The following is a 55110-nucleotide window of genomic DNA, read 5'->3' on the forward strand; positions in this document are numbered from 1 at the left end:
GGCCATCGGGTGGTGGCCGCGCTCGACCGGCTGTTGGGCACCGGTGGAGTGGGCGCGTGCACCCCCGAATTGGTCGCGCTCCGGTGACCTGTCACTCGTCCGGGTGGCAGTCGCGCCATCGGGTTACATGACGGCGGGCGAGCGCAGATGATCGGACGCGAACGAAGCTCACTCCCGAAGGGACGACAATGTTCAGCAGGAGCGCGCGGCGCGTCGGAGCCGGGGCGGTCGCGGTGATCGCGGCGATGGCGCTCACGGCGGTTCCGGCCGGGGCGACGCCGCTTGGCCAGACCTCGCTGGGGCAGGTCGACGTGACCAGGGCCGGCCGCCCGGTCACCGTGCCGCCCATCGCGCAGTGCGACGTCACCGCCGACCAGCAGAACTCCAGCAACGGCACCCATGCCTACGGTGTCGCCACGTTCGGCGCCGGCACCACCACGTGCACCAGGGACGACGGCGCCAGGACGGCCAAGATGCAGGCCGCCGGCGACGGCTTCGACCTGACCGCGCTGGTGCCCTACGGCGGCCCGGAGATCAAGCTGTCCAACTACTCGGCCAGCTGCGCGGCGACGACCACCAGCACGACCGCGAACTTCCAGTTCAGCGGCCTCCAGGGAGTCACGGCGCCGAAGCCGATCCCGGCCAACTACACCACCACGGTCGGCCCGGCCGACAACCCGAGGGCCCGCATCACCTTCAACGAGGTGATCCAGGCCCAGCCCAACGACGGCAGCGTGACCATCAACATGCTGCACATCGTGCTGTACCCCAACGGGGACGGACCGATGAGCGGCGAGATCATCGTCGGCCACGCCGCCTGCTCGCCCGTGTCGTGACGGCTCGCTGTTCGTGGGGCCTTCGGGGGCTCAGCCGACCCTCGGGGACCCCACGAAGGACACGCCCGCACCTTCGAGCTCGGTGAGCGCGAAGTCGGTGCTCTTCGCGCCGACGGCGGCGGTCAGGTCCAGCAGCACGGTGGTGTGGAAGCCGAGGTCGTGCGCCTCCCGCGCGGTCGCCTTCACGCAGTAGTCGGTCGCGATGCCGACGACCTCCACGCGGTCGACTCCCTTGCCCCGCAACCAGTCGGCCAGCGAGATGCCGTCGGGACCGACGCCCTCGAAGCCGGAGTAGGCGGCCGCGTGCGCGCCCTTGGAGAACACGGCCTCGATCGGGGCCACGTCCAGCGCCGGGTGGAACGACGAGCCGGGCGTGCCGGCCACGCAGTGCACCGGCCAGCTCGACGCGTAGTCCGGCTCCGAGCTGAAGTGCGCGCCCGGGTCCTGGTGGTAGTCGCGGGTCGCCACCACGTGGTCGTAGTTGCTGGCCGCGATGTGCCGGGAGATGTCGGCCGCCACCGCCGCGCCGCCGGCCACCGCCAGCGAGCCGCCCTCGCAGAAGTCGTTCTGCACGTCCACCACGATCAGTGCGGTAGCCATCGGTTGCCTCACAGGAAGGTCGTCGGGATCGCCGGTTCGCCGTGCGAGAGCTTCAGGCCCTCCCACGGCACGCTGACCAGGGCCTGCCGCAGCCGTTCGCGGCTCTGCTCGATGGTCGGCAGGTCGGGCACGGGCTGTCCAGCCCGCACCAGGGGGATCTGGAGGTCGCGGTCGTGCTCGCCCAGGGCCGGCTTGTGGCCTTCGGTGTAGACGACCTCTTCGATGGCCGTGCCGGTCTCGCGGTAGCGGCGCAGCGCGCCCTTGCGGCCGCCGCGGGACTCCTTGTGCGAGCTGCGCTTGGCCACCGGCCGGCCCTCGACCTCCACCAGCTTGTAGACCATGCCCGCGGTCGGCGCGCCCGAGCCGGTCACCAGCGAGGTGCCGACGCCGTAGGCGTCCACCGGCTCGGCCCGCAGCGCCGCGATGGCGTACTCGTCGAGGTCGCCGGAGACGACGATCTTGGTGTTGCGGGCGCCGAGCGCGTCCAGCTGCTCACGGGCCTGCCGGGCCAGCGGGCCGACGTCGCCGGAGTCGATGCGGATCGCGCCCAGCTCCGGGCCGGCCACCTCCACCGCGGTCTGGATGCCCTTGGTGATGTCGTACGTGTCGACCAGCAGCGTCGTGCCCGCGCCCAGCTGCTCGACCTGCGCCTGGAACGCCGCCGCCTCGCTGTCGTGCAGCAGCGTGAAGGCGTGGGCCGAGGTGCCGGCGGTCGGGATGCCGTAGCGGCGGCCCGCCTCCAGGTTCGACGTGGCCGTGAAACCGGCCAGGTAGGAGACGCGGGCCGAGGCCACCGCCGCCTCCTCGTGGGTGCGGCGCGAGCCCATCTCGATCATGCGGCGGCCGTTGGCCGCGGTGACCATGCGGGCCGCCGCCGACGCGATCGCGCTGTCGTGGTTGAGGATCGACAGTGCCAGCGTCTCCAGCACCACGCCGGTCGCGAACGGCGCGCGCACGGTCAGGATCGGCGAGCCCGGGAAGTACAGCTCGCCCTCCGGGTAGCCGTCCACGTCGCCGGTGAACTCGTAGTCGGCGAGCCAGGCCAGCGTCCGCTCGTCCACGACATCGGCCGCCGCCAGCTGGTCCAGCTCGGCCCGGTCGAACCGGAACCGGGTGATCGCGTCCAGCAGCCGGGCGGTGCCGCCGACCACGCCGTAGCGGCGGCCGTCGGGCAGCCTGCGGGCGAAGACCTCGAACACGCATGGCCGGTCCGCGGTGTCGTCGCGCAGCGCGCTGGACAGCATCGTCAGCTCGTAGTGGTCGGTGAGCAGCGCGGTGCTCGTACTGGTCATAGCTGATCAGCCTAATGGGGAACGGCATGACACCATTGGCGGTATGACCACGCCCGTCGAGCAGCACAAGCCGGAGGTGGAGTCGGTCGGCAGCGAGGACCACCCGTGGCTGACCGTCGTGTGGAACGACCCGGTCAACCTCATGTCCTACGTGACCTACGTGCTTCAGAAGATCTTCGGCTACAGCCGCGAGAAGGCCACCAAGCTGATGTTGGACGTGCATCACAAGGGTCGGGCGATCGTGTCATCGGGCAGCAAGGAGAAGGTGGAGACCGACGTGGCGAAACTGCACGCCGCCGGCCTGTGGGCGACCATGCAGCAGGACTCGTAGTGCGGGGTTGGCGACGGCGCGGCGAGCAGTTGGTCGCCGAGGTGGACCGGCAGGAGGCGGCGATCCTGCGTGGGCTGGTCGGCCAGGTGCTGGACATGCTGGCCGCGCGGGAGCAGGACGCGCCCGACGACGAGCTGGCCGAGCTGACCGGGATCCGGGTCGGGCCCTCGACCGCGCCGGACGACCCGATCCTGTCCCGGCTGCTGCCCGACTTCCACCGGCTGGACGACGACCAGCCGTCGAAGGAGGACCTGGACTCGGCGGCCGCGCTGCGCAGTCTGCACGAGCCGGAGCTGCTGGAGTTCAAGACCGGCGTGGCGCAGATCGTGATGGACACCTGCCCGCCGGACGGCGGTCCGATCCTGCTGTCGGTGGAGCAGGCCGACGCCTGGCTGTCGGCGATCAACGACGTGCGGCTGGCCCTGGGCACGGCGTTGGACGTCACCGAGGACATGCCGGACGAGCTGCCCGAGGACGATCCCCGGTCCTCGCACCTCGGCGTCTACCACTGGCTGACCTGGGTGCAGGAGAGCCTGGTCACCGCGGTGTCGTCGTGATCACCGACGTGCCCGGCGTGCTGGTCGGCCAGTACCAGCGGCTGGGCGACGGCTGGGCCACCGGCACCACCGTGGTGCTGACCCCGGAGGGCGCGGTGGCCGGCGTCGACCAGCGCGGCGGCGCGCCCGGCACGCGGGAGACCGACGTGCTGGAGCCGTCTCGGCTGGTGCAGGAGATTCACGGCGTGTGTCTGACCGGCGGCAGCGCGTACGGGTTGGCCGCGGCCGACGGCGTGATGCGCTGGCTGGCCGAGCGCAATCACGGTGTCAGCGTGGGGGAGTTGCCGCATGAGGTCGTGCCGGTCGTGCCGTCGGCCGTGTTGTTCGACCTCAAGCTGAGCGACTGGGGCAACCGCCCCGACGCCTCCTTCGGCTACGCCGCGTGCGAGGCGGCGTCGGACGGTCCCGTCGAGCAGGGCTGCGTCGGCGCCGGAACCGGCGCTCGATGTGGGTCTTTGAAGGGTGGGATCGGCACCGCCAGCATGGTCGTCGACGGGCTCACGGTCGGCGCCATCGCCGCCGTGAACGCCATGGGTGAGGCCGTGAACCCCGACGGCCTGCCGTGGGCCCTCGACCACGAGATCGACGGCGAGTTCGGCGTGTCGCCCCCGGGCGCGCCGTCCGTGGAACTCCGGCCCAAGCGTTCCGCGTTGAACACCACGATCGGTGTGGTCGCCGTCGACGCCGTGCTGTCCAAGGCCGAGTGCCAGCGGATCGCCGCCGTCGCCCACGACGGCCTGGCCCGGGCCATCCGGCCCGCGCACGCCATGTACGACGGCGACACCATCTTCGCGCTGGCCACCGGCCGGCAGGAGCTGACGGGAGTGCGGGGCATGGCGCTGGACCGGGTGTGCGAGGCCGGCGCGCAGGTGTTCGCCCGGGCCATCGTGCACGGGATCCTCGCGGCGACCACGGTGGCCGGTGTGCCGGCGTACCGTGACGCATGGCCGGAGGCTTTGGGGGAAAGTGACGGACTGGCATGTCGCTGTGCACAACGACGAGATGAACGTGTTCCCGGTGGTGGTCGACGTGCTCAACCGAGTGGTCGGACTGAAGCTGGACGATGCGATCGCCGGCACGTGGCGGATCCATGAGCAGGGGTCGGCGCTGATCTCGTCGACCAGCCGCGACGCCGCGGAGGCGATGGTCGCGCGGCTGCACAGCTACGGCATCGACGCCTCGGTCGGGAGGTCCTCGTGACCGAGACGGACAATGAGGTCGCGCTCGACGGCGACTGGCTGGTGCTGTCGCTGTCGGCGCAGGCTGTGGCGGTCATCCGCCGGGCGGCCGGCGATCTGGCCGTGGCCATCGAGGACAAGCGGGCCAACGAAGCCTGGTGGAGCTTCCGGACACCGATGCACCTGTTCCCCGAGGCCTACGAGTCGCGTCGCGACCAGAAGGCGTACATCCAGCGGCATGAACTGGACATCAGGGCGGAACTGACCGCGGCCGCGCACCGGGTGATCGCGGCGCTGGACGCCGGACGGCCCATGCGCTACCCGGCGGCGCAGGCCGACGACCTGCTTCGAGTGTTCGGGTCCGCGCGTCTGCTGTACGTGGACCGAGACGCGCCGCCGAGCAGTGCAACTCCGAAGGCCGCCGCCGCGTACCTGCTGAGCGCGATGCAGCACGAAATCGTGGTGACGTTGCGGCCGGAACTGGCGGGGGTGGGACCGCAGTGAGCGAATTCCGAGTGGTCGCCTTCAACGACCTGCGCAGCGAGGACGCGGTGGTGGCCGACATCCTCAACCGGGTCTGCGGGCTGCCGCTGGCGGACGCGGTGGCGCTGACCAGACAGATCGAGGTGGACGGCAAGGCCACCGTCGGCCTGGCCGCGACGCGGGCCGACGCCGAGGTGATCGCCGCCCGGATGCTGGGCTTCGGGCTGCGGCCGGTGATCGAGAGGAACAGGGCATGAGCTGGTCGCACGGCTTCGACGTGGTCGTCGGCGAGAACCAGGTGCTGCTCAACCTGACCGAGCACACGGTGTCGGCGCTGCGTGAGGGCATCGGCACGCTGGCCCGCTACCTGGACGACATGCCGGCTCAGGGCGGCTTCAAGGACCGGCTGATGTTCCGCCGGGACCGCCTCGAGCTGCTGGACCGGCTGCTGCCGCCGGTCTCCGAGTACTCGCCGTCGGCCCAGGAGTTCCTGGCCCGCTGGGGCAACGACCTGCGGGTGGAGCTGCGCGACGCGGCCCGCCGGGTGCTGGCCTCCATCCCGGACGCCGGCCCGGTCAGCTATCCGCTGGTCAACGTGGACGACTGGATCCGGGTGCTCGGCCAGGCCCGGCTGGTGTGGGTGCCCCGCGGCACCTCAGGGGACACCCGGTCGGGTGATGCCCGGCTGCGCAACGCCGGACTGTTCGCCGAGCTCCAGGGTCAGCTGGTCCGGGCGCTGCGTCCGGAGCTGGCCGTCCAGCTGACCGGCTGATTCCCAAGCCTCGGGACAACCCCGGCCACCTACTAGGATGATGGTGTGCTGGTGATCCGCCGTGACCTGGTCGAGGCCATCGTCGAACACGCCCGCCGGGACCATCCCGACGAGGCGTGCGGGGTGGTCGCCGGCCCGTCCCCGGACCGGCCGGAGCGCTTCGTGCCGATGCTCAACGCCGCGCGCTCGCCCACCTTCTACGAGTTCGAGTCGGGCGACCTGCTGCGGCTGTACCGCGAGATGGACGGCAACGACGAGGTGCCGGCGGTGGTCTACCACTCGCACACCGCGACCGAGGCCTACCCCTCGCGCACCGACGTGTCGTACGCGGGCGAGCCGGAGGCGCACTACGTGCTGGTGTCGACCCGGGAGCCGGACACCCATGAGTTCCGGTCCTACCGGATCGTCGACGGCGAGGTCACCGAGGAGCCGGTGACGATCGTCGAGTCGTACGGGGAATAACCGGCCACTGCCGGGCGTCCCAGCCAACAGCAAGGCCGACAGCGGAGGTTAGACAGCACATGGCCATCACCGTCTCGATCCCGACGATCCTGCGCACCCACACCGGCGGTGAGAAGTCCGTCGAGGCCGCCGGCGCCACCCTGAGCGAGGTCATCGACAACCTCGAGGCCAACCACGGCGGCCTCAAGTCCCGCCTGGTCAAGGACGGCGTGTTGCACCGCTTCGTCAACATCTACGTCAACGACGAGGACGTCCGCTTCGCCGGCGGCCTCGAGGCCAAGGTCGCCGACGGCGACAACGTGACCATCCTGCCGGCCGTCGCCGGCGGCAGTCGCTGACGTCGTGGCGCGGTACGACTCGCTGCTCGACGCGCTCGGCGACACCCCGCTGATCGGGCTGCCCCGGCTGTCGCCGTCGGAGACGGTGCGGCTGTGGGCCAAGCTCGAGGACCGCAACCCGACCGGCTCGATCAAGGACCGGCCGGCGCTGGCCATGATCGAGGCGGCCGAGCGGGACGGCACGCTGTCGCCGGGCTGCACGATCCTGGAGCCCACCTCGGGCAACACCGGCATCTCGCTGGCCATGGCGGCCAAGCTCAAGGGCTACGGCCTGGTCTGCGTGATGCCGGAGAACACCTCGACCGAGCGCAAGCAGCTGTTGCAGGCCTACGGCGCCCGGATCGTGTTCTCGCCGGCCGCGGGCGGGTCCAACCAGGCCGTGGCCATGGCCAAGGACCTGGCCAAGCAGAACGCCGACTGGGTGATGCTCTACCAGTACGGCAACCCGGCCAACGCGCGGGCGCACTATGACGGCACCGGTCCGGAGATCCTGCGCGACCTCCCGTCGGTCACGCATTTCGTGGCCGGCCTCGGCACCACCGGCACCCTGGTCGGGGCCGGGCGGTTCCTGCGTGAGCACAAGCCCGACATCCAGATCATCGCCGCCGAGCCCCGGTACGGCGAGCTGGTCTACGGCCTGCGTAACCTCGACGAGGGCTTCGTGCCCGAGCTGTACGACCCCGAGGTGCTCACCGGCCGGTACTCCGTCGGCTCCTACGACGCCCTGCGCCGCACCCGGCAGCTGCTGGAGTCCGAGGGCATCTTCGCCGGCATCTCCACCGGGGCGATCCTGCACGCCGCCCTGGCCGCCGCCGAGAAGGCCGCCGCCGCCGGCAAGACCGCCGACGTGGTCTTCGTGGTCGCCGACGCCGGCTGGAAGTACCTGTCCACCGGCGCCTACTCCGGCACCCTCGACGAGGCCGCCCAACGCATGGACGGCCACCTCTGGGCCTGACCGCCCTTCTTTGGCTCTACCTGAGTGGCTCATTTGGCTTCCGAAGCCAAGTGAGCCACTCAGGTAGAAGGAAAATCAGCCGCCGGCGTAGTCGCGGGACGAGACGATGAGGCCGTCACGGACCCGGAGCACGAAGATCGCCGGCATGGTGATGTCCTTGTCGCCCAAGGTGCCCCGGTACGTGAACTCGCCGACGACCACCTCGGGATCGGTGGTCTCGTGGACCACCACGTCGTCGGCCCGGAAGTCGACGCCCATCTCGGCGGCGCGGGCGAAGTGCGCACGCAGCGCGGCCCGCCCCTCCAACCGGGCCACGGCCGGATCCGTGCTGAACGGATGCTCGACCACGGCGTCCTCGGCGTACAGCAGCGGCAGCCGGTCCCACTGCTTGCCGACAACGCCGTCGACCAGCTGTCGGAACACTTCGGCGGATGCGGTCATGATCATTACCCCCTAAACGGAACGTTCACTCCGCATCCAACGCTAGCGTGAACGGGCGCCAGGTGCCAGGGGTTTGGCCTCGGCCAGGGCGAAGGAGCGGAAGGCGTCGGCGGCGGCCGGCATGAACCGGTCGCACCAGGCCAGCCCGATCATGCGATAGCACGGCGGATCGGACACCGGCAGCTCGACGACGTCAGGCAGGGGAGCGGGGCCGGGCCCCATCAGCCCGACGCCACAGCCCGCGCCGATCAGCCCCCGCAGCGTGGCACCGTCCTCGCCCTCGCAGGCGATCCGCGGCGCGAAACCGGCCTCGGCGCACAGTCGCTCGGTCGTCGGCCGCATGCCGAACCCCCGGGAGAAGATCACGAACGGCTCGTCGCGCACCTCGGCCAGCTCCACCGATGATCGCCCGGCCAACCGGTGATACGTCGGCACGACCAACACGAGCGGTTCGCGCAGCAGCGGCTGCCAGATGATCCCGGGGGAGCCCGGCGTCGAGATCAGCAGCAGGTCGACCAGGCCGTCCAGCAGGTACTGCTCGATCCGCTCGGTCCCGCCCTGCCGCAGCCGGAACTGCACGTTCGGGCGGCGTGGCCGATATCCGCTGAGCAGCGTCGGCACGACCAGCGGGCCCATCGTGTTGAGGAAAGCCAGGTTCACCGTCCCGCGATCGGGGTCGGCCAGCTCGCCGATGGACTGCCGTGCGCCGTCGACCGCCGACACCGCCCGCCGCGCGCCGTCCAGCAGCGCCTGGCCGTTGGCGTTGAGCCGCAGACCCCGCCCGACCCGGTCGAACAGCGGGGCGCCGACCTCCCGTTCCAGCCGGCCCAGGCCTCGCGACAGCGCCGGCTGGGACAGGTGCAGCGTCTCGGCCGCCTCCGTCACGGTCCGGCTCTCGGCGACCCGGATGAACCACCGCAGCTCGTCCATGTCCACGTATCGATGTCTAGCACGCATCGTTTCAATGGGGAACATTCATTGGACGCATCGATACGCTCGGGTCGACCCTCAAGGGGTGACTCCACTGGCACTCGGTCTCGTCGCCGCGACCGGACTGATCGTGGGCATGCTCAACGCCGTCGCCGGCGCCGGAGCGCTGCTCACCTTCCCGCTGATGGTCGGCCTCGGCCTGAGCCCGCTGGCCGCCAACGTGACCAACTGCGTCGGTGTCGTGCCCGGCTCGGTGGCCGCGATCGTCGGCTTCCGCAAGGAACTGCGCGGCCAGGGCGGCGTGCTGCGCAAGCTGGTGCCGCCGGCGGCGATCGGGTCGGTGGTCGGCGCGGTGCTGCTGTTCATGTTGCCCGGCAAGGTCTTCGACTACGCCGCGCCGGCGCTGCTGGCCATGGGTGCGGTGCTCGTGCTCACGCAACCGTTGCTGGCCAAGCGATTGCGGAATCGAGCGCCGCATCGGAACAACAAGGCCTTGCTCGCCGGCATGTTTGCCAACGGCGCGTACGGCGGCTACTTCGGCGCCGGTGTCGGCATCATCTTCGCCGCGATGCTCGGCCTCATGGTCACCGACGACGCGCACAAGATGAACGCCATCAAGAACGTGCTGCAAACCGCGGCCAACGGCGTGGCCGCGGTGATCTTCGCCTTCACTGCCCCGGTGAACTGGCCGGCGGCGATCGTGCTGGCCGCGACCACGGCGATCGGCGGGCCGCTCGGGGCCCGCATCTCCCGCTACCTCCCGGCCACCGCGCTGCGTTCGGTGATCGGCGTCCTCGGCCTCGTCACGGCGTCCACGTTGCTGCTGCGGACCTTCTGACCGGCGCTACCATCGAGGCATGGGGGATAAGCGGATATCGGTACTGGACGTCGCCCCGCTCTGGCGAGGTGACACCGCCAGCGGCGCACTGCGAGCGTCCCTCGACCTCGCCACGCAGGTCGAGGCGCTGGGGTATCACCGGTACTGGACGGCCGAGCACCACAACACGCCCTGCCTGTCCGCCACCGCGCCCCCGGTGATGGTGGCGCAACTGGCCAACGTGACGAGCACGATGCGGATCGGCTCCGGCGGCGTGCTCCTGCCCAACCATGCGCCGCTGGTGGTGGCCGAGCAGTTCGGCGTGCTGTCCGCCTTCCATCCGGGACGGATCGACCTCGGCATCGGGCGGGCCCCCGGCGGCGACGCGCGGATCGCGACGGCGCTGCGCCGAGCGGCCGAGGGCGAAGACGAGTTCGTCGCGCAGATTGCCGAGCTGGCCAGCTATTTCGGCCGCGGCGGGCCCATCTCGGCCGGTGCCGCCGTCGAGCACCGGCCGCCGATCTGGCTGCTGGGCTCGAGTCCGGCCAGCGCGAAGATGGCGGCCCGCCTCGGCCTCCGCTACGCCTACGCGCACCAGATCAAGCCGGCGACCACCGAGGAGTCGCTGCGCGCGTACCGCGACGGGTTCCAACCGTCCGCCGACCTGGCCGAGCCGTACGCCATGGTGTGCGCGCTGGTCACCGTGGCGGAAACGGACGCGGCGGCCGACCGGATGATCCGCCCCTACCTGCTGTCGAGGCTGTCCATGCGCGCCGGCACCGGGTTCGACGCGTTCCCCAGCCAGGCCGAGGCCGACGCCTACTCCTTCTCGGCCGAGGAGCGCGAGCACGTCCAGAACTTCGCGGACGCGCAGCTCGTCGGCGGCCGCGACACCGTGCGGCACAAGGTGTCCGAGCTGATCGCCGCGACCGGCGCGGATGAGCTGATGGCGCTCACCCTCGTGCCGGACCGCGACGACCGGATCAACTCCTACCGCCTGCTCGCCGAACTCGTGCCCTAGCCGGCGAACAGCGTCGACGGCAGCCCGACGCCGAAACCGGGCAGCACCAACAAGGATCCGGCCAGCTCCTCGGGATTCTCCAAGCCCTCACGCGCAGTCGTCACGTAAAGGTCGGTGAAATCGGGGCCACCAAAGGCACACGCCGTCGGCTGCGACACCGGCAGCGGCACCTCGCGGTCCAACTTGCCCTCCGGCGTGTAGCGGCGGATCGCGCTGCCGCCCCACACTGCCACCCACAGGCACCCGTCGGCGTCCACGCACATGCCGTCCGGCGAGCCCTCGACCGTGCACAGTGGACGGCGGTCGGTGGCGGAACCCGTTGCCAGGTCGTAGTCGAAGACGTCGACCCGGCTGGTCGGCGTGTCGATGTAGTACATCAGCGCGTTGTCCGGGCTCCACGCGATCCCGTTGCTGATGGTCACGTCGTCCAGCAGCACCTTGGCCGCGCCGTCCGGCTCCACGCGGGCCAGCCAGCCGCCGCCCTCGGCCGTGTCGTAGCGCATCGTGCCGGCCCACAGCCGACCCGCGCCGTCCACCGCCGCGTCGTTGCCGCGCAGGCCCTCGCGCTCCCAGTACACCAGCCAGCGCTGGCCCCCGTCGGCGTCGAGCAGCGCCACGCCGTCGCGCAGGTTGGCGATGAGGCCGCCGGCCGCGCGGGGCTTGGCCGCCCCCACGTGCTGCGGCGTCGGCAGCACGCTGTCCGTGCCGCGCCCCGGGTCGTACCGGTGCACCGCGCTGCCCAGGATGTCCACCCAGAGCAGCGTGGACGTCGACGTGTCCCACGTGGGGCCCTCACCGAGCGTTGCGTCGCCGCGCACTGCCACTTCGATCACTAGCTGCACCTTAGGGGTTGTTCCTGATGCCCTGGACCGCTACCGGGCCTTACGCTCGGTCACGTGGCTACCCTTCCCGTACCGTCGGCGCCTGGCAAGCCCGTCAACCGGGTCCTGCCGCCCAGACCGCTGCAGGCTGCCGTGGTGATCGTCGCGTTCACCGCGCTGCTGTACGTGGTCGAGCTGGTCAACCTGGCCATCTTCCACGGCTCGCTCAACGACTACGGCATCGTGTCGCACCGGGTGACCGGGCTGCTGGGCGTGATCTGGGCGCCGCTGCTGCACGTCGGCTGGGGTCACCTGATCTCCAACACGCTGCCGGTGCTGCTGTTCGGCTTCCTGGCCATGGCGGTCGGCATCCGGCAGTGGGTGGCCGTCACCGTGGTGATCTGGCTGATCAGCGGCCTTGGCGTGTGGCTGACCGAGGACACCGGGGTGTCCACCGTCGGCGCGTCCGGCATCGCGTTCGGCTGGCTGATGTTCCTGCTGGTGCGGGGCATCTTCAACCGCAGCCTCAAGCAGCTCGTGGTGGCCGCGGTGCTGCTGTTCTACTGGGGCAGCGCGCTGTGGGGCCTGCTGCCCAATGTGAATCCGGAGATCTCGTGGCAGGCGCACGCGTTCGGCGCACTCGGCGGCCTGCTGTCGGCCTGGTTGGTCGCGATGGCCAACCGACCGGCCCGCACCGCCGGTAGTCTCGCAGCGTGAGCCCTGCCGCCGACGCCCCGATCGGGATTTTCGACTCCGGCGTGGGCGGCCTCACCGTCGCCCGCGCGATCATGGACCAGCTGCCCGGCGAACGCGTCCGCTACCTCGGCGACACCGCGAACTGCCCGTACGGACCGCTGCCCATCGCCGAGGCTCGCCGGCACGCACTCGCCGCGTTCGACCAGCTCGTCGCCAGCGGGGTGAAGATGCTGGTCATCGCCTGCAACACGGCGTCGGCCGCCTGTCTGCGGGACGCCCGTGAGCGCTACGACATCCCGGTCGTCGAGGTCGTGCTGCCGGCGGTGCGCCGGGCCGTGGCCACCAGCCGCTCCGGGCGTATCGGCCTGATCGGCACGCAGGGCACCGTGCAGTCCCGGGCCTACGACGACGCCTTCGCCGCCGCCCCTCAGGTCACGCTGACCAGCGCCGCCTGCCCGCGGTTCGTGGACTTCGTCGAGCGGGGCATCACGTCGGGCCGGCAGGTGCTGGGCCTGACCGAGATGTACCTGGAGCCGCTGCACCGGGCCGATGTGGACACGCTCATTCTCGGCTGCACCCACTATCCGCTGCTCACGGGCGTGATCCAGATCGTGATGGGGGACCAGGTGACGCTGGTGTCCAGCGCCGAGGAGACGGCCAAGGACGTGGTCCGGGTGCTGACCGAGCGCGACCTGTTCCGGGAAAGCGCCGAGGACTACCCCGAGCACGAATTCCTGGCCACCGGCCCCGCCGAGCCGTTCCGGCGATTGGCCCGCCGATTCCTGGGTCCGCAGGTAGGGGCGGTCGGCGCCGTCATGTCACCCTCTACGCCGTGAAGCTGACCATCATCGGGTGCTCGGGCAGCGTGCCCGGGCCGGCCGCGCCCGCCCCGTGCTACCTGGTCGAGGCGGACGGCTTCCGGCTGGTGTTGGACCTGGGCAACGGCGCCCTGGCCGCGTTGCAGGCCCGGATCAGCGCGTTCGACATCGACGCGCTGGCCTTCTCACACCTGCATCCCGACCACTGCGCCGACTTCAGCGCGCTGGCGGTGCTGCGGCGCTACCACCCGCAGCCGCCGTACCCACCGGAGCAGCGCCGGCTGCCGGTGTTCGGCCCGTCCGACACGGCCCGCCGGTTCGCCGCCCAGTACGCGCCCAACGACGCCGAGCGGCAGACCACCGACTTCTCCACGGTGTTCGACTTCCATCCGCTGACCGGCGAGACCGTGCAGATCGGCCCGCTGAAGGTGACGTCCGCGCTGGTCACCCACCCGTGCGAGGCCTACGGCTTCCGGATCGAGCACGACGGCCGGTCGCTGGTCTACTCCGGCGACACCGCGGCCTGCCCCGCCCTGGACGGCCTGTCCGCCGGCGTCGACCTGCTGCTGGCCGAGGCCACGTGGACCGACCTGCCCAGCCGCCCCGCGGACATGCACATGTCCGGCCGGCAGGCGGGGCAGACCGCGTGCCGGGCCGGTGCGGGCAGGCTCATGCTGACCCACGTCGCGCCGTGGACGGACCCGGAGGTCGTGCTGGCCGAGGCGCGCGGTGAGTTCGACGGCGAGGTGCTGCTCGCCGAGCAGGGCCGGTTCTACGAGGTCTGAATCACCCGCCTACGCCCTTCCAGACGGCCGAGGCGCCGCTGTCGCCGATCAGGTAGATCTCGTACGTCACCGCGACCGCGCTGGCGATCAGCGCGAGCGCCACGATGACCGTGATCACGCCCCAGAACCTCGACGCGGACGGGGCCTCCTCGACCATACCGGGAGTGGCGGCGACCTCCTCGTCCAGCTCCTCGATGCTGTGCACACCCGGGGCGACCGGCTGCTGACGGAGCGAGGCCGAGGGCGCCCGGACCGCGCGCACGCCGCCGGTGGCCCGCTCGCGGTCGGCGATCCGGCCCACGACCAGCAGCAGGAGCAGCATCACGCCGAAGGCGATCGCGTACGGCAGCAGGGCGTTGCCAAGGTCCCGGTGATGGGCCAGCCCGGGCGGCGACCCCTTGATCGAGTTGTACAGGGCCTCCCCGGCCTGCTGGGTGATCGGCACCGCGCCGATGCCCAGGACGGCCAGCACCAGCACCGGCAGCCAGTAGCGGCGGCGCCACTTCGGGACCACGGCGATGATGATGCTGCCGACCGCCGCCAGGGGCAGCAGCACGACGACGGCATGCACCAGCAGCGGGTGGAGCGGCAGCCCGTTGATGGTGAACGAGTTGTCGGCAAGGGTCATGACAACCTCACGTTGGGAGCGGCCCGGCGGTTCAATCGGGTGCCCGTAGGCTAGCCGCGTGGTTAGAGCAGACGGCCGAGGCGACGAGTCCCTCCGCGAGATCAAGATCACCCGTGGCTACCAGCAGTGGCCGGCCGGCTCCGTGCTGGTCGAGTTCGGCAACACCCGCGTGCTGTGCGCGGCCAGCGTCAACGAGGGCGTGCCGCGCTGGCGGGCCGGGTCCGGGCTCGGCTGGGTCACCGCCGAGTACGCCATGCTGCCGTCGGCCACCCACACCCGGGGTGACCGGGAGTCGGTCAAGGGCAAGATCGGCGGCCGCACCCACGAGATCAGCCGGCTGATCGGGCGGGCCCTGCGGGCCTGCATCGACCTGTCCGCGCTGGGCGAGAACACCATCGTCATCGACTGCGACGTGATCCAGGCCGACGGCGGCACCCGCACCGCGGCCATCACCGGCGCGTACGTGGCGCTGGCCGACGCCATCACGTGGTTGGACGCGGCTGGTCGGCTGGCCGACCCCAAGCCGCTGTCCTGCTCGGTGTCGGCGGTCAGCGTCGGCGTCATCGACGGCCGGGTGCGGTTGGACCTGCCGTACGAGGAGGACTCCCGGGCCGAGGTCGACATGAACGTGGTCGCCACCGACGCCGGCACGCTGGTCGAGGTGCAGGGCACCGGCGAGGGCGCCACCTTCGCCCGTTCCACCCTCGACCAGATGTTGGACCTGGCATTGGCCGGTTGCGCCGAGCTGACCCGCCTTCAGGCCGAGGCGTTGGCGCTGCCCTACCCGGGTCAGCTGCCGGAGCCGTCGCCCAAGGGACGGCGTCGGTCGTGACCAAGCTGCTGTTGGCCACCCGCAACGCCAAGAAGCTGGTGGAGCTGGACCGCATCATGGTCGCCGCGGACGTGCACGGGGTCGAGGTCATCGGCCTCGACGCCGTTGCCCCGTTCCCGGAGGCGCCCGAGACCGCGCCCGACTTCGAGGGCAACGCCTTGGCCAAGGCCCGCGACGCCGTCGCCGCCACCGGCCTGCCCGCCGTCGCCGACGACTCCGGCCTCACCGTCGACGCCCTCAACGGCATGCCCGGCGTGCTGTCGGCCCGTTGGTCCGGCCGCCACGGCGACGACTTGGCCAACCTCCAGCTCGTGCTCGCCCAGCTCGGCGACGTCCCCGACGACCGCCGCGGCGCCGCCTTCGTCAGCGCCGCTGCCCTCGTCCTGCCCGACGGCACCGAGGTCGTCGTCCGGGGTGAGTGGCGCGGGGCGTTGATCCGGGAATCCCGTGGCGCCAACGGTTTCGGCTACGACCCGATCTTCGTGCCGGAGGGCGGGACCCGCACCTCGGCCGAGATGGCCCCCGCCGAGAAGGACGCCCAGTCCCACCGCGGCCGCGCCCTACGCCTCCTGCTCCCCCACATCACCGCCGCCCTGACCTGATCCTCCCCCAATGCAGGGAAGGACGCCTTACCTGCGTCCAATGCAGGTAAGGCGTCCTTCCCTGCATCAGGGGGTCACCTCATTGGCGGAGCGACGCCCCAGCCCCAGTGGGGGACGGGCGCGTGCGGCACCGGGGTGGCATCCGGCTGCGAGTTGGACAACGCGATCCGCGTCCCCCACTCCAGGTAACCGGTGAACGCCGCCCGGAACTCCGGATCCGCCGGCAGGCCGACCTCGTCGGCGGCGTCCTGGAGCAGGCTCACCCAACGGCGGCGCTGCGGCTCAGTGATCGCTTTGCCCAGGTGCATACCGAGCATCGTCGAATACCCGCCGCGCTCCGCGGTGTACGCCGCCGGCCCGCCGAACACCTCGCCCAGCCACAGCGCCACCCGCCGCGGATGCTCGGTCGACATGCCCCGGAACAACGGCTCCAGCAGGTCGTCCTTCACCACCTCGCGATAGAAGGCCTCAGTCAGCTCGGTCAGGGCTTTCTCCCCGCCGGCCCAGTCGTACAGTGTCGGTTCGGTCTCACCCACGAGCAGCTCCTCCCCATTTGATCACCGCGCAGACGCAACCACCGCCGAGCGCGGCCGACAAGTACGCACTTTCCGGTAGGTAGCCAATGGAACGGCGTTACCACTGCCCGGTCGAGCTCACCCTCGACGTCGTCGGCGGCCGCTGGCGCGTGCTCATCCTGGCCCGCCTCAAGCAAGGCCCGCTGCGCTACGGCCAGCTGCGCCGGCTCATCCCGGACATCAGCGAGAAGATGCTCAACCAGCGCCTGCGCGAACTGGAAGCGGACGGCCTCTTGCTGCGCGACGCCAGCGAAAAGCCGGAGCTGCGCACGGATTACCGGCTCAGCCCGGAGGGCGAGACCCTGGCTCCGGTGTTGCAGAGCCTGTACGACTGGGGTCTCGCCCGGGCCGAGCGCACCGGCGTGGATGTCACGCCGGCTGGTGAGTGACCGACATCTGCACCACGAGCACGCCGGCCAGGATCAGCACCATGCCGCCGATCGTCAGCGCCGACACGGGTTCGGAGAACAGCACGCGGTTGGCCACCACGACCAGCGCGATGCCGCCGCCGGCCCACACCGCGTAGGTGACCGGCATCGGCATGCCCAGCCGGATCACCTGTGACTCCAGGTAGAAGGCGAGCGCGTAGCCGGCGATCAGGCCCAGCACGGGCAGCGGCTGGCTCAGGCCGTTGGACAGTTTCAACATGATCGTCGCGAACACCTCGGCGACGATGGCGAGGGCGAGCAGGATCCACATCAGCATTGCTGGTTCCAAGTTCGGGCGCGCACCAACGGCCGATGCCGCCGGGCGGCGGATCGGGGGTACGCGAAAGGGACCGCTGAACTCAGCGGCAAGCGGGATTAAGGCCGGTCAGGCCGGACTCAACCGCCGCGGGTCGGGAAGTGGACCCGCAGGACGAACTTGGAAGGACGCTCAGGACCGCTTGGTGTGGAGGAACCACACACGGCGTATCACCCTCACGTTGCACCGGGGCGGCCAGTCGCCAGCCCTCGGGCCCAGCTTACCCCATTCGGGGGCTCACAGCCCGGGCGCGAGCGCCGTGACCTCGTCGTTCACCGCTGCGGCGGCGGTCACCCAGTCGGTGCCGACCGGGAAAGACGCCAGCACAACCACGACAAATCGCCAGTCGGCGCCGACCAGACCACTGGTGTGCAACACCACGTCACGCGGACTCGTCGACCACCCCTGTTTGATCGCCCACGGCCGCGGCAGCGTCGGAATGCCGAAGTACTGGTCGAAACCGTCCGAGGCGTGCCGGGGAGCGGCCGCCAGCGCGTCCACGATCAGGTCGTTGTCCAGCACATGCCGGTAAATCGCGACCATGTCGGCGATGCCCAGCATCGTGTCGCCCCAGCGGCCCACGATCTCCGGCGGCCGGGTCGACGGCAGCGCCAGCCGCGCGGCCGTGCGCGTGACGATCGCCGGGCCGCCGTCGGCGTCCCACAGCTCGTTGGCCACGCCGTCGTCACTGGCCGACAGCATGCGCCACAACGCATCCCGCAGCGGCGGCTCGGCCGGCCGCCGCTCGAGCACGTCCAACGCGATCAGCAGCTTCACCAGCGAGGCGGACCGGAAACTCAGCTCCGCGCCCCGCCAGTGCAGTGCCCGATCGGCGACTCGGTCGTAGACCGCTACCGCGCGGCTCAGATGCCGAGATCCTTGCGCAGCTTGGCAACGTGGCCCGTCGCCCGCACGTTGTACGAGGCCTTGGCGATCTTGCCGTCGGCGTCGACGATGAACGTCGACCGGATCACGCCCATCACCGTGCGGCCGTAGTTCTGCTTCTCGCCGAAGACGGCCCAGCGCTGCATCACCGACTTGTCGGCGTCGGACAGCAGCGGGAAGGTCAGCCCCTCGGTGTCGCGGAACTTGGCCAGCTTCTCCACCTTGTCCGGGGAGACGCCCAGCACGGCGAAGCCGGCGTCGTTGAACTCGGCCAGGTTGTCCCGGAAGTCGCAGGCCTGCTTGGTGCAGCCCGGCGTCATCGCGGCCGGGTAGAAGTACACGACGACCTGCCGCCCGCGGTAGTCGGACAGCGCGACCTTGTTGCCGTCGCTGTCCAGGAGCGTGAAGTCCGGCGCCGTGTCGCCGACGGCCAGCCGCGTCTGCTCAGTCATAGCGCGAACGTAGCGTGCCGGTCTGACAATCGGCCTAGGCGGTCCCCGCGAACGCCGTCGCCGGCGCCCCGTCGACCACGTCCGGGCGAACCAGGATCCGCAGGTCGGTCGGCTGCTGCGGGACCGCGAAGGCCACCGTCAGCTGCACCGACCGGCCCGGCGGCAGATCGTCCTGCGCCGCCACGTAGCCGCCAAGGCCCTGCGCCGGATCCACGACCTCCTGCGCCGGCTGGCCGCCGATCGTCGCCTTGATCGCCAGCTGCGACGGCTTGTACGTCGAGGTCGTGCCGTTCTCCACCGTCAGCTCGAACACCGCCGCTCGGGCCGCCTGCGGGTAGGCCGTGCTGCTCGGGCGCTGCGACCGGGGCTGCGAGATCGTGATCGCCAGGCCGTTCGGCCAGGTCCGGCGGTCCCCGAACGCCGCATCCATGGTCTTCGTCACCTGGCCCGCCGTGGGATTCGCGCTGCTCTCCACCGCCGACAGCTGAGGGCCGCCCGCCGTGCCGCACCCGGCCAGCAGCGCCACGAGGCACGCCGCCCCGACCAGCCTGACGATCCGCACTGTCCCGCTCCCCTCAGCAACCTGTCCACCATGGCGGCCATCCGGGTGTCCGGGCCAACCGGTTACGACAGTCGCTGCACACCTGGTGCCGGGACGTGGCCAAGCCGTAACCGACTGACGACGGAGTGTGGGCGACCCCACAGCCTCTTGTCGTACTTCGCCCGTGCGGCGACAGCCGGTTGGTCCACATTGGTGACTCGGGCATCGCCGATCGTCTCGGCACGCGACCTGGGGGTATCCGGCGTCATACAGTCGTGGGCGTGACTTCAGCCGACTCCACGGTCGCCGGCAGGCCGTTGCGTGCCGACGCCCGGCGCAACCGCGCCCGGGTGCTGGAAGTGGCCCAGCAGGTGTTCGCCGAGGAGGGCCTGGCCGTGCCGATCGACGAGATCGCGCGGCGGGCCGGGGTCGGGGTCGGCACCGTCTACCGGCACTTCCCGACCAAGGAAGCGCTGTTCGTGGCGATCATCGTGGAGCGGCTGCGCGGGGTCGGCGAGGTCGCGCAAGAGCTGGCCAAGGGGCCGGACGCGGGCAAGGGCTTCTTCGCCTTCTTCGAGCACATGGTCCGCGACGCCAGCCTGAACAAGGCCCTGTTCGACGCGCTGGCGGCCAGCGGCAGCTTCAACCAGGAGCTGACCGCCGAGGCACGGCAGGTGATGCTCACCGGCCTCGGCGACCTGCTGGACAAGGCCCAGGCGGCCGGCGAGGTTCGGGCCGACCTGACCGCCGCCGACGTCAAGACGCTCATGGTCGGCTGCCTGACCATGGCCCGTCAGGGCACCACCGATCCCGGCCTGATCGTCGGCGTCGTGTGTGACGGCATGCGGCCGATCAGTCCAGGCCGGACACCCGAAGCGTGATGTTGAGGCGGCCGGCGGTCAGCCCGGTCGCCGGATCTCCGCTTCCCGGCACGGTTTTCGTCACGCCGTGATAGGCGAACCGGGACGGCCCGCCGAACACGAACAGGTCCCCGCCGCGCAGCTCGACGTCCGTCCACGGCCGGTTGCGGTTCTCGGTGTTGCCGAACCGGAACACGCAGCTGTCGCCCACGCTCAGCGACACCACCGGCGCGTCGCTGCGTTCGTCCTTGTCCTGGTGCAGGCCCATTTTCGCGACGCCGTCGTAGAAGTTGACCAGCGCCACGTCCGGCACGTAGCCGGGGTCGCCCACCGCCCTCGCGCCCAGCTCCGCCAGCCAGCCCGGCAGCGCCTTCACCGGCGAGCCGTCTTCAGTGGTGCGGCTGTACCGGTACGGCGTCCAGTGCCAGCCCAGGCACACCGTCTGCACGGACATCACGCCGCCACTCGGCAACCGCGTGTGCCGCATGCCCGCCGGGGAGCGGCCCACTCCCGACAAGCGGCCACCAGGCGCTGTTGTTCTACAAGACTCAGCCAGTCCGGCGTGTGCACCGCGCCGGGCGCGATCTCCACCGGCTCCCGCTCGAAGATCGACTCCACGGCACCCTCCCGCTTCCGCGCCACCCTCGGGGCGTGGGGCGGAGCCCCACATCGGGGGGTGTGGGGGGTCGTCCCCCCACAACAAACACCGGAGCGGCAAGGCGAGCGCCCTCCGCGAGCACAGTTCACCCATCGCGTAGGGCCGGTCGGACTCGAACCGACACTGGCACGGACCTAAACCGTGTGCCTCTGCCAATTGGGCTACGGCCCCCTGCTGGTAAGCCTAGCGGGCTCCTTCCAGCGGGCCCCAGGAGCGGGGCCTAACGTGGTCAACTACGGTGGTTCCGGCACGCACGGCGAGGAGGACAAGTGGCTCGCGATCCCGACACCATCCAGCGCGAGATCGAACAGGCGCGGGACGCGCTGGCCGCCACCCTGGACGAGTTGGTCGTCAAGGCCAACCCCAAGCAGTACGTGGACCAGGGCAAGGACGCGGTCCGGGCCCGGCTGTCCGATCCGCGGGTCAAGTACGCGTTGATCGGCGTCGGGGTGCTGGTCGGCGTCCTGGTGGTGCGCAAGCTCTTCCGCTGATCCCCAGCGGCATCGAGACCCCCGCCGCGGCGGGGGTTTTCGTGCGTCAGGGTCTCAGCAGCGGCAGCAGCACCTGGTCGACGAGCCGGTCGACGAAGGTGTCGTCGAGCGGATCGCCGGTGAGCATCAGCCGGTACGTCAGCGCCGCGCCGGCCAGCTCGACCGCCATGCCACGGGGCGCGTCCAGGCGAACCTCGCCGCGGGCGGTGCCACGGTCGATGATGCCGCGCAGCACGTCCCGCTGCGCCACCAGGAACGTCTCACGGAACGCGGTCGCCAGCTCGGGCTCGTGCGGCAGCTCGCCGACCAGCGCCTGGGCCGCCTTGCCGGTCGGGCCGGACAGGAACGCGGCGAAGGCGCTGAGGAACTCCCGCAGATCACCGGTCAGCGACCCGGTGTCGGGCTCCGGGATCTCCTGGTGCACGAGCTGGTTCACGGTGTCGATGACCAGGTCGAGCTTGGACTCCCAGCGCCGGTAGATGGTCGCCTTGCCGGCGCGCGCCTTGGCCGCCACGGCGTCCATCGTGAGCGCGCGGTAGCCGACCTCGGCCATCACGTCGAGGGCGGCTCTGCGCAGCGCCTCGTCGCGGGTGGCGTCTCTCGGCCGACCGCGGGCAGCCGCGTTTGCCTGCTCCGCGTACGACGTTGTGGCCAAGACCAGCCTCCCGATACGGCTACGGGTCGCCCTTCGGGATCATCCTAGGTGCAATCAGCCGGTCGGGTGGCTCAGTTCCCCTCGTCCTCGGTCTCGTCGGCCAGCTCGGACAGGTCCATCTCCTGCGTGTTCTCGCCGACGCGCGGCGGATCACCCGCTGGCGTGTCGGCCTCGGGCTCGGGCCGGGTCGGCGTGCTCAGGCCGTGCCGGGCGTGCAGGTACGCGGTGGTGAACGCGAAGGCGTCGCCCTCGAGCAGGTGCACGACGGTCGGCTTGCGCTCGGCGTCCGTGCCGGTCAGCTGCTCGACCATCTGGTCGGCCCGGTCCCGCGCGGCGATCAGGCCGGGCGCCTGCTCGGTCAGCACGGTGTCCTCGGACCGGACGTTGACCGTCCAGTCCTCGCCCTGTGGCTGGTAGTTCACCAAGATCGGTGTCGCGCCCATTCCTCGGTCACCCTCCCCGTCATGCGGCCTCCCCGGTCGATGGGGCCGCTCAGGTGAAACGCGGCACCATCGGACGCATGACGACGCTACACCGATCGGGTGACCGCCAACCGTGTCTTACACCAAAGCGTGCCTACCTTGTCGCTGTTCATCGCCCGCTTGTTCGATCATTCGGGCGGCCACCCGGTCGATCGCCGCGTCCAGGTCCTCCCGGCTCTTCGGCCGCCAGTCGGCCAGCCGCTCCACGATCCAGCCCCGCCAGGCGTCGGCCAGCCGGCCGAACTCGGCCTGCCCCCGTTCGGTCAGGTCCAGTTCCTCGCCGCGGCGCTCCAGGTAGCCGCTGAACTCCAGCGCGAAGAAGGCCGGCTCGAGCACCTTGCCCGGCAGCCGGTGCTTCTCGGCGATGGCCGCGACGGTGGGCGGGCGGTGCAGTTTGTGCTGGAACTTCACCCGCATGAGGCACCAGACGCCGCCTTCGTCCAGGCTCGTCCCGGACCGGCCGAGGATCTCCGGCGCGGCCTTGCGGCGTTCCCGGTACATCAGCGTGGAGATGGCCCGCTCCAGCTCGCGGTCGGAGTCCCGCGCCTCGGGCATCGCGAACGCCTCGCCGAGCTCGGGCGCGCTGGCCCGCGACGTGTCCCGCAGCGGCATCTCCTTGAGGAAGAACGACACCAGCAGCGCCAGCAGGCCGACCGGCACCGCGTACAGGAACACCGTGTGCAACGAATCGGCGTATGCCTGCACGATAGGCCGCGAAACGACGTCTGGTAGCGCGTGCAACAGCGACGGCACGGCCGTCACGTGCGGATCAACGCCTTGGGGGAGCGGGTTTCGCGCCAGCGTGGCACCGAGGTTGTCGGTCAGCTGGCTCGAGTAGATGGAGCCGAAGATGGCGGCGCCGAACGAGCTGCCGATGGAACGCAGGAACGTCACACCCGACGTCGCCACGCCCAGGTCGGCGTAGTCGACGGTGTTCTGCACGGCGATCGTCAGCACCTGCATGGCCAGGCCGATGCCCACGCCGAGGACCAGCATGTACAGCGAGGACAGCACGATGCCGGTGTCCGGCGTGAGCAGCGACAACAGGTACAGGCCGGCGCTGATGCCGAAGCTGCCGAGGATCGGGAAGATCTTGTAGCGGCCGGTCTTGCTGACGATGTTGCCGGACACGATCGAGGCCACCAGCAGGCCGAGCACCATCGGCAGCAGCCGGATGCCCGAGGTGGTGGCCGACGTGCCCTCCACGTACTGCATGTACGTCGGCAGGAAGGACAGCGCGCCCAGCATGGCGAAGCCGACGATGAAGCTGAGGATGCCGGACACCGTGAAGACCGGGTTGCGGAACAGCCGCATCGGCAGCATCGGTTCCTTGGCCCGCAGCTCGACCGCGACGAACAGGCCCAGCAGCACGACCGAGCCGACCGACATCCAGATGATCTCCGGCGAGCTCCACGCGTAGGTGGTGCCACCCCAGCTCGTGACCAGGGTCAACCCGGTCACGGCCAGGCCGATCAGCAGGATGCCCAGGTAGTCGACGACCGGTTTGACGGCCGCCTTCACCGACGGCATGGCCGCCGCCGCGACGATCAGCACCACCACGACCAGCGGGATGTTCACGTAGAAGGCCCAGCGCCAGGACAGGTGGTCGACGAAGAGGCCGCCCAGCATCGGGCCACCCACCGTGACCACGCCGAACACCGAGCCGAGGATGCCCTGGTACTTGCCGCGTTCGCGGAGCGGGATGAAGTCGGCGATCAGGGCGGTGGCCGTGACCATCAGTCCGCCGCCGCCGATGCCCTGCACCGCGCGCCAGATGATCAGCCAGGTCATGGAGTCGGCGAAGCCGCTGAAGAACGAGCCGACGCCGAAGATCACCACCGACAGCTGGAACATGCGCTTGCGGCCGAACAGGTCGCCGAACTTGCCGACGATCACCGTCATGATCGTCTCGGCCAGCAGGTAGGCGGTGACCACCCAGGACAGGTGGCCCGCGCCGCCGAGGTCGCCGACGATCGTCGGCAGCGCCGTGCCCACGATGGTCTGGTCGAGTGCCGCCAGCAGCACGCCGAGCAGCACCACTCCGAAGATCGCGTTCGTCCGGCCGCGGCCGACGCTCGCGGTGTCCGGCTCGACTGCGGTGGTGGCAGCCATGTCGCCCCCTCGTCCCGGTCGGTTCCGACTTCACCGCACCGAGCCGTCCGCCGCAGCGGACGTCACCCGGAGAGGTGAGGTCCCGGGTTCGAGAGTACAGAACAGTTCTGTTCTATTGCCTGTGATCTGGCCGACCCAGCAGGGGCGCCAGCAGCCCGTCCACGATCCGATCCACCAGCGCTTCGTCCATCGGCTGGTCCTTGAACAGCAGCGTGGCCACCGCCAGCGCCATCGGCAGCTCGCCGAGCAGCTCGAGATCCACGCCTTCCGGCAGCTCACCCCGCTTTTCGGCCGCTTCCAGCACCACCGTCATCGGGCTCACGCCGCCTTGGCCGAGCTGTTCGCTCATCAGCCGCACCAGCTCCGGGTCACGCCGGCCGCCTTCCAGCAGCGCCAGCAGCAGCCCTCTCCGATCGCCCGGCACCTCGGTGCGCAGCCACCGCTTCGCCAGCTCCCGCACGTCGCTCAGGTACGCCCCCGTGTCCGGCGCCTCCACCTCCACCCGATTGGCGTCCAGCGCCGCCACGATCAGATGCGCTTTCGACGGCCAGCGTTGGTAGAGGCTGCCTTTGCTTACGTGCGCCCGCTGCGCCACCAGGTCCATGTTGAAACGCTCGTAACCCACCTCCGCCACCACGTCGATCGCCGCGGTCAGCACCTCGGTCAGGCGCTCCGGGGTGTCGAGCGGGACGCGTCTACGCGGTGGGGACGACATTCCGGGGACAGTACTGCCGCCCTGCGCTCCTTGGCCCGGCTGACCGACCCAGCCGCGCCGCCTCGGGTTTACAGCCCTTGCTCACCACCGCCTCGGCCTTGCCGGCTGAGGGTGAGCTGGGCGCGGTGGAAGTCGAAATGCTGGGTGGGGAAGTGGTAGACCTGCGCCAGGGTCATGACCTCGCGGAAGAACGGATCCCAGCGCGTGGGGTAGGCCATCCGACGGGCCAGCGTCGCGTCGGATTCGTGATCCAGCCGCCGGTGCAGTGCGGCGATCACCCGGTCGAACAGGCCGGCCAGCAGCCGCCGCGGCAGGATCGTGCCCGCGAGCCACGCCCCGGCGAAGTTGACCACGTCGAACGGCACGGTCACCGCGTTGAGGAGCCGTGCGAACGACCGGCCGACGGGCTCGGGCAGCCGGCTGAACAACACGACGAGGTTCCGCAGGGCCCGCACGATCAGGTATCCGAGGAGCATGTGGAACAGCAGCTGCTTGTTCGACCACAGTGTGCCCGCCGACCGACGACGCAGGTCGCGGGCGGACGCCGAGTCCAGCAGCTCGTGGAACGTCGCGCGGGCTCGTTCCATCTCCTGGTGAACGGCCTGGCGGTCCATCGGCTGAGTGTGCGCCCGCCGACCTGCCTCCGCCCTCGGCTGATCGAGTGGCGGCGACGAGCCGGATCGCCCGTTCGAGCCGGCCGCGCAGTGGGATTCACCCGCCTCGCGGTGCGGCCCGTTCGGCGTAGCGTGGACGGCAGTCGGTCACCCGAACAGTTCAATTGCCATCACGGAGCCCATTGCCGCCATGTCGGACATCCCGATTCGCCGCTCGGCGGCCGCGCTCGGCGGATTTGTGGTCGGGTGCGCAGTGTTCTCGGTCGCCGGACTGGTGCCGTCGCTGACCATCGAACTCGACGTTTCCGATGCCGAAGCGGCGCAATTGCTCACGGTTTTCGGAATGACCTGCACGATTGTTCTGCCATTCATCGGCCGGGTCGATCGCGGTCGACTGCTCCCGATCGGCCTGGTCATGCTGGCCGTCGGAAACGGCCTTTCGGTATTCGCCGGTAATTTCTTCTTGCTGCTCGCCGCGAGAATTGTGCTCGGTGTCGGCGCGGCTTTCGTGGTACGGGTCGGCGGTCGGGGTCTGGCCGCCGGACTGGCCGTCGGAACCGCGCTCGGAGCGCCGCTGGCGGCGGTGATCGCGGACCAGGCGGGCTATCGGGCGGTGTTCGTGCTGCTGGCTGTCCTGGCCACGATCGGCGTCGCCGACGCGCTACTCGGCGTACCGCCGTCCACGATCGATCGTCACTCGATCGGTTATCCGCAGGTGCTGCTCGCCGCCGGACTGAAGGTGATCTTGCGAGCTGGCGGGATCGCCACGTTTACGCTGCTCACAACAGTGTTGGCGGCTGTCGCAGGCTTACACGGTCCGACCGTTGAAGGGTTGTTCCTGGCCGGCGGCGCAGGGGTCGTGATCGGCGCACTGGCCGCGCGAGGACGTGGCACGAGATCGGCTTTGGTGGCGTCTGTCGCACTCACCGCCGCATTCGTTGCGGCACTGCCGCTGATTCACGGCTCGATGGCCGGCACGGCGGCCGCACTGGCGCTCTGGGGTGCGTCGGCCGGGGCGGCGGACGCGTCAACCCGGGCGCTGATCGCCGATCCGGTGCTCGACGAAACGGCCGGCTTTCTCGGCATCGGCCTGGCCGGAGTGATCGGCGGCGCGGTGCTCGTCACGGCAGGGCCCGACGCATTGCCGCAGGTCACAGCGGCATTGGCGGTAGTCGTGCTGATCACTGCCGCGATCGGTCTCGCGGCGGACTCCCGGCGAGAGGGCCACCGTGGCCCTGGGGCCCTCCCCACCGGAAGCAAGGACGCGCGCTGAACTGCCGGCGTCGGGTCAGCGGTTGGGATTGACCGCCACCCGGCGTGCGGTGGACGCCGCCTGTCTGAGTACGCCGTCGCGTCCTCGAACTGGTGTTTCCGTCAGTCGCGGGTCCGGGTCTGCTGGCATAGCACCTCCTGTGGTCTCGGTTCCCGGCCGGACGGCAGGGCTGCTGCGCGGGGTAACCCCGCGGCGCGGTGAAGACACATTCGTCACCCGAGAAGGTGAAGGGTGGTGTTAACCGAAAGGGGAGCAGCCGTCCCGAACGGGAGATCGACGAGGTCGATGTCCGGCGGGGCCAGTGGCATGGCGCGGGTCACCCTTTCGACTTCGAGCGGTCCGGCGAGCGGATCCGTGTCGGGTTCATTCAGCCACCAGACGGCGGCGTGCTCAATACTCCATTTCGTTAAGGGACAACTAACTCATCGGTGTAGTAGCGTCGGGTTTGACCACGAAGCGAACGCGCAGCGTCACCGTGCGCGTTCACGGTGCCACCTGTTCGGCCTAGTCGTTCGGATCCTTCGTAACTACCTGCCGGTACGCCGACCGGAGCACCGCCGCTCCGATGTCTGCCGGCCAAAGGTGGCATATCGGCCACTGATCCTTGTGCTGACGGGAACGACCTCCTACGTTTTGACCCGGTCGCCCGTCGCCGCCGCGCACGTCCAAGCCGACAAGCTGGAGGAACAACGTGCGCAGGACTGTGCTGACCGCGCTGGCCGCGGTCGTGGCGTTGACCGGGTCGGGGGTGCTCGGGGCCGCCCCGGCGCTCGCCCTGGACAACGGCCTGGCCCGCACCCCGCAGATGGGCTTCAACAACTGGAACCTGACCCAGTGCGGGGCCCAGTTCAACGAGGCGTTCGTCGAGGGCATCGCCGACACCCTGGTGTCCACCGGCCTCAAGGACGCCGGTTACCAGTACGTCAATCTGGACGACTGCTGGGCGCAGTCGAGCCGGGACAGCAAGGGCAATCTGGTGCCCGACAAGAACCGTTTCCCGCACGGCATCAAGGCCGTCGCCGACTACGTGCACGGCAAGGGCCTGAAGTTCGGGCTGTACACCAGCGCCGGCACCAAGACGTGCAACAAGGCCGGCTTCCCTGGCGCGCTCGGGCACGAGAAGCAGGACGCCGCGCTGTGGGCGTCGTGGGGCGTGGACTACCTGAAGTACGACAACTGCAACAACCAGGGCGTCGACGCCAAGAAGCGCTACACCGCCATGCGCGACGCGCTGGCCGCCACCGGCCGGCCCATCCTGTACTCGATCTGCGAGTGGGGCCAGAACCAGCCGTGGACCTGGGCCGCGCCGGTCGGCAACTCCTGGCGCACCACCGGCGACATCAACGACTCGTTCGCGAAGATGCTGTCGATCTACAAGGCCAACATCAAGCTGGGCAAGTACGCCGGGCCCGGGCACTGGAACGACCCGGACATGCTCGAGGTCGGCAACGGCAAGATGTCCGACACCGAGTACCGCAGCCATTTCACGCTGTGGGCCATGATGGCCGCGCCGCTGCTGATCGGCTCCGACATCCGCAAGGCCTCGTCGGCCACGCTGGCCATCCTGCGCAACGCCGACGTGATCGCCCTCGACCAGGACGTGAAAGGCGTGCAGGGCAACGAGATCTCCTCAGTCAACGGCCTGCACGTGATCCGCAAGCCGCTGGCCGACGGGGACATCGCCGTCGCGTTGTTCAACGAGACCGGCGCGACGGCCAAGATCTCCACCACGCTGTCGGCGATCGGTGCCTCCTCGGGCACGCACTCGCTGACCGACCTGTGGTCCAAGGCCAAGTCCACCACCACGGGATCGATCAGCGCCTCGGTCCCCGCCCACGGCACCGTCGTCTTCCGCGTGCACTGAACCTGATCTTCAAGCACCCCACTTGACAATCCCGAACGGCGTGTTCCTGGGGCGTGAAACCCCAGGAACACGCCGCTTTCCCGACCTGGTTCACTCGGCCAACCCGGTGCCGTTCTGTCCCGCCCCGGACAGGATCGCCGGCACTGCCAGCTTCATGTGTCACGGTGTTGCCATGCGGACACGTGCGGTGATCTGGCGCCTCCTGATCGGGGTGGCGCTGGTGGTGGTCGGCCTGGTGGCCGGCTCGGTCGCCTCGAACGCTGGGGCGGCGCAACAGGTGACGGCCGACGACGGAGCCACGGTCGTCAGCCAGACCGTGGTCGCCCCGCGGACCCTGGATCTGACCATCCAGTCGCCTGCGTTGGGTCGCACCGCCAAAGCCCGGCTGCTGTTGCCACCGGACTGGGATGTCCGGCCGAACACCCGCTGGCCGGTGCTGTACCTGCTGCACGGGTGCTGCGACGACTACACGTCGTGGACCCGGCAGACCGACGTGGCCGCGCTGACCGCCGGCACCGACGTGCTCGTGGTCATGCCCGAAGCCGGACCGGACGGCTACTTCTCGAACTGGTTGAGCGGTCCGGCCTGGGAAACCTTCCACACCGTGGAGTTGCGGCAGCTGCTCGAACGCGGCTACCGGGCCGGGCAGCAGCGCGCCATCGCCGGCCTGTCGATGGGCGGGCTCGGCGCGTTCGACTACTCGGCGCGGCATCCCGGCATGTTCCAGGCGGCCGCCTCCTACAGCGGGGCGCTGGACACCCTGCTGTCCCAGGAGTCGATCACCAACGTCATCACCATCGTGACGAGCAACGGTCACGATCCCGACGCCCTGTGGGGAGATCCGGTGCGGCAGCGGCTCGTCTGGGCCGCTCACAATCCGACCGACCTGGCCTTCGCCTTGCGTGGCACCAAGCTGTTCATCGCCTCCGGCAATGGGCAGCCGGGCCCGTTGGACCCGCCCGGGACCGGGTTCAACCAGAGCGAGGCCCTGCACGGCGCGGAGACGTCCGCGCTGATCGACCGCCTGCGGTGGCTGCACATCCCGGCCACGCTCGACATGTACGGGCCCGGCACACACACCTGGCCGTACTGGCAGCGGGAGCTGCACGTGTCGTTCCCGATGCTGATGTCCGCGATCGGGGTGACGCCCATGACCTGACACCGTCCTCTGTAGACCTTCGCCGCAGTACCGGAAATGCGTGGGACCCGGACCGCCGGTTGGTGGTAGGACAGCCCATGTGGTGATGAGCAGCGTCGAGGACCTGATCCGTGCCGAGGACGCCGGGCAGCGGCTCAAGTACGTGTGCTTCTGGGGCCATGAGCCACGGCACGACGGGCGGATCGGCGCCTCGTGCCTGAGCCAGTGGTGGCCCGCGGAGTTCACCGTCGACGGGCTCGTGTTCCCGACCGCCGAGCACTTCATGATGCACCGCAAGGCCTTGCTGTTCGGCGACGAGGACACCGCCGCGCGAATACTGCGGGCTCGGCATCCGAATGAGGCCAAGAACCTCGGCCGTGAGGTTCGCGGCTATGACGAGGAGGTGTGGAGGGCCAGCCGCTTCGACCTGGTCGTGGCCGGCAACCTGGCCAAGTTCGGGCAGCACGCCTTGCTGGGCCGGTACCTGCTCGGCACCGCTGACCGGGTGTTGGTCGAGGCCTCGCCCCTGGACCGGATCTGGGGCATCGGCCTCGCCGCCGACGACGAGCGCACCGCCTCGCCGCGCACGTGGCTCGGGTCGAACCTGCTCGGGTTCGTGCTCATGGCCGTTCGTGAGCAGCTGGTCGGCGCCAGTCTCATTGGTGGCCGGGAGAAGCGGGACATCACCATCCTCGACCACGACCGCGGGTGGGCCCGGCGCTTCCGCGTCGAACGCTCACGTATCCGCAAAGCCTTGGGAGATAACGCCCTTCGTATCGACCACATCGGCTCCACCGCCGTGCCCGGCCTCGCCGCCAAGCCGGTCGTCGACATCCAGGTCAGCGTCGCCGACGCCAACCGAGAGGAGACCTATCTACCCCAACTCGAAGCCGCCGGCTACCACCTACGCGTGCGCCAGCCCGACCATCGCATGGTCCGCACCGCCGAGTTCGACGTGCACGTGCACATCTGTCCCACCGGCGGCAAGTGGGAACGCGACCACCTGTTGTTCCGCGACTGGCTCCGCACCAGCTCAGCCGACCGCCTCGCCTACGAGAAGCTCAAACGCGACCTCGCCACCCGGGACTGGTTCGACATGAACCAGTACGCCGAAGCCAAGGGCGACCTCATCGACGAAATCCTCGGCCGCGCCGAACACTGGGCGGCCCGGACAGCCTGGTCCGTCGACCACCCCCGCTAACCCCGCGAGTCCCGCTTAGCGTCACATCGAAATACCGAATCCGTTTCAGCATCTCGGTGTGACTGTGGGCGGGACTCGCGGGGGTGGGCGGGTCGTGGGTCAGGGGGCGGCGTGGGCGGAGAGGCCGGTCCAGACCGCGGCCATGAGCAGGTCGGTGGCGCGTTCCGGCGTGACCTCGGGACGGCGCTCGCACCACTGGGCCAGGCGCTCGCAGGAGCCGACCAGGATCTCGGCGGCGGCCTCGAGTTCGAGGGGGTCGGCGGCGGGCAGGGCCAGGCCCATCCAGCCGACCATCAGGTCGGTCTGCTGGCGGCGGATGGCCTCGATCTCCTCGACGGCCGACGGCACGGTCACCGCGGCCTCGTGCCGGAGCAGGCCGTAGGACTGGCGGCGCTCGGCGATGAAGCGGAAGAAGGCCAGCAGGCCGAGGCGCAGCATGTTCTCGGGACTGTCGGCGTGGATGACGGCCTGCTCGGTGGCCTCGCGCAGCTCGGTCCGCGCCTTGTCGATGCAGCCGACGAGCAGGCCCTCCTTGGAGCCGAAGTACTCGTAGAGCATGGGCTTGGACACACCGACCCGCTCGGCGATCTCGTCCATGGAGGCGGCGAGGTAGCCGCGCTCGGCGAAGACCTCCTCGGCCACGGCCAGCATCTGGGCCTTGCGGGCCGCGCGGGGCATCCGCCTGCGTCGGCCGGTGTCGGCTGCGCTCGTCACGGGACGAGTCTACCCAAGGTAACCTACTCGTAGTAACCTACTGGCGAGTTAAGGTGCAAGCCGAGGTCGACGAAGGGAAATCGGGACATGGGCGGGCAGGACACCAGCGTCGTCATCATCGGCACCGGCTTCTCCGGGCTCGGCATGGCCATCCAGCTCAAGCAGGCCGGCCGGCACGACTTCGTCATCCTGGAGAAGGCCGAGGACGTCGGCGGCACCTGGCGGGACAACACCTACCCGGGCTGCGCCTGCGACATCCCCTCGCACCTGTACTCCTTCTCGTACGAGCAGAAGCCGGAGTGGAGCCGGCTGTACGCGGGCCAGCGGGAGATCTGGGACTACCTGCGGATCTGCGCCGACAAGCACAACCTGCGCGGGCACATCCGGTTCGGCGTGAAGGTCACCGGCGCGGTCTTCGACGACGACAGCAAGCGCTGGACGGTGCGGACCGAGAGCGGTGACACCTACACCGCCGACGCCATCGTGGCCGGCATCGGCGCGCTGCACATCCCGTCCGTCCCGGACCTGCCGGGCATGGAGCGCTTCCAGGGCGAGAGCTTCCACTCGGCGCAGTGGAACCACGACTACGACCTCACCGGCAAGCGCGTCGCGGTCATCGGCACCGGGGCCAGCGCCATCCAGTTCGTGCCGGAGATCGCCAAGCAGGTCGACAAGCTCACCCTCTTCCAGCGCACGCCGGCCTGGGTGATGCCGAAGGCCGACCGGCCGGTCAACAAGGTCGAGAAGACCCTGTTCCGCAACCTGCCGGCCACCCAGTGGCTGCGCCGAACCGCGCTGTTCTGGGCACTGGACTCCCGGGCGCTGGCGTTCACCTTCAACCCGAAGCTGATGAAGTTCGCCTCCCAGCCCGTGCGCAAGCAGATCAAGGAGCAGGTGCACGACCGCGAGCTGCGCCGCAAGCTCACGCCCGACTACACCATGGGCTGCAAGCGGGTGCTCATCTCGAACGACTACTACCCGACCTTCAACCGCCCCAACGTGGACCTGGTCACCGAGGGCGTCACCGAGGTCCGGGAGCACTCCGTGGTCACCGCCGACGGCGTCGAGCACGAGGTCGACGCCATCATCTTCGGCACCGGTTTCCACGTCACCGATGCCTTCGACTACCTGGACATCAAGGGCCGCAACGGGGTTGACCTGACCAGCCAGTGGCGGGAGAAGGGCCTGGAGACCTACCTGGGCATCGGCGTCTCCGGCTTTCCCAACCTGTTCTTCCTGCTCGGGCCCAACACCGGTCTCGGCCACAACTCGGTGGTGCTGATGATCGAGGCCCAGGCCCGCTATGTGTTGCAGTGCCTCGGGCTGCTCGCCTCCCACGACGTCGCCGCCATGGACGTCCGGCCCGCGCCGCAACGGAAGTTCAACCTGGAGATCCAGCGCAAGCTGCGCAAGGGCGTGTGGAGCGTCGGCGGCTGCAAGAGCTGGTACCTGGACTCGGCCGGCGTGAACCGCACGGTGTGGCCCGGCTTCGTCTGGCAGTACGTGCTGCGGACCAGGAAGGTCCAGCTGGCCGACTACGAGCTGCTGGCGGCGACCCGCGCCGCGACGCCGGTGGGCTGATCGGGGTCGTAACCGCCGGCCGTATTGACTGGGGTGCGAACCGGGAGCCCGATCATCGGGGTATCGGCCTCCCGCAACGAAGCCGGCCGTGGTGGGGTCCACGGCCGGCTTCTCGCGTGGTGGGACACGCGTGATTCCTCGCGTGGTGGGACACGCGGGGCCTTGCCTGACGCCGGCCGTCCCTCGGAAATCCGAGGCCACCCGTCACGGTGCGGATCGCAGGGTGACGCGAGAGCGGCGGGTGGCTGGGCGGGGCGTCAGAAACTCGGTGCTGACCGGTCGCCGGGGAGACGGCGACCGGTCAGCGGGTCATGACCTGGCGCAGCCGCCCCATCAGGTCGACGGTGTCGACCCCGCAGAGCTCGGCCAGTTGTTCCAGGGCGGGCAGGTCGAGCTGGACCTCCGCGGTCCGGGCGCCGGCCGCGCGCAGGCGGTCGCGGGCCCAGCGGCGCAGCGGGAGCAGCTCGGGTTGGGCGTCTTCCACCACGCGGGCGAGCTCGAGACGGATGTGCTCGCCGGGGGCGTCGGTGAAGATGCGGCCGTGCACGCGGGCCAGCAGGTCGTGCGGCAGGGCTTCGAGGGCCAGGCAGATCTCGGCCAGCCGGACCACCGAGCACTGCCTGGTGCCCAGTTCGTAGGTGGCCAGCGTCTGCAGCGAGACCTCGGTCTGCAGCCTGCCCTGCAGCACCTTCCTGGTCCAGCCGCGTTGCTTGCGCAGCTTGCGTAGCTCGTCGCCGAGCACGCGCTGGTATGTCATCGGGTCGATCCGCACGATGGTGAGAGCGCGCACGGAGCGGTTCATTACGCGGTTTCCCGAGAACTTTTCAGACAAGGGTGTCACCCGAACGGGGCAAGGGCGGCAAGGGTAGGCCCACCGGACCGGTGGCGCGGGTGGCGTGGCCGGCGGCGGGGCACCGGAGCAGCGGAGCAGCTGACCGGCGGACCGGCGGTTCAGGGGAGCAGTTGACCGGCGGACCAGTGGCGTGGCGGACCGGCAGACCCGTGGCGTGGCGGATCGGCGGTGCAGGGGACCGGCCACGTGGCGGACTGGCGGTGCAGGGGACCGGCGGCGTGGCGACGAGCGGCCCGGCGAAGAGCGAGCCGGCGTGGGCATCGGGACGGGGACCCGGCGGACCGGGAACCGGCGCATCAGCCGGTGTAAGACCCTAAGCCGGTTTGAGGTCTTACACGGCGGGATGGCGGCAGCAGACGTGGCGGGCGAGCGGCGGCCGGGGCCGGCCGGGCAACCGAGGTGTCGGGCGCCGGGTGTCCCGGGCGTGGCGGGGCGGCAACCCGGCGAGCGGGCGGGTGGCGCTGAGTGCGGGGCGGCGGAGGTGGAAGGGCGTGCTGTGTGGCTGGCCGGCTGGCGGGAGGGCGTGCCGTGTGGCGGGTCGGCCGGGTTGGAGGGGCGTGCCGTGCGGCCGGCCGGTGGGAGGGCGTGCCGTGCTGCGGGCGGCCCGGGTGGGCCTGGCCCTTCGCGGTGTCGCGGATGGCCGGATGTGGACAACTTGGGGCACGGCCGGTTGGCGGGCTTGTTCCGGCCCGGGCGTGAGTTAGGCTGGATGGCGATGCCATTCAACTTGTTCACCCCAACTCACCTGGTCATCATCCTTGTGGTGATCGTGGTGCTGTTCGGCGCGAAGAAACTGCCGTCCGCGGCTCGCGGGATCGGGCAGTCGTTGCGGATCTTCAAGGCTGAGATGGGCGCGAAGGACGGCAAGGCCGAAGACACGGCCCCGCCGGCTCCGCAGCAGCAGCTCAACCCGGCTCCGCAGCCGCCAAGCGCCCAGCAGCACAACACGACCCAGCAGGGCAACGTCCAGTCCTGAGCCTGCGAGTCAGTTCACGCAGGTGACGCCGTCCGCCGTGATCGGCGCGTCGGAAGCGGTGGTAGGACCGGCCCGCAGGGCCGAGCCGTTCAGCGCCAGCTGACCAACGCCGGCCCACCCCTGGGCCCCGGGCCCGCGATAGTCGCTGCCCAGGTAGACCTCGACATGGCCACCGGCCAAGCTGGGCTCCTGGGACACGGCAATGCCGGACCCGAGGTCCGAAGCGACCTTGCGCGCGTCGGCCTCGCCGTCGGTGCCATAGGTGACCAGGGTGGACGACCGCGTAGCGGTGTTGCCGGTGTCCCCACGCCCGTAGCCCTTGGCCGCGAGCAGGTCCATGGTCCGCCCGGCCAACCCGGCAACGCCGGCCCCGTTGAGCACGTCCACGGTGATCGCGGGCGGTGCCTTCGTGGTGGTGGTCTCGGTGAGCCCCCGCACGAAACTGCGCACCTTGAACGGGTCGACCTTGACGGCATCGCCGTCCTGCGGCGTCACGTACGAGATGGCCTCGATCGGAATGGTGCTGAACTGGGTGGCGCCGCCGGTCAACCCCCGCAGCTGCTGGGCGAAGCCGACAAGGTCCCAGCCCTGGTCCAGCACCACGGACTTCTTGACGGCGTCGGCCAGCGCGGCCAGCTTGTCGGGATCGGTGAGGGTCCCGGCGGACAGCACCTTCTGGGCCATGCCGGCCATGAACGCCTGCTGCCGGTGAATCCGGTCGAGGTCGCCCTCGGGCAGCCCATGGCGCTGCCGCACGAACGACAGCGCGGACGCCCCGGACACGGTCTGCTCGCCGGCTCCGAAGTGCGCGCCGGAGAAGTCGTCGTCGACGGGGTTGCGCAGACACACCTGCACGCCGCCGATGGCCTGGGTGATGTCGTAGAACCCGGCCAGGTTGATCTGGGCGTAGTGGTCGATGGTCACGCCGGTGAGGTCCTGCACGGTGCGGATGGCGGTCTTGGCGCCCTCCTGGTTGGACCGCACCTCCAGCTGAGCCCCGGAGAAACCCTGCTGCCGCAGGCTGCCCAGCACGGCGTTCTTGCCCCAGGCGAACGCCGAGTTGATCTTGTGGGTGCCGTGGCCGCCGGCGATGTCGACGTACGAGTCGCGGGGAATGGAGATCGCGGTGGCCCGGGCGCCGCCGTTGGGGATGTGCACCAAGATCATCGTGTCGGTGTTGGACTCGCCGTCGTCCCCGCCGGCGTGCAGCTGGGCCAGCAGGTCCGGCGACAGCGGGTTGCCCTGCGCGTCGGTCCGGGAGTCCATGCCGACCAGCAGGATGTCCTCGGAGCCGTCGGCCGGCGACTCGGTGCTGGTGCCGGACTCGATGACGTCGGCGGTGGTCAGACCGCTGTTGATCTGCTGCAACTGGGTGTAGCCGAACCAGGTCAGGACCAGGGTCAGCGCCGAGGCCATGGTCACTGCGATCTTGGCGTTGCGCAGGCCGTTGCGGGGGCGTGCCGGGCGGCGGTACGAGCCGCTGTACCGGTACCGGTCGTTCACGCCTGCCCCTTCCCACGCCCGGGGCCACGCCGCGCCCCCGTTGCCAAGACGTGACATAGCGGGGAAGGTTGCCGACCGGCCCGCACCGGTTCTATACCCGGTCGGAAAGATCGGCTACCGGACGCGACCGGGTGCCACCCGGATGGGTCGGAGGGGCTACTCCCACTCCCACCGCAATCCGTACATCCCGGCCGGAATGTCCACCAGGGCGACGTGCACGCTGCCGTTGGGCTCGATGCGCTGCTCGGCCTCCTCGCGGCGGTTGCGCCTGCCGGGGGCGGCCGGCTTGGCCTGGGGCTGCCAGACGGGATAGCACCGCACGGGCACGGCATCGGGGTGGAAGACGACCTGGAGCACGCACTCCCGGGTCGGCTGCCGGAAGCCCAGAGTCAGCTCGGTGGTGCGCACCTTCGGGTTGACGCCGCTGATCTCGTACTCGGCCAGGTAGGTCTCGCCCAGCGCCAGCTTGCGGTGGAACAGCAGCTCGGCGGCGGTGACGTCCTCCTCGGCGTCGTACACGGTCCGCCCGAGCACGCAGTTGACGCCGGCGGTGAACACCGGGCTGCCGGCCTCGGGGTCGTCGCCGACGTTCATCACCAGCATCCGGTCGGCCCCGTCGGCCCGCGCCCGCAGCACCCGCCGCACGGCCATCCGATACCCGCGGCCGTCCTCGTCCAGGTAGAGGTCCTGGTGGTGGCTGAGGGTCTCCAACCGCTGGTTGGTCTCGGGGTCGATGGTGTCGGACAGCATCTGCATCGTCCGGTCGCTGTGCCCGAGCTCGGCGTAGCCGACGGAGCCGGGCACGTGGTTGGCCCAGCGGCCACGGGGCCGGGCCGGCCCGAGCAGGCTCATCAGCGAGCCGGCCGGCAGCCCGAGCACGGTGTCGAGGCTGCGCACGGTCTCCAGCGAGCTGGCCCGTTCGGGACGGCTGCGGCCCCGCTGCCAGTAGCTGAGGCTGGCCACGCTGACCTCGTGCCCACGGGCCTGCAGCCGGCGCTGGATGGTCTCGAGGCTGAGCCCGCTGGCGGCGATGGCGGCCTGCAGGGCCAGGTGGAACGGCCCTCTGCGGAGCACCTCGGCCAGCTCTTCCTCGTGCTCCGGGGTGGCGCCGAGGTCCAGTGCGGTGGCGAAGGTGCGAGTCACGTCGGGGTACCTCCCAAGCGGCGACGGTCCGTACGCGACACCGGGCGTCCCGAACGGGCAATTCCACCCGTTCGCTCAGTGCCTGCGTCGGACTGGTCTATTTTAGGGGGCGCTGAGTGATCGATACCACTCGAAGGAGTGCAAGTGGCCCTGTCCCGCCACACCATGGTCGCGATCCTCACCGTAGGTCCGTTGTCGCTGGTCAGCGTCGGAGCACCCGCGCTGGCCCAGCCGACCCCGGCGTTCTCGCCGCTGGTCGCGAGCGTCGTGCCCGGACTCGACAGAGCGGTGAGAACCGGGGCGTTACCCGGGTCGCAGAGCATTTCCGTCGCGGTCAGCCTGAAGCTGCGCAACCAGTCCGAACTGGACCGACTGCTGGCCGACCAGGCCAAGGGTCAGGCCAAGTACGTTACGCCGCAACAGTTTCGGGACCGTTTCGGACCGAAGCAGTCCGATGTGAACCGCGTCACCGACTACCTGCGCTCCCGTGGCCTCAAGGTCACGGGTGTCAGCGCCAACCGGCTCACGGTGGACGCCACCGGCACCGCCGACCAGCTGGGCGCCGCCTTCAACACCTCGCTGGCCCGCTGGCACGATGCCGGCCTCGGCCGCGACTTCGCCGCCGCCGACTCCACGCCCAAGGTGCCGACCTCGCTGGCCTCGCTGGTCAGCGGCGTGACCGGCCTCGACGAGCACTACGTGCCGCAGCGGCAGACCGCCGAGGTGTCCGGCCCCAAGGTCGGCAGCGGCCCCGGCGGCGGCTACACGCCGTCCGAGTTGCGCTCAGCTTACGGATTGTCCGGATTGGACGCCGACGGCAGCGGTCAGACCCTTGCGCTGTTCGAGTACGGCAAGTTCGACCAGGCCAACATCGACACCTTCGACCACCAGTACAACCTGCCGACCTCGCCGCCGACCGTGAAGAACATCGACGGCGGCAACACCGACGGCGACTCGGCCCAGGCCGAGGTGGAGCTGGACATCGAGGTGGCGCACGCCATCGCGCCCAAGGCCAACCTGGTCGTCTACACCGCGCCGAACACCACGGCGGCCGAGGTGGACCTGTGGAACACGCTGGTCGCCGACAACGTGCCGGTGGTCTCGTCGAGCTGGGGCCTGTGCGAGTACGACCGCAGCCTGGCGTCGATGCAGGCGGTGGACGCGGTGGCCAAGCAGGCCGCGGCCCAGGGCATGACCTTCTTCGCGGCCGGCGGCGACGCCGGCGCCTACGACTGCGAGCGGGACGCCAACACCCAGCACGCGGCCGACCTGGCGGTGGACTTCCCCGGCTCCAACCCGTACGTGACCAGCGTCGGCGGCACGAAGCTGACCCTGAACGCCGACGGCACGCGAGCTTCGGAGACGACCTGGAACCAGGGTGGCGGCTGGGCCGGCGGCGGCGGGCAGTCGATGGTGTTCGACAAGCCGCTGTGGCAGACCGGCGACGGCAAGCGGCAGGTGCCGGACGTGTCGGCGGCGGCCTCCGGCGGCGAGTACTCCGTCTACATCCAGGGCGCCTGGGGCCGCAACGGCGGCACCAGCGCGGCGGCCCCGCTGTGGGCCTCATACCTGACGCTGATCAACCAGCGCGCCGGCATCCTCGGCAAGCTGCGCATCGGCCAGCTCAACCCGAAGCTGTACGCACTGGCCGGCGCGGCTGTCAACGACGTGACAGTCGGCGACAACCGCTTCTATCAGGCCGGTGCCGGGTTCGACATGGCGTCCGGCTGGGGCTCCCCCAACGGAGTCACGCTCGGTGATGCCCTGCTGGGCTGATCAAGATCATCGTTATAACTCTGTGGCGCACGGCGAAAGCCGTGCGCCACAGACGTTTACGCGGGGTGAGAGCTCAGACGGTGATGTCGAGGATGTCGGGGCCGCCCTCGCGGGCGAACTCCAGCCGGCCCAGATCGGACCGGGCGATCGCGACGTTGCCGTCGATGCGCAGCGAGTTGGGGTTCTGGTCGTTGCCGTAGCCCTTGGCGTCCACGGTCCAGCTGCTCACCGCGCGGCGGGTCTTGCCGTCCTTGGACACGGCGTAGAGCGTGCAGTCCAGCGGACCCTTCACCCCGGTCAGCTCGAACGACACCTCGGTGCCGTGGTCGTCGCCGGTCAGGCCGACCTTGGCGGTCACCGGACCGCTGCTGGCCTGGATGGTCTCCGCGGGCCCGCCGCCGAACGCGCCGGTCACGCCGAGGGCGAGCAGCGGACCGCCGACGATCAGCACGGCCGCGGCGGCCGCGGCCAGCACGAAGGTGCGCCTGCGCTTGCGCCGGGCGTCGGCGATGTTGACCATCACGCCCTGGAGGACCTTGTCCTCCATCCGCGGCGGCGACGGCAGCTGCGGCGCCGGCCGGAAGTCCGACAGGTCGGGCATGCCGCCCAGCTGCTGACGGGAGCTGTGCCGGGGCGGCGCGGGCGGGCCGCTGGGGAACGGGTTCGCGTTGCCCGGGAAGGCGCCGCCGGCGGTCGGGAAGGCCCCACTGTTGCCCAGCATCGGCGGGGGCGTGCTCAGGCCCGTGCCGGGCGCGATGCTGCCCCGCGACGCGCCGGGCATGTCGTCGCCGAGCAGGTCGGCCAGCAGGCCGCTGCCCCGGACCTGGTCGAGCAGCGACGGCAGGCCGGACAGCTCGTCCAGCTCGGCCTGGCAGCGCGGACAGGTGGCCAGGTGGCGCTCGAACAGGGCGTTGTCCGACTCGTCCAGTGCCCCCAGCACGTAGGCCGCGACGTCCACGTGGTCGGTCGGCGATGTCATGTGGTCATCCCCCGATCCTGCAAGGCTCGCCGCAGGGCCCGCAGTGCGTAGTACACCCGGCTCTTCACCGTGCCCGGCGGCACCCCGAGGACCTCGGCCGCCTCGTTCACGGTCCGGTCCTTGAGGTATGTCTGCAGGATAGCCTCGCGGTGCTCCGGCGACAGGCTGCGCAGCGCCTCGGCCACCACCATGGCCGACAGCGCCTTGTCCGTGCCGTCGGGCACCGCCACCATCTCCAGCGGCCCGGCCTCGGTCTCCGGCGGGCGTGCGCCCTTGCTGCGCCGTCCGTCGATCACGATTCGGCGCGCGACGGTGAACAGCCACGCCCGGAGCAGGCCGGGGGCGTCGTCGAGCTTGTCGGCATTGCGCCAGGCCCGGAACAGGGTCTCCTGCACCACGTCCTCGGCCCACTGCTGGTCGCCGCCCGTCAGCCGGAGCACATGGCCGAACAGCGCGCCGCGGTGTTCCTGGTAGAGGGCGGTGACCAGCGTCGAGTCCCCGCCGGCGGCGTTGGCCGCCACGGGCTGGTCGCGTCTGGTCATCCGGTACCGCACCACGGGAGACATCTTGATGCCACGACCGTGTTTGGGGAAGTGCACTCTCGGTAGTTTTCTGTCACGGTCAACTGTGAATGTGAGCGGTTGCATCCACGAATGAGCCGAATCCGGCCGCGCAGAGTACTTAGTGGCGACCCTTCTCCCGCACGAAAGGACGCCACCGTGCAGCTGCGCCACCGCCGTGGCCGGATGACGGCCGTCGCCTCGCTGGGTCTGCTGCCGCTGGCACTGCTGTCCGCCTGTTCGGGCGGGTCGCAGGCCGCGACCGCGGCCGAGGCCACCGTTGCCCCGGCGTACACGACGGACGCCGACACCCCGGTCAACAACGCCGTGCTCAGCGTGGCCAACACCACCCTCGGCAAGGTCGTGGTGGACGACCAGGGCTTCACCCTCTACATGTTCAGCCACGACTCGGCCTCGCCGCCCAAGGCGACCTGCGACGGCGAGTGCGCGCTGACCTGGGAGCCGGTGTCGGCCCAGGACGGCTCCGTCGCCGTGCAGGGCGTCGGCCAGGGCCTGGTCGGCGAGGTCACCCGGTCCGACGGCACCAAGCAGATGACGCTCGGCGGCCAGCCGCTGTACCGGTACGCGCCCGACCAGAAGCCCGGTGACACCACCGGGCAGAACCAGGGCGGGCTGTGGTTCGCCATCGGTCCCGACGGCAAGAAGGCGGCGACCACGTCATGATCGCCCGGATCCTCGTGCTGCTCGCGGCCGCCGTGCTCGCCATGATGTCCCCGATCATGGCGGCGGTGGCGCATGCGGCAGCGCCGGGGGATCAGGGCGACAACTCGAGCGCCAGCCAGAGCGACCAGGACGTGCTCACCATGGTCATGCAGTCGGCCATGTGGGAGATCCAGGCCGGCGGCATGGCCCGCAACCAGGCGCAGGCCGCGGTGGTCCGCACGGCCGCCGCGACCCTGGTCGCCGACGACACGGCGCTCAACCAGCAGGCGGCCCAGCTCGCCGGGAGGCTGGGCGTGCAACTGCCCGGCCAGCCCGACGCCGACCAGCAGGGATGGCTCTCGCAGCTGCACGACGAGGCGGGTGCGACCTTCGACCACGACTACGTGAACCTGGCTCGCCAGGGGAACGGAAAGGTGTTCACGGCAGTCGCCGCGGCGCGTGCGGGGACCAAGAACGATCTGATCAAGCAGTTCGCTCAGAGCGCGGTCGGCACGGTCATGAAGCACATGACCGTGCTCGAGGACACCAGGTTGGTGGACTCCGCCTCGCTTCCCGATCCGGCCCTTCCTCAGACGACCGATCAGGCCCAGGCCGGCGCAGCCGGCCAGGGCGGCGCCACCCCGACGACGGCGCAGGTGACCCAGCAGGCCAACAGCACGGCGCAGCCAACCGACGATCGGCCGTCACCGGCCGTCGTTCTCGTCGGTGTGCTGCTCATCGGCGCGTTGGCCTGGGGCACCGTGATGATCATCCGCAGGGTCGTCAACTCCGCATGACGAGGTGAGAATCAGTGTTCGGAAAAACTAGGACGCCCTGGTCCCGCGGGATGCGGCTGACCGCGGTGATCGGCGGCCTCGTGTTGGCCGCCGGATCGGCCGCAGGCATCGCAGTCGCCGCAGGCGCGGGCGATTCGTTCGCCGCCACCGGCGACTCGCCCGAGATGAAGAGCGTGCAGGCCCTGCTGGCCAAGGCGCCGAAGCCGGGTTCGGACAAGATCGGCCCGTTCGCCAACGACTTCATCGACATCAAGAAGGTCCAGCCCAACAACAACACCAAGACGGCAGGCGCCAGCGGCACCTTCACCGAGGACTGCGGCACCAACCAGAACAACCACCACAACTCCGACAACTTCATCGTCACGCCGGGCCTCGACCACGGCGCCCTGCACGTGCACGACTACGTCGGCAACCGGACCACCACGGCCCGCTCCAACGACCGCAGCCTCGACGCCGGCGGCACCACCTGCGCCAACGGCGACAAGTCCACCTACTACTGGCCGGTCATCCGGATCAAGCAAGAGGCCAACGGCAAGCAGAACACCCAGCAGGGCCCGGACAAGGGCAACATCGGCCGGCTGGTCGAGCCGTCATCGGCGACGATCAAGTTCACCAGCGGCGGCGCCAGCAAGGTGAGCGCGGCGCCGAAGTTCCTGCGGTCGATCATGGGTGACGCCAAGGAGGTCACCAACGGGCCGACCAACGCCAAGGCCACCTGGACCTGCACCGGCTTCGAGAACCGGCTCACCAACAAGTACCCGGTGTGCCCGCAGGGCAGCTCGGTCGAGCGGATCATGAAGTTCGCGTCCTGCTGGGACGGCAAGAACACCGACTCGGCCAACCACCGCACGCACATCGTGTTCCCCAAGGCCAACGGCCAGTGCCCCAAGGGCACCAAGGCGGTGCCGGCGCTGGAGTACGACCTGGTGTACCAGGCCATCCCCAACGGCTCGGTGTTCGCGGTCGACGGCTTCGACGGGCAGCTGCACAACCCGGCGACCGACCACGCCGACACCGAGCTGCTGATGAACGCGCAGCAGATGGGCGGCGTCGTCAACTGCATCAACAACGGCCAGCAGTGCGTGAACCAGCCCCAGGGCGGTGGCAACAACGGCGGTGGCAACAACGGCGGTGGCGGCAACAACGGTGGCAACACGGGCGGCGGCAAGAACAACGGCGGCCAGCCGGCGGCCAACCAGAAGGTGACCTGCCCGGACGTGCGCCAGCAGATGCCGGCCATCCCGGCGTCGGTGAAGTCCTCGGTGACCCAGGACCTCGACCAGATGGACAACTTCCTCAACGACGCCAACAACCGGCTGCAGGCGGCCGGCAGCCAGGCGACGCAGGACTTCGTGAACAACTCGATCATGGGTCCGCTGCAGAACAACCGGCAGTTCCTGATCAACCAGATCCTCAACCTGTTCAACCAGGCGAGGGCCCCGCAGCCGCAGGGCAACCTGGTCTCGATGGCGGCCTGCTCGCTTGGGGACAACAACTAGCGAGCCACCTCGGGGCGCCGTGCCGCGTATGCGGCCAGCCAGCACGACGCCCACCCTGCGGACACCCCGCCCGGCAGCCAGCCGGGCGGGGTGTTCGCCGTTTTACGTCTATTTGTGCCGGCGGTCCGCGATGAACGCGGCGTAAACCGGCTGCCAACATCCGCAAGGGGTTCGGTGAACACGACAGGAAAGCGATAACCCATTAACTGAGAGAACGCTGAGATACGCGAAGATCAACTTTCATTCTGAAACCTGATCGTGACCAAAATTGAATGTGATCCGCATCACACTCGATAGTGTGGGACGCCACGCGGCCGATCCTGTCGGCCGGCTGTCGGTCGGCCAGTACGGTGCCGCTGACCGGGGATTCGCCGGCCGGGCTTTGCTGTCCGGGGCCTGTCACCTGCGTCGGGTGGTGTTCGGTCCTGCCGGTTCGGGGGTTTTCCCCACCGTCGAACCAGGGGTGTCCCCCATGGACCCGTGTGTGCGGATGGAGTGAGAATCGACGCCGTGAGTGACCAGGCGGCCGGGGGCCGAGCCAGGGACGGGCGACGAACGTGGGCGCTGCTCGCGATCGTCAGCTTTGTCGCCGCGTTGCTGCCGATGGTCTACCTGCACCTGGCCTCCAGCGGGCAGCTCAATCCGATCAAGCACACCATCAGCGACTATGTATTCGCGAAGCAGGGTTCCCGCTATTTCGACACGAGCCTGGTCGCGTTAACCATAGGGTCCATCGCGCTCATGGTCGGGCTGGCGAGCGCCGGTATTATTCGGGGTGCGGTGCTCACGGTCCTCGTAACGGTGTGGTGTGTCGGACTCGCGGTCGCGCTGGTGTTTCCGACGGATCCGACGGACGGCGTCCAGTCCATTTCCGGCGCGGTGCACCGGTGGGCCGCCATCTTCTTCTTCCCGTGCCTGTCCGCGGCGGGATTCCTGCTGGCCAGGCGGTGTCAGCTGACCCGGGGGTGGGAGCGGTTCGCCCCGGTCGTGCTGCGACTGGCCATGGCCAGCACAATCGTGCTCGGCACGTTCGCGCTCATCCAGCTGGCCATCAACGAGCCCGAGATGCTGCCATTCCTGGGATTCGTCAAGAATTACCTCGGATTGGCCGAGCGTATACTGTTCGGTATCGACATGGCGTTGCTGTTCGTGCTGGGAGCGGCGTTGTGGCGGGGCACGAGCTCGGCGGCTCCGGGCGTGACGGCGCAGGGTAGGACGGCACGCGGCCTGGTTGAGGGTGGTGCCCGATGATCCCGCTGGCGATCACGCTGGCCGTGCTCGGGGCCTGCTGCAACGCCGTGTCGGCGAGGCTCCAGCACGGCGGCCTCAGCGAGTGCGCCGACGAGCGCGGCCTGCGGCTGGCGGCGCTGCTGCGGCTGGCCCGGCAGCCGATCTGGCTGGCCGGCATCGCCATCGCCGCCGCCGGGGCCGGCCTGCACGCCACCGCGCTCGGGCTGGCGCCGCTGTCCGTGGTCCAGCCGGTCGGCATCCTGGCGTTCGCGCTGACCACCGTGATGTCAGTGCGGATCGAGAACATCCGCCTGGACCGGGTGGCCATCGGTGCCGTGGTCGCCAGCACCGTCGGCACCATCGCGTTCGTGCTGCTGGCCGCGACCGAGGCCAAGGCCACCGTGGTCGCCGCCGACGTCGAGCTGCGGGCAACCGTGCTGGTGGTCGGCGTGGTCGGCGGGCTGGCGGCGATCGCCGCGCTCAACACCGGCGCCACCCGCTGCCTGGCCTTCGCCACCGCGTCCGGCGTCAGCTTCGGCTACGTGTCCCTGCTGATGCGGGCGACGCTGCAACAACTCGCCAACGGCGGCGTGTTCCCGCTGCCCGAGGTCACCGGCATCGCGGTCGGCATCCTGGTCGGCGGCTGGCTCGTCCAGCACGCCTACGCCAGCGGGCCGCCCGAGGTCGTCATCGGCTGCATGACCGTGATCGACCCGTTGGTCGCCGTCGGGCTCGGCGTCGTGCTGCTCGGTGAGGCCACCGACACACCACCGATCGTGGCCGCCGCCGCCCTGCTCTGCGCCGTTGTCGCCGCCGCCGGCGTGGTCGTGCTCACGCTGCGTCGGCCGGCGCCAACACCCCCAGCTAATACAGTCGTCGACGGCGACCGGCAGCTTGTCGCGCCCGGGATGACCCAGCACTACGACGGGAGTACGAAATGACCTGGTCCCAGGTGCCCGATCGGCACGAGGCGGCCTCCGGACTGCGTATCGTGATCGGCGCCGAGACCTTCCCGCCGGACGTCAACGGGGCGGCTCGGTTCACCCAGACGTTGGCCGCCGGGCTGGCTTCCCGTGGCCACGAGGTGCACGTGATGTGCCCGTCGCCGGTGGGCCGGCCGTCCGTCGAGACGGTGGACGGGGTCACGGTGCACCGGCTCAAGGCCTACCGCACGCCGTTCCACCCGTCTTTCCGGCTGGCCTGGCCGTGGCCGTCGCGCGCGACCATGGAGCCGCTGCTGGCCGAGATCAAGCCGGACGTCATCCACACCCAGTCGCACTTCCTGCTGACCCGGGCGCTGATCTGGATGGCCGAGCGGGACAACACGCCGCTGGTCATCACCAACCACTTCATGCCGGAGAACATCCTCGGCCACGTCGGCGTGCCCGGCTGGCTGCGCAACGCCGTGTCCAAGCTGGCCTGGTGGGACGTCACCCGGGAGTTCGCCAAGGCCGACATCGTCACCGCGCCGACGCCGCGGGCCGTGCAGCTGCTCATGGACAACGGGCTGTCGTTGCAGGCGCGGGCCATCTCGTGCGGCATCGACATCGACCGCTACCAGAACCGGCCGGTCTCGCCCGATCCCCAGCACCGCACCGTGCTGTTCGTCGGCCGGCTCGACGAGGAGAAGCGGGTCCACGAGCTGATCAGGGCGCTGCCGCTGATCCCGGCCGAGCTCAACGTGCGGGCCGAGATCGTCGGCGACGGCAGCAAGCGCGAGGCGTTGGAGCAGCTCGCCGGCCAGCTCGGCATCGCCGACCGGGTGCGGTTCCGCGGCTTCATCTCCGACGAGGACCTGCTCGACGCCTACGCCGCCAGCGACGCCTTCTGCATGCCCGGCATCGCCGAGCTGCAGAGCATCGCCACCATGGAGGCCATGGCCGCCGGCAAGCCCGTCGTCGCCGCCGACGCCATGGCCCTGCCGCACCTGGCCCGTCCCGGCCGCAACGGCTGGCTCTTCCCGCCCGGCAACGTGCCCACCCTGGCCGCCCGCCTCACCCAGCTGTTCTCCGACGACGCCGAGCGGGAGCGTATGGGCAAGGAGAGCCTGGCCATCATCGGCGCCCACGGCATGAACACCACCCTGGAGACCTTCGAGGGCGTCTACCGCGAGGCCATCAACGAATCCCGCCGCCTCACCCGGCTCTCGGACCACCCGCGGCTGCCCGAGCAGTCCCGGCGGAGCTCCCGGGAACGGGCTGAGCGCTCGGCGTAACCGTCACGTCAAGTAGCCGCACCGCCCGTCGGCTGTGCTTGGAAGGGACCTTTCCGCACGTTCAACGTGCGGAAAGGTCCCCTCAGCGCATGTTGGTGGATACGGAGCGTCGCGGGATGTCGACGTGGAATGGGTGCGGCACGAGGTTCCGCCGAAGAACCCGAGCGCGGTGTACAGCGTGCGGATCCCGGCGGACCGGATCGAGCAGCTGCGGCGGGTGGCGACCGAGCGTGGGGTGCAGCCGACGGCGCTGATCAGAGCCTGGGTGCTGGCCCAGCTGGACGCGGCCGACCAGGGTGACGAACGCAAGCGGGAATGGGAGCAGGAGGTCCGGGCGACCGTGGTGCGGCTGAAGGAGCTGCTGGACGGTGCGCCGCTGGCCGACACCGCTTGACATGGTCGGAAATGCCTCCCGGCCTGGTCGAGCCCGTCGAGAAGGTGACGAAGCGGACTTAACGTCCCCGACCGGGCGATCTTGGGACGGTCGACGGGCGCGAGGGGGTGTGTCGGGATGGTAAACAGGTGCTGTGGCGGGGGAGCGCAAGAAGCGCCTGACGACCGGGTTCTGGCGGCTGCTACAGGGTCGTGCGGTGGCTCGAGAGACGAGCAAGCTGCACGCGGTGGTGGCTGCTGCTGGCGCGCGCGAAGAAGAGCTGCGTGAGCTGACGGACGAGCAGCTCACGGCGGCGGCGGGGAAGCTGCGGCGGGACGACCGCGGCGACTACGACGAGAAGGACCTCGCGCAGCTGCTGGCGCTGGGGCGTGAGGCGGCGCGCCGCACGCTCAAGGAGCGGCCGTTCGACGTGCAGCTGCAGACGGCCGGCTGGATGCTCAAGGGCCGGGTGGTGGAGCTGGCCACCGGTGAAGGCAAGACGCTGGCGGGCGCGATCACCGCCGCGGGCTACGCGCTCAAGGGCTGGCCGGTGCACGTGGTGTCGGTCAACGACTACCTGGCCCGCCGCGACGCGGAGTGGATGGGCCCGCTGTACGCCCTGCTCGGCGTGACGGTGAACTGGATCAGCGGCGCCTGCGACCCGGACCGCCGCCGCGAGGCGTACGCGGCCGAGGTGACGTACGCGTCGGTGAGCGAGATCGGCTTCGACGAACTGCGCGACCACACGGCGACCCGCGTCGAGGACCTGGTGTCCCCGGAGCCGGGCGTGGCCCTGGTCGACGAGGCGGACTCGGTGCTGGTGGACGAGGCCCGGGTGCCGCTGGTGCTGGCCGGCGCGGCCGCGGCGGGCGAGCCGGACCGTGAGCTGCCGGACGTGGTGCGCCTGCTGCGCGCGGGCATGCACTACGAGACCGACGACGAGCAGCGCAACGTCTACCTGACCGGCGCGGGCGCGGAGGCGGTGGAACGCGCGCTGGGCGGCATCGACCTGTACTCGGCCGAGCACGTGGGCACGACGCTGCCCCGCGTGAACGTGGCCCTGCACGCCGAGGTGCTGCTCCGCCGCGACGTGGACTACATCGTCCGCGACGGCAAGGTGCAGCTGATCAACCCCTCCCGCGGCCGCGTGGCCCGTCTCCAGCGCTGGCCGGACGGCCTGCAGGCGGCGGTGGAGGCCAAGGAGGCCCTCGCGGCCAGCGAGACCGGCGAGGTGCTGGACACGATCACCGTCCAGGCCCTGCTCAAGCGCTACCCCAAGGTCTGCGGCATGACCGGCACCGCGATCGCGGCGGCCGACCAGCTCCGCACCTTCTACGACCTCCAGGTGGCCGAGGTGCCGCCGAACGTGCCGTGCATCCGGATCGACGACCCGGACCGCATCTACGACACGGTCGTGGACAAGAACGCGGCGATCGTCGAGGAGATCGTCGAGGCGCACCGGACCGGTCGGCCGGTGCTGATCGGCACCCAGGACGTGGCCGAGTCGGAGGCCCTCGCGGCCCGGCTGGCCGAGGTCGACGTGCCGTGCGTGGTGCTCAACGCCAAGAACGACGCGGAGGAGGCGGCGATCGTGGCCGAGGCCGGCCAGTACGGCACGGTGACGGTCTCCACCCAGATGGCCGGCCGCGGCACCGACATCCGGCTCGGCGGCGCGGACGGCGCCGACCACGAGCGGGTGGCCGAGCTGGGCGGCCTGTACGTGATCGGCACGGCCCGCCACCACAGCTCCCGCCTCGACGACCAGCTGCGCGGCCGCGCCGGCCGGCAGGGCGACCCGGGCCGGTCGGTGTTCTTCGCCAGCTTCGGCGACGACATCGTCACCCAGTTCGCGGCCGAGGAGCCGGGGCCGTCGGACCTCGACGAGCACGGCCGCGTCACGGAGAAGGACAAGCTCGCGCCGCACACCATCGCCCACGCCCAGCGCGTGGCCGAGGCCGAGCAGCTGGAGGTGCACGCCAACACCTGGCGCTACAACCAGCTGTCCGCGCAGCACCGAAAGATGCTCGGCGAGCGCCGTGACCAGCTGCTGCGTACGGACAAGGCGGCCGAGGAGCTCAAGAAGGACAGCCCCGACCGGTACCAGGAGGTGCTGGACAAGGTCGGCGAGGAGGTCCTGGTCGACGCGGCCCGCCAGATCGCGCTGCTGCACCTCGACCGCGGCTGGGCCGAGCACCTGGCCATGCTGGCCGACCTGCGCGAGGGCATCCACCTGTGGGCGCTGTCCCGGGAAAGCCCGATCGCCGAGTACCACCGGGCGGCCATCCCGGCGTTCAAGGCGCTGTTCCGCACCTCCTGGGAGCGGACCATCGAGACCTTCGAGACGGCCAAGATCAGCGAGGACGGCGTGGACCTGGCCGGCGAGGGCCTGGCCCGGCCGACCGCGACCTGGACGTACCTGGTGCACGAGAACCCGTTCGGCTCCGACCTCGAGCGTAGCGTGCGCGGCCTGGGCAAGGTGCTGGGCAAGGGGCCGCGGCGGTAGCGTCTGCTCGTGGACCTTGCCGCCGCTGCTGACCTGTACCGGAAGTACGCCGACGACCTCGCCGCCGTGCGCGACGAGCAGCGCCGTCGGCTGCCCGGAATTCGAGCGCAGCTCGACGATGTCGAGGCCGAGCTGACGTATCTGCGGCTGCGTGAACTGCGGCCGTCGACGGTCGTGGAGATCGGCACGTTCCACGGGTGGTCGACGACGTGGCTGCTGAGTGCGTTGCGGGACAACGGGGTCGGCCGGCTGCTGTCGTACGACGTCGTGGATCACGTAGTGCGGTCGGTGCCGGAAGACCTTGCCGGGCAACGGTGGACGTTCACCCGCGGCGACGTGAGGAAGGCTCAGCTGCCGGTGGAGATCGACTACCTGTTCCTCGACGCGGCGCACAGCGCGAGTTTCGCCCGCTGGTACATCGGCGCCCTTTTCGGGCGGTTGGCCGGGATTCCGGTGAGTGTGCACGACGTGTTCCACGGTCGACGCCCGCTGCCGTTCAGCGAGGGCGCGGTGTTGGTTCGTTGGCTGACCGAACGAAAGATCGACTACTTCACGCCGTCGTTCCGGCGGGCGCCGGAAACGTTTGCGGCTTTGCTTGCGGTGAAACGGGAACTCGGCCTGGACGAGCCGATCCGGACCGGCCGGGACAATCCGATGGTGTTCTTCGACCTGCCGTAAGGCGATCGGCGCTGAGACATACCGTCGACGGGCAGGGCCACCCCCAGTGGACCCGCCCGTCGACGACGGCACCGTGCCACTCAACTATGTCGAATGCGGCGGCGCGGCAACAGTGTTGACGAGTTGAGCAAAAGTGGAAACACCCGAACGTCGGCCGGCCGGTGTCATGTTTGTCACCTGACGAGCCGTGCTCGTGTTCACGGCGCGAGGGCGTCCAGCTCAGCCCGCACGTCGCCGGCGCGGTGATCGTCGACCTCCTCGTACAGCGCGAGCGCCGCGGCCAGCGACTCCCGGGCCTCGTCGGCCCGATCCAGCTCGCGCAGCACCACGCCGCGCCGGAACAGCGCACCCGCCTCCTGCATGCGGTTCCGCACGTCACGCGTCGCGACCAGCGCCTGGTCCAGGCTGTCCAGCGCGCGGCTCGGCTGCCCGTCAGCCAGGTAGACGGCGGCGATCTTCAGCAGCGTCTCGGCCTGGTCCGAGGCGTCGTCACTGTCCTGCGCAACCCAGAGCGCTTCGTGCAACGTGACGAGGGCGCCGTGGTTGTCGCCGCGCAGCTGCCGAACCTCGCCGAGCGTGGCCATGGTCGTCACCTCGCCGTGCCGGTCGCCGAGGTCGCGGAACAGCGCCAGCGCCTGTTCGGCCTGCGGCTGCGCGCCGTCGGGCTCGCGCTGCTCGGCGGCGAGCAGCCCCAGGCCGGCCAACGTCCACGCCTCGCCGTGCCGGTCGCCGATCTCACGGCGTGTCGCCAGCGCCTCCTCGTAGAGACTGTGCGCGGCGTCGAAGTCGTGCAGCCGGTGCTTGGCCACGGCCAGGTTGGTCTGCACCCACGCCTCGGCGAAGCGGTCGCCCTCGGCGCGGGCGGCCTGCGCGGCCAGCTCGTGCGTGGCGACCCAGACGCCCATGGGCATGCGCAGCCGGAAGTAGTCCCAGGACGCGATGCACAGCCGCCACGCGGTGCCGGCGAGCCCGTACGCGAGGGCGGTCTGCATCACCGGCAGCAGGTTGGCGACCTCACCGTCACACCAGCGCAGCGCCTCGACCGGCGAGCCGAAGTCCAGCGGCGTGACGCTCGGGCCGGACGCCGGCACCTCCAGCATGTGCACGCGGAACGGCGCCAGCGCCTCGTTCGCGCGCTCGGCGGTCCGCAGGTACCAGTCGGTGAGCCGGACGGCGGCCTCGCGCCGCGACTGCTCCGTCTCCTCGGACTGCACGAGCTCGGCCGCGTAGACGTGCAGCAGGTCGTGCATGCGGTAGCGGTCGCGCTCGACGCTCTCCACGAGGTGCACGCTGGCCAGCCGCTCCAGCAAGCGGCGGCCCTGCACCGGGGACACGCCGGCCAGCGCGGCGGCGGCGGGCGTGCTGAGCTGGCCGCGGCGGAACACGCCGAGCAGCCGGAACATGCGGGCCGACTCGCTCGACAGGTCCCGGTACGACCAGGAGAACACCGACCGCACGGCGAGCGAGTCGTCGGTGGCCAGGCCGTCAAGGCGGTGCTCGTCGGAGTCCAGTTCCTCCAGTAGCTCGTCCACCGGGTGGTGCGGGTGCGTGGCCACGCGCTCGGCGGCGATCCGCAGCGCCAGCGGCAGATGCGCACAGTGCCGGGCCAGCGCGGTGATCGCCGCCGGCTCGGCGTCCACGCGGTCGTCGCCGATCACGTTGCGCAGCAGCAGCTGCGACTCCGCGCCGGTCATCGGGCCAAGCGTGACCTGGCGGGCGTTGGTGCGCATGGCCATGCCGGACAGGCGCCGCCGGCTCGTGACGATCACGGCGCAGTAGCCCGAGCCCGGCAGCAGCGGCTCGACCTGCACGGAGTCGGCCGCGTTGTCCAGCACGATCAGCAGCCGGCGCTGGCTGACCAGCGACCGGAACAGCTTGGCCCGCTGCTCCTGGTCGGCCGGCATGGAGTCGGTGGCAACGCCCAGCGCGGCCAGGAAGTCGCCGAGCACGTCGGCCGGCCGCGCCGGGCCGCCGTCGGGGGAGTAGCCGCGCAGATCCACGTACAGATGGCCGTCGACGAACTGTGTGGCCACGTCGTGCGCCAGCTTCAGGGCCAGCGCGGTCTTGCCGACGCCGGGCGAGCCGTCCACCGCCATCACGGCCGGCGTGCCGAGCTGGCGGTCGTCCACCAGGGCTTCGTGCAGCTGGCCCAGCTCCCGCTCGCGGCCGACGAAGCGGGCGGCGGCGGCCGGCAGCTGTGCCGGCCGGCTGGGCGCGGCCTCGGTGGCCAGCGCCATCAGCCGGCCGCCCGCGTCCAGCACCTGGTCGCAGCGCCGGGCCAGCTCGGCCGACGGCGGCGTGCCGTTCTTGACCTTGCTCAGCCAGCTCGGCGTGTAGCCGACCTGGTCGGCCAGGCCGCGCCAGGACAGGCCGCGGGCGGTGAGCAGCCGTTCGAGCTCGGTGCCGAACGCCGAATTCGGCATCACGGCATGGGCGCGCGGTCGACCACCGACTGGCGCAGCTTGCGGATCTCCCGCGGCAGGTTCCAGCCGATGCCGCCGGTGACGACGCCGTCGCGGCCGTAGAGGGCGGCGAACTTGCGCTCGTCCGGGTCGCCGGCCACGACCTTGTACTCGAGGCCCTCGCCGACCAGGCCGTACGCCTGCACCTTGGCGTCGTACTGGTCGGTCCAGAAGTACGGGACCGGGGCGAAGTCCTGGTCGGCGCCGAGCAGGTTGCGGGCGGCGGCCATGCCCTGCTCGGTGGCGTTCATCCGGTGCTCGAGGCGGATCCGGCCGTACTGCGGGTGCTCCCAGTTGGCCACGTCGCCGGCGGCGTAGACGTCGGGCGCGGCCTGGCAGCGGCTGTCGCAGACGACGCCGTTGTCGATCGTCAGGCCGGAGCCCTTGAGCCAGTCGGTGACCGGGGCCGCGCCGATCGCCACCAGCACGCACGTCGCGTCGAGCACGCTGCCGTCGGTCAGCTGCACGCCGGTGACATGGCCGTTCTCGCTGCGGAAATCGGCGACACCGGTGTCCATGAGCACGCGCACGCCGTTGTCGCGGTGCAGCTGCTCGAGCAGCTTGCCCACGGTCTCTCCGAGCTGGCGCGCCATCGGCACCGGCAGCGGGTCGACCAGCGTGACGTCCAGGCCCAGCGTGCGGGCGGTGGCGGCGACCTCCGCGCCGAGGAAGCCGGCGCCGATCACCACGGTCTTGGGCTGCTTGAGCAGCTCGGCCCGGAGCGTGCCGGCATGCTCCAGGGTACGCAGCACGTGCACGCCATCGAGCTCGTGGCCGAAGGGCAGCCGCCGCGGGGCGACGCCGGTCGCGATCACCAGGCCGTCGTAGCCGACGCGGCTGTCGTCGGCCAGCACCACCTCGCGGGCGTCCAGGTCGAGGCCGGTGGCCGGCGAACCCAGCCGGAAGTCGGCGTTCAGGTCCGCGATCTGCTCGTCCTTGCGCAGCTGCGTCTTGCCCGGCTCCCACTGGCCGGCCAGCACCTGCTTGGACAGCGGCGGGCGGTCGTATGGCCCGTGCGCCTCGTCGCCGACCAGCGTCAGCCGTCCCTGGTAGCCCTCGCGGCGCAGCGTCTCGGCCGCCGTCAGGCCGGCCGCCGACGCGCCGACGATCGCGATGTGATCCATGTCGTCGAGGATAGGTGGATGTATGT

The 55110-nt window shown here is 70.4% G+C and carries 62 protein-coding genes, 1 tRNA gene and 2 pseudogenes (2 of these 65 only partly in view); 39 read left to right on the forward strand and 26 right to left on the reverse strand.

Annotated features, from left to right (window positions below):
* Nucleotides 1-87, forward strand: the 3' end of a protein-coding gene (gene wecB, locus M3Q35_RS41650) for a non-hydrolyzing UDP-N-acetylglucosamine 2-epimerase (protein WP_273938086.1). 1077 nt of this gene lie to the left of the window's left edge; only the last 87 of its 1164 coding nucleotides appear in the window; its start codon lies beyond the left edge, outside the window; its stop codon occupies nt 85-87.
* A gap of 101 nt (nt 88-188) precedes the next feature.
* Entirely contained in the window at nt 189-836 is a 648-nt protein-coding gene (locus M3Q35_RS41655) for a choice-of-anchor P family protein (RefSeq protein WP_273938087.1), read from the forward strand.
* Nucleotides 837-866: 30 nt separating this feature from the next.
* Here the strand turns inward: M3Q35_RS41655 and M3Q35_RS41660 are convergent, their stop codons facing one another.
* Nucleotides 867-1436: an isochorismatase family protein gene (locus M3Q35_RS41660; RefSeq protein WP_273938088.1), complete on the reverse strand. Its 570-nt coding sequence runs from the start codon at nt 1434-1436 to the stop codon at nt 867-869.
* An 8-nt stretch (nt 1437-1444) separates the two neighbouring features.
* Complete coding sequence (locus M3Q35_RS41665) at nt 1445-2728, reverse strand: nicotinate phosphoribosyltransferase (protein ID WP_273938089.1); 1284 nt, start codon at nt 2726-2728, stop codon at nt 1445-1447.
* 43 nt (nt 2729-2771) lie between these two features.
* On the opposite strand from M3Q35_RS41665, the gene clpS reads away from it, so the two are divergent.
* Genes clpS through M3Q35_RS41715 form a run of 10 tightly spaced genes read left to right on the forward strand, consistent with a single transcriptional unit; the run spans nt 2772 to nt 7804 of the window.
* The gene (gene clpS / locus M3Q35_RS41670) at nt 2772-3059 is read left to right on the forward strand and encodes an ATP-dependent Clp protease adapter ClpS (protein WP_273938090.1); all 288 of its coding nucleotides are present in this window, start codon (nt 2772-2774) and stop codon (nt 3057-3059) included.
* Nucleotides 3059-3616 carry a DUF2017 domain-containing protein gene (locus M3Q35_RS41675; RefSeq protein ID WP_273938091.1) on the forward strand — a complete coding sequence of 186 codons (558 nt, stop codon included), beginning with the start codon at nt 3059-3061 and terminating at the stop codon, nt 3614-3616. Before clpS ends, M3Q35_RS41675 begins: the two co-directional genes overlap by 1 nt.
* Nucleotides 3613-4710, forward strand: coding sequence for a P1 family peptidase (locus M3Q35_RS41680; RefSeq protein ID WP_273938092.1), 1098 nt, complete (start codon nt 3613-3615; stop codon nt 4708-4710). Before M3Q35_RS41675 ends, M3Q35_RS41680 begins: the two co-directional genes overlap by 4 nt.
* A complete protein-coding gene (locus M3Q35_RS41685; RefSeq protein ID WP_273938093.1) occupies nt 4619-4816 on the forward strand; it encodes an ATP-dependent Clp protease adaptor ClpS in 198 nt (65 codons plus the stop codon). Before M3Q35_RS41680 ends, M3Q35_RS41685 begins: the two co-directional genes overlap by 92 nt.
* Entirely contained in the window at nt 4813-5298 is a 486-nt protein-coding gene (locus M3Q35_RS41690) for a DUF2017 family protein (RefSeq protein WP_273938094.1), read from the forward strand. Before M3Q35_RS41685 ends, M3Q35_RS41690 begins: the two co-directional genes overlap by 4 nt.
* Nucleotides 5295-5534: an ATP-dependent Clp protease adaptor ClpS gene (locus M3Q35_RS41695; protein WP_273938095.1), complete on the forward strand. Its 240-nt coding sequence runs from the start codon at nt 5295-5297 to the stop codon at nt 5532-5534. Before M3Q35_RS41690 ends, M3Q35_RS41695 begins: the two co-directional genes overlap by 4 nt.
* Nucleotides 5531-6049, forward strand: a complete 519-nt coding sequence (locus M3Q35_RS41700) for a DUF2017 family protein (RefSeq protein WP_273938096.1) — start codon at nt 5531-5533, stop codon at nt 6047-6049. The genes M3Q35_RS41695 and M3Q35_RS41700 overlap by 4 nt, the downstream gene beginning before the upstream one ends.
* A gap of 45 nt (nt 6050-6094) precedes the next feature.
* Nucleotides 6095-6511 carry a M67 family metallopeptidase gene (locus M3Q35_RS41705; protein ID WP_273938097.1) on the forward strand — a complete coding sequence of 139 codons (417 nt, stop codon included), beginning with the start codon at nt 6095-6097 and terminating at the stop codon, nt 6509-6511.
* Between the two features lie 59 nt (nt 6512-6570).
* On the forward strand, nt 6571-6849 hold the full coding sequence (locus M3Q35_RS41710) for a MoaD/ThiS family protein (RefSeq protein WP_273938098.1): 279 nt from the start codon (nt 6571-6573) through the stop codon (nt 6847-6849).
* 4 nt (nt 6850-6853) lie between these two features.
* Complete coding sequence (locus M3Q35_RS41715; protein ID WP_273938099.1) at nt 6854-7804, forward strand: PLP-dependent cysteine synthase family protein; 951 nt, start codon at nt 6854-6856, stop codon at nt 7802-7804.
* Nucleotides 7805-7879: 75 nt separating this feature from the next.
* On the opposite strand, the gene M3Q35_RS41720 is transcribed toward M3Q35_RS41715, so the two are convergent.
* Together M3Q35_RS41720 and M3Q35_RS41725 are read right to left on the reverse strand one after the other, a co-directional pair.
* On the reverse strand, nt 7880-8245 hold the full coding sequence (locus tag M3Q35_RS41720) for a nuclear transport factor 2 family protein (protein WP_273938100.1): 366 nt from the start codon (nt 8243-8245) through the stop codon (nt 7880-7882).
* Between the two features lie 42 nt (nt 8246-8287).
* Entirely contained in the window at nt 8288-9175 is an 888-nt protein-coding gene (locus M3Q35_RS41725; protein WP_273944676.1) for a LysR family transcriptional regulator, read from the reverse strand.
* A gap of 85 nt (nt 9176-9260) precedes the next feature.
* On the opposite strand from M3Q35_RS41725, the gene M3Q35_RS41730 reads away from it, so the two are divergent.
* Nucleotides 9261-10013 (forward strand): sulfite exporter TauE/SafE family protein, encoded by a 753-nt coding sequence (locus M3Q35_RS41730; RefSeq protein ID WP_273938101.1) that lies wholly within the window; start codon nt 9261-9263, stop codon nt 10011-10013.
* 19 nt (nt 10014-10032) lie between these two features.
* Nucleotides 10033-11013 carry an LLM class flavin-dependent oxidoreductase gene (locus M3Q35_RS41735; RefSeq protein ID WP_273938102.1) on the forward strand — a complete coding sequence of 327 codons (981 nt, stop codon included), beginning with the start codon at nt 10033-10035 and terminating at the stop codon, nt 11011-11013.
* Here M3Q35_RS41735 and M3Q35_RS41740 read toward each other — a convergent pair.
* A complete protein-coding gene (locus M3Q35_RS41740; RefSeq protein ID WP_337960524.1) occupies nt 11010-11846 on the reverse strand; it encodes an SMP-30/gluconolactonase/LRE family protein in 837 nt (278 codons plus the stop codon). The genes M3Q35_RS41735 and M3Q35_RS41740 overlap by 4 nt on opposite strands.
* 63 nt (nt 11847-11909) lie before the next feature.
* On the opposite strand from M3Q35_RS41740, the gene M3Q35_RS41745 reads away from it, so the two are divergent.
* From M3Q35_RS41745 to M3Q35_RS41755, 3 genes are read left to right on the forward strand one after another with little or no spacing between them, the layout of a single operon-like run.
* The gene (locus M3Q35_RS41745; protein ID WP_273938105.1) at nt 11910-12551 is read left to right on the forward strand and encodes a rhomboid family intramembrane serine protease; all 642 of its coding nucleotides are present in this window, start codon (nt 11910-11912) and stop codon (nt 12549-12551) included.
* The gene (murI, locus tag M3Q35_RS41750) at nt 12548-13366 is read left to right on the forward strand and encodes a glutamate racemase (RefSeq protein ID WP_273938106.1); all 819 of its coding nucleotides are present in this window, start codon (nt 12548-12550) and stop codon (nt 13364-13366) included. Before M3Q35_RS41745 ends, murI begins: the two co-directional genes overlap by 4 nt.
* A complete protein-coding gene (locus M3Q35_RS41755) occupies nt 13363-14133 on the forward strand; it encodes an MBL fold metallo-hydrolase (RefSeq protein ID WP_273938107.1) in 771 nt (256 codons plus the stop codon). The genes murI and M3Q35_RS41755 overlap by 4 nt, the downstream gene beginning before the upstream one ends.
* Before the next feature lies 1 nt (nt 14134).
* On the opposite strand, the gene M3Q35_RS41760 is transcribed toward M3Q35_RS41755, so the two are convergent.
* Nucleotides 14135-14761, reverse strand: a complete 627-nt coding sequence (locus M3Q35_RS41760) for a DUF2231 domain-containing protein (RefSeq protein WP_273938108.1) — start codon at nt 14759-14761, stop codon at nt 14135-14137.
* Nucleotides 14762-14819: 58 nt separating this feature from the next.
* Here M3Q35_RS41760 and rph point away from each other — a divergent pair, with 58 nt between their 5' ends.
* Both rph and rdgB read left to right on the forward strand, forming a co-directional pair.
* Nucleotides 14820-15593 (forward strand): ribonuclease PH, encoded by a 774-nt coding sequence (rph, locus tag M3Q35_RS41765; protein WP_273938109.1) that lies wholly within the window; start codon nt 14820-14822, stop codon nt 15591-15593.
* Nucleotides 15590-16195, forward strand: a complete 606-nt coding sequence (gene rdgB, locus M3Q35_RS41770) for an RdgB/HAM1 family non-canonical purine NTP pyrophosphatase (RefSeq protein ID WP_273938110.1) — start codon at nt 15590-15592, stop codon at nt 16193-16195. The genes rph and rdgB overlap by 4 nt, the downstream gene beginning before the upstream one ends.
* 74 nt (nt 16196-16269) lie before the next feature.
* Here the strand turns inward: rdgB and M3Q35_RS41775 are convergent, their stop codons facing one another.
* The gene (locus tag M3Q35_RS41775) at nt 16270-16731 is read right to left on the reverse strand and encodes a group II truncated hemoglobin (protein ID WP_273938111.1); all 462 of its coding nucleotides are present in this window, start codon (nt 16729-16731) and stop codon (nt 16270-16272) included.
* Nucleotides 16732-16817: 86 nt separating this feature from the next.
* Here M3Q35_RS41775 and M3Q35_RS41780 point away from each other — a divergent pair, with 86 nt between their 5' ends.
* On the forward strand, nt 16818-17159 hold the full coding sequence (locus M3Q35_RS41780) for a winged helix-turn-helix transcriptional regulator (protein WP_273938112.1): 342 nt from the start codon (nt 16818-16820) through the stop codon (nt 17157-17159).
* Here M3Q35_RS41780 and M3Q35_RS41785 read toward each other — a convergent pair.
* From M3Q35_RS41785 to M3Q35_RS41800, 4 genes are all read right to left on the reverse strand, one after another.
* The gene (locus tag M3Q35_RS41785) at nt 17140-17475 is read right to left on the reverse strand and encodes a DMT family transporter (protein WP_273938113.1); all 336 of its coding nucleotides are present in this window, start codon (nt 17473-17475) and stop codon (nt 17140-17142) included. The two genes, M3Q35_RS41780 and M3Q35_RS41785, sit on opposite strands and share 20 nt — an antisense overlap.
* A 276-nt stretch (nt 17476-17751) precedes the next feature.
* The gene (locus M3Q35_RS41790; RefSeq protein WP_273938114.1) at nt 17752-18291 is read right to left on the reverse strand and encodes a hypothetical protein; all 540 of its coding nucleotides are present in this window, start codon (nt 18289-18291) and stop codon (nt 17752-17754) included.
* 86 nt (nt 18292-18377) lie between these two features.
* Nucleotides 18378-18851: a thioredoxin-dependent thiol peroxidase gene (gene bcp / locus M3Q35_RS41795; RefSeq protein ID WP_273938115.1), complete on the reverse strand. Its 474-nt coding sequence runs from the start codon at nt 18849-18851 to the stop codon at nt 18378-18380.
* 34 nt (nt 18852-18885) lie between these two features.
* Nucleotides 18886-19413 carry a hypothetical protein gene (locus M3Q35_RS41800; protein ID WP_273938116.1) on the reverse strand — a complete coding sequence of 176 codons (528 nt, stop codon included), beginning with the start codon at nt 19411-19413 and terminating at the stop codon, nt 18886-18888.
* A 260-nt stretch (nt 19414-19673) separates the two neighbouring features.
* Between M3Q35_RS41800 and M3Q35_RS41805 the strand changes: the two genes are divergently transcribed.
* Nucleotides 19674-20273 (forward strand): TetR/AcrR family transcriptional regulator, encoded by a 600-nt coding sequence (locus M3Q35_RS41805; RefSeq protein ID WP_273938117.1) that lies wholly within the window; start codon nt 19674-19676, stop codon nt 20271-20273.
* On the opposite strand, the pseudogene M3Q35_RS41810 reads toward M3Q35_RS41805, so the two are convergent.
* Together M3Q35_RS41810 and M3Q35_RS41815 are read right to left on the reverse strand one after the other, a co-directional pair.
* A pseudogene (locus M3Q35_RS41810) lies at nt 20245-20870 on the reverse strand (alpha-ketoglutarate-dependent dioxygenase AlkB family protein). The gene M3Q35_RS41805 and the pseudogene M3Q35_RS41810 sit on opposite strands and share 29 nt — an antisense overlap.
* A 137-nt stretch (nt 20871-21007) precedes the next feature.
* A tRNA-Leu gene (locus tag M3Q35_RS41815) sits at nt 21008-21081 on the reverse strand.
* Nucleotides 21082-21179: 98 nt separating this feature from the next.
* Here M3Q35_RS41815 and M3Q35_RS41820 point away from each other — a divergent pair.
* Complete coding sequence (locus M3Q35_RS41820; RefSeq protein WP_273938118.1) at nt 21180-21401, forward strand: DUF3618 domain-containing protein; 222 nt, start codon at nt 21180-21182, stop codon at nt 21399-21401.
* Nucleotides 21402-21447: 46 nt separating this feature from the next.
* On the opposite strand, the gene M3Q35_RS41825 is transcribed toward M3Q35_RS41820, so the two are convergent.
* The 5 genes from M3Q35_RS41825 to M3Q35_RS41845 form a co-directional block, all read right to left on the reverse strand.
* The gene (locus M3Q35_RS41825; RefSeq protein WP_273938119.1) at nt 21448-22056 is read right to left on the reverse strand and encodes a TetR/AcrR family transcriptional regulator; all 609 of its coding nucleotides are present in this window, start codon (nt 22054-22056) and stop codon (nt 21448-21450) included.
* Nucleotides 22057-22127: 71 nt separating this feature from the next.
* Entirely contained in the window at nt 22128-22499 is a 372-nt protein-coding gene (locus M3Q35_RS41830; protein WP_273938120.1) for a hypothetical protein, read from the reverse strand.
* 117 nt (nt 22500-22616) lie between these two features.
* Complete coding sequence (locus tag M3Q35_RS41835; protein ID WP_273938121.1) at nt 22617-24650, reverse strand: MDR family MFS transporter; 2034 nt, start codon at nt 24648-24650, stop codon at nt 22617-22619.
* A 112-nt stretch (nt 24651-24762) separates the two neighbouring features.
* Complete coding sequence (locus tag M3Q35_RS41840) at nt 24763-25365, reverse strand: TetR/AcrR family transcriptional regulator (protein ID WP_273938122.1); 603 nt, start codon at nt 25363-25365, stop codon at nt 24763-24765.
* A 68-nt stretch (nt 25366-25433) separates the two neighbouring features.
* The gene (locus M3Q35_RS41845; RefSeq protein WP_273938123.1) at nt 25434-25979 is read right to left on the reverse strand and encodes a DinB family protein; all 546 of its coding nucleotides are present in this window, start codon (nt 25977-25979) and stop codon (nt 25434-25436) included.
* A gap of 190 nt (nt 25980-26169) precedes the next feature.
* Between M3Q35_RS41845 and M3Q35_RS41850 the strand changes: the two genes are divergently transcribed.
* The 4 genes and pseudogenes from M3Q35_RS41850 (at nt 26170) to M3Q35_RS48660 (ending at nt 31455) form a co-directional block, all read left to right on the forward strand.
* On the forward strand, nt 26170-27252 hold the full coding sequence (locus tag M3Q35_RS41850; RefSeq protein ID WP_273938124.1) for an MFS transporter: 1083 nt from the start codon (nt 26170-26172) through the stop codon (nt 27250-27252).
* A gap of 805 nt (nt 27253-28057) precedes the next feature.
* A pseudogene (locus M3Q35_RS41855) lies at nt 28058-29110 on the forward strand (glycoside hydrolase family 27 protein); the annotation flags it as partial.
* Nucleotides 29111-29288: 178 nt separating this feature from the next.
* The gene (locus M3Q35_RS41860; RefSeq protein WP_273938125.1) at nt 29289-30275 is read left to right on the forward strand and encodes an alpha/beta hydrolase; all 987 of its coding nucleotides are present in this window, start codon (nt 29289-29291) and stop codon (nt 30273-30275) included.
* Between the two features lie 85 nt (nt 30276-30360).
* Nucleotides 30361-31455 (forward strand): NADAR domain-containing protein, encoded by a 1095-nt coding sequence (locus M3Q35_RS48660; RefSeq protein ID WP_337960525.1) that lies wholly within the window; start codon nt 30361-30363, stop codon nt 31453-31455.
* 99 nt (nt 31456-31554) lie between these two features.
* On the opposite strand, the gene M3Q35_RS41875 is transcribed toward M3Q35_RS48660, so the two are convergent.
* On the reverse strand, nt 31555-32133 hold the full coding sequence (locus M3Q35_RS41875) for a TetR/AcrR family transcriptional regulator (RefSeq protein ID WP_273944678.1): 579 nt from the start codon (nt 32131-32133) through the stop codon (nt 31555-31557).
* A 123-nt stretch (nt 32134-32256) separates the two neighbouring features.
* On the opposite strand from M3Q35_RS41875, the gene M3Q35_RS41880 reads away from it, so the two are divergent.
* Nucleotides 32257-33750 (forward strand): flavin-containing monooxygenase, encoded by a 1494-nt coding sequence (locus M3Q35_RS41880; RefSeq protein WP_273938126.1) that lies wholly within the window; start codon nt 32257-32259, stop codon nt 33748-33750.
* A gap of 301 nt (nt 33751-34051) precedes the next feature.
* On the opposite strand, the gene M3Q35_RS41885 is transcribed toward M3Q35_RS41880, so the two are convergent.
* Nucleotides 34052-34522 (reverse strand): helix-turn-helix domain-containing protein, encoded by a 471-nt coding sequence (locus M3Q35_RS41885; RefSeq protein ID WP_273944680.1) that lies wholly within the window; start codon nt 34520-34522, stop codon nt 34052-34054.
* 796 nt (nt 34523-35318) lie between these two features.
* Here M3Q35_RS41885 and tatA point away from each other — a divergent pair.
* Nucleotides 35319-35579, forward strand: coding sequence for a Sec-independent protein translocase subunit TatA (tatA, locus tag M3Q35_RS41890; protein WP_273938127.1), 261 nt, complete (start codon nt 35319-35321; stop codon nt 35577-35579).
* A 9-nt stretch (nt 35580-35588) separates the two neighbouring features.
* Here tatA and M3Q35_RS41895 read toward each other — a convergent pair whose 3' ends face one another.
* Entirely contained in the window at nt 35589-37082 is a 1494-nt protein-coding gene (locus M3Q35_RS41895) for an LCP family protein (protein WP_273938128.1), read from the reverse strand.
* 156 nt (nt 37083-37238) lie between these two features.
* Complete coding sequence (locus M3Q35_RS41900; protein ID WP_273938129.1) at nt 37239-38225, reverse strand: hypothetical protein; 987 nt, start codon at nt 38223-38225, stop codon at nt 37239-37241.
* 144 nt (nt 38226-38369) lie between these two features.
* Between M3Q35_RS41900 and M3Q35_RS41905 the strand changes: the two genes are divergently transcribed.
* A complete protein-coding gene (locus M3Q35_RS41905; protein WP_273938130.1) occupies nt 38370-40001 on the forward strand; it encodes a S53 family peptidase in 1632 nt (543 codons plus the stop codon).
* Between the two features lie 73 nt (nt 40002-40074).
* Here M3Q35_RS41905 and M3Q35_RS41910 read toward each other — a convergent pair whose 3' ends face one another.
* Nucleotides 40075-40980 carry an anti-sigma factor family protein gene (locus M3Q35_RS41910; protein ID WP_273938131.1) on the reverse strand — a complete coding sequence of 302 codons (906 nt, stop codon included), beginning with the start codon at nt 40978-40980 and terminating at the stop codon, nt 40075-40077.
* Nucleotides 40977-41522, reverse strand: a complete 546-nt coding sequence (locus M3Q35_RS41915) for a sigma-70 family RNA polymerase sigma factor (RefSeq protein WP_052394903.1) — start codon at nt 41520-41522, stop codon at nt 40977-40979. Before M3Q35_RS41915 ends, M3Q35_RS41910 begins: the two co-directional genes overlap by 4 nt.
* A gap of 177 nt (nt 41523-41699) precedes the next feature.
* Here M3Q35_RS41915 and M3Q35_RS41920 point away from each other — a divergent pair, with 177 nt between their 5' ends.
* From M3Q35_RS41920 to M3Q35_RS41960, 9 genes are all read left to right on the forward strand, one after another.
* Nucleotides 41700-42224 (forward strand): hypothetical protein, encoded by a 525-nt coding sequence (locus M3Q35_RS41920; protein ID WP_273938132.1) that lies wholly within the window; start codon nt 41700-41702, stop codon nt 42222-42224.
* Entirely contained in the window at nt 42221-43000 is a 780-nt protein-coding gene (locus M3Q35_RS41925) for a DUF4142 domain-containing protein (RefSeq protein WP_273938133.1), read from the forward strand. The genes M3Q35_RS41920 and M3Q35_RS41925 overlap by 4 nt, the downstream gene beginning before the upstream one ends.
* Before the next feature lie 50 nt (nt 43001-43050).
* The gene (locus tag M3Q35_RS41930) at nt 43051-44499 is read left to right on the forward strand and encodes a DUF1996 domain-containing protein (protein ID WP_273938134.1); all 1449 of its coding nucleotides are present in this window, start codon (nt 43051-43053) and stop codon (nt 44497-44499) included.
* A 510-nt stretch (nt 44500-45009) separates the two neighbouring features.
* On the forward strand, nt 45010-45750 hold the full coding sequence (locus M3Q35_RS41935; protein ID WP_273938135.1) for a DUF998 domain-containing protein: 741 nt from the start codon (nt 45010-45012) through the stop codon (nt 45748-45750).
* The gene (locus tag M3Q35_RS41940) at nt 45747-46670 is read left to right on the forward strand and encodes a DMT family transporter (protein WP_273938136.1); all 924 of its coding nucleotides are present in this window, start codon (nt 45747-45749) and stop codon (nt 46668-46670) included. Before M3Q35_RS41935 ends, M3Q35_RS41940 begins: the two co-directional genes overlap by 4 nt.
* Entirely contained in the window at nt 46667-47944 is a 1278-nt protein-coding gene (locus M3Q35_RS41945) for a glycosyltransferase (RefSeq protein WP_273938137.1), read from the forward strand. The genes M3Q35_RS41940 and M3Q35_RS41945 overlap by 4 nt, the downstream gene beginning before the upstream one ends.
* A gap of 124 nt (nt 47945-48068) precedes the next feature.
* Nucleotides 48069-48338 carry a hypothetical protein gene (locus tag M3Q35_RS41950; protein ID WP_273938138.1) on the forward strand — a complete coding sequence of 90 codons (270 nt, stop codon included), beginning with the start codon at nt 48069-48071 and terminating at the stop codon, nt 48336-48338.
* A 157-nt stretch (nt 48339-48495) separates the two neighbouring features.
* Entirely contained in the window at nt 48496-50820 is a 2325-nt protein-coding gene (secA2, locus tag M3Q35_RS41955; protein ID WP_379794611.1) for an accessory Sec system translocase SecA2, read from the forward strand.
* Nucleotides 50821-50829: 9 nt separating this feature from the next.
* Nucleotides 50830-51498, forward strand: coding sequence for a class I SAM-dependent methyltransferase (locus M3Q35_RS41960; protein WP_273938140.1), 669 nt, complete (start codon nt 50830-50832; stop codon nt 51496-51498).
* A 197-nt stretch (nt 51499-51695) separates the two neighbouring features.
* On the opposite strand, the gene M3Q35_RS41965 is transcribed toward M3Q35_RS41960, so the two are convergent.
* Nucleotides 51696-53921, reverse strand: coding sequence for a tetratricopeptide repeat protein (locus M3Q35_RS41965; RefSeq protein ID WP_273938142.1), 2226 nt, complete (start codon nt 53919-53921; stop codon nt 51696-51698).
* Nucleotides 53921-55084, reverse strand: a complete 1164-nt coding sequence (locus M3Q35_RS41970; RefSeq protein ID WP_273938143.1) for an NAD(P)/FAD-dependent oxidoreductase — start codon at nt 55082-55084, stop codon at nt 53921-53923. Before M3Q35_RS41970 ends, M3Q35_RS41965 begins: the two co-directional genes overlap by 1 nt.
* A gap of 18 nt (nt 55085-55102) precedes the next feature.
* Here M3Q35_RS41970 and M3Q35_RS41975 point away from each other — a divergent pair, with 18 nt between their 5' ends.
* Nucleotides 55103-55110: the 5' end (the start) of an FGGY-family carbohydrate kinase gene (locus M3Q35_RS41975; RefSeq protein WP_273944681.1), read on the forward strand. The gene runs 1477 nt beyond the window's last position; only the first 8 of its 1485 coding nucleotides appear in the window; its start codon is at nt 55103-55105; its stop codon lies beyond the right edge, outside the window.

The sequence above is a fragment of the Kutzneria chonburiensis genome, assembly GCF_028622115.1.
Classification (GTDB): Bacteria; Actinomycetota; Actinomycetes; order Mycobacteriales; family Pseudonocardiaceae; genus Kutzneria; species Kutzneria chonburiensis.

Bases quoted from the DNA above. Each gene is read 5' to 3' on its own strand.
- M3Q35_RS41850 (WP_273938124.1), top strand. From the start codon at position 26,170: ATGTCGGACATCCCGATTCGCCGCTCGGCGGCCGCGCTCGGCGGATTT.
- M3Q35_RS41725 (WP_273944676.1), bottom strand. From the start codon at position 9,175: ATGGACGAGCTGCGGTGGTTCATCCGGGTCGCCGAGAGCCGGACCGTG.
- M3Q35_RS41930 (WP_273938134.1), top strand. From the start codon at position 43,051: ATGCGGCTGACCGCGGTGATCGGCGGCCTCGTGTTGGCCGCCGGATCG.
- M3Q35_RS41660 (WP_273938088.1), bottom strand. From the start codon at position 1,436: ATGGCTACCGCACTGATCGTGGTGGACGTGCAGAACGACTTCTGCGAG.
- M3Q35_RS41880 (WP_273938126.1), top strand. From the start codon at position 32,257: ATGGGCGGGCAGGACACCAGCGTCGTCATCATCGGCACCGGCTTCTCC.
- M3Q35_RS41910 (WP_273938131.1), bottom strand. From the start codon at position 40,980: ATGACATCGCCGACCGACCACGTGGACGTCGCGGCCTACGTGCTGGGG.
- M3Q35_RS41925 (WP_273938133.1), top strand. From the start codon at position 42,221: ATGATCGCCCGGATCCTCGTGCTGCTCGCGGCCGCCGTGCTCGCCATG.
- bcp (WP_273938115.1), bottom strand. From the start codon at position 18,851: ATGACTGAGCAGACGCGGCTGGCCGTCGGCGACACGGCGCCGGACTTC.
- M3Q35_RS41965 (WP_273938142.1), bottom strand. From the start codon at position 53,921: ATGCCGAATTCGGCGTTCGGCACCGAGCTCGAACGGCTGCTCACCGCC.
- M3Q35_RS41830 (WP_273938120.1), bottom strand. From the start codon at position 22,499: ATGGGCGCGACACCGATCTTGGTGAACTACCAGCCACAGGGCGAGGAC.
- M3Q35_RS41720 (WP_273938100.1), bottom strand. From the start codon at position 8,245: ATGACCGCATCCGCCGAAGTGTTCCGACAGCTGGTCGACGGCGTTGTC.
- M3Q35_RS41710 (WP_273938098.1), top strand. From the start codon at position 6,571: ATGGCCATCACCGTCTCGATCCCGACGATCCTGCGCACCCACACCGGC.
- M3Q35_RS41760 (WP_273938108.1), bottom strand. From the start codon at position 14,761: ATGACCCTTGCCGACAACTCGTTCACCATCAACGGGCTGCCGCTCCAC.
- tatA (WP_273938127.1), top strand. From the start codon at position 35,319: ATGCCATTCAACTTGTTCACCCCAACTCACCTGGTCATCATCCTTGTG.
- M3Q35_RS41685 (WP_273938093.1), top strand. From the start codon at position 4,619: ATGAACGTGTTCCCGGTGGTGGTCGACGTGCTCAACCGAGTGGTCGGA.
- M3Q35_RS41860 (WP_273938125.1), top strand. From the start codon at position 29,289: ATGCGGACACGTGCGGTGATCTGGCGCCTCCTGATCGGGGTGGCGCTG.
- M3Q35_RS41665 (WP_273938089.1), bottom strand. From the start codon at position 2,728: ATGACCAGTACGAGCACCGCGCTGCTCACCGACCACTACGAGCTGACG.
- M3Q35_RS41875 (WP_273944678.1), bottom strand. From the start codon at position 32,133: ATGCCCCGCGCGGCCCGCAAGGCCCAGATGCTGGCCGTGGCCGAGGAG.
- clpS (WP_273938090.1), top strand. From the start codon at position 2,772: ATGACCACGCCCGTCGAGCAGCACAAGCCGGAGGTGGAGTCGGTCGGC.
- M3Q35_RS41700 (WP_273938096.1), top strand. From the start codon at position 5,531: ATGAGCTGGTCGCACGGCTTCGACGTGGTCGTCGGCGAGAACCAGGTG.
- M3Q35_RS41845 (WP_273938123.1), bottom strand. From the start codon at position 25,979: ATGGACCGCCAGGCCGTTCACCAGGAGATGGAACGAGCCCGCGCGACG.
- M3Q35_RS41945 (WP_273938137.1), top strand. From the start codon at position 46,667: ATGACCTGGTCCCAGGTGCCCGATCGGCACGAGGCGGCCTCCGGACTG.
- M3Q35_RS41840 (WP_273938122.1), bottom strand. From the start codon at position 25,365: ATGTCGTCCCCACCGCGTAGACGCGTCCCGCTCGACACCCCGGAGCGC.
- M3Q35_RS41655 (WP_273938087.1), top strand. From the start codon at position 189: ATGTTCAGCAGGAGCGCGCGGCGCGTCGGAGCCGGGGCGGTCGCGGTG.
- M3Q35_RS41835 (WP_273938121.1), bottom strand. From the start codon at position 24,650: ATGGCTGCCACCACCGCAGTCGAGCCGGACACCGCGAGCGTCGGCCGC.
- M3Q35_RS41940 (WP_273938136.1), top strand. From the start codon at position 45,747: ATGATCCCGCTGGCGATCACGCTGGCCGTGCTCGGGGCCTGCTGCAAC.
- M3Q35_RS41785 (WP_273938113.1), bottom strand. From the start codon at position 17,475: ATGCTGATGTGGATCCTGCTCGCCCTCGCCATCGTCGCCGAGGTGTTC.
- M3Q35_RS41735 (WP_273938102.1), top strand. From the start codon at position 10,033: ATGGGGGATAAGCGGATATCGGTACTGGACGTCGCCCCGCTCTGGCGA.
- M3Q35_RS41970 (WP_273938143.1), bottom strand. From the start codon at position 55,084: ATGGATCACATCGCGATCGTCGGCGCGTCGGCGGCCGGCCTGACGGCG.
- M3Q35_RS41780 (WP_273938112.1), top strand. From the start codon at position 16,818: ATGGAACGGCGTTACCACTGCCCGGTCGAGCTCACCCTCGACGTCGTC.
- M3Q35_RS41915 (WP_052394903.1), bottom strand. From the start codon at position 41,522: ATGACCAGACGCGACCAGCCCGTGGCGGCCAACGCCGCCGGCGGGGAC.
- M3Q35_RS48660 (WP_337960525.1), top strand. From the start codon at position 30,361: ATGAGCAGCGTCGAGGACCTGATCCGTGCCGAGGACGCCGGGCAGCGG.